At 29.4% G+C, this 46460-nt stretch carries 39 protein-coding genes and 2 riboswitches; of the genes, 20 read left to right on the top strand and 19 right to left on the bottom strand.

The genetic code is table 11. The features are described 5' to 3' along the window. The first annotated feature begins 82 nt into the window (after positions 1-82). Positions 83-3463, top strand: a complete 3381-nt coding sequence (metH, locus tag L988_RS01265; protein ID WP_047380829.1) for a methionine synthase — start codon at positions 83-85, stop codon at positions 3461-3463. A 54-nt stretch (positions 3464-3517) separates the two neighbouring features. On the opposite strand, the gene L988_RS01270 is transcribed toward metH, so the two are convergent. After that, entirely contained in the window at positions 3518-4312 is a 795-nt protein-coding gene (locus L988_RS01270; RefSeq protein WP_047380756.1) for a Cof-type HAD-IIB family hydrolase, read from the bottom strand. A gap of 153 nt (positions 4313-4465) precedes the next feature. Between L988_RS01270 and L988_RS01275 the strand changes: the two genes are divergently transcribed. The 8 genes from L988_RS01275 to L988_RS01310 all read left to right on the top strand — a co-directional run bounded on the left by L988_RS01275 (position 4466) and on the right by L988_RS01310 (position 13321). Then, positions 4466-6817, top strand: a complete 2352-nt coding sequence (locus L988_RS01275; RefSeq protein ID WP_052191626.1) for an EAL domain-containing protein — start codon at positions 4466-4468, stop codon at positions 6815-6817. Positions 6818-6958: 141 nt separating this feature from the next. Next, entirely contained in the window at positions 6959-7888 is a 930-nt protein-coding gene (locus L988_RS01280) for a MoxR family ATPase (RefSeq protein ID WP_047380758.1), read from the top strand. 12 nt (positions 7889-7900) lie between these two features. Then, the gene (locus L988_RS01285) at positions 7901-8734 is read left to right on the top strand and encodes a DUF58 domain-containing protein (protein ID WP_047380760.1); all 834 of its coding nucleotides are present in this window, start codon (positions 7901-7903) and stop codon (positions 8732-8734) included. Beyond that, entirely contained in the window at positions 8731-9471 is a 741-nt protein-coding gene (locus L988_RS01290; RefSeq protein ID WP_047380762.1) for a hypothetical protein, read from the top strand. Before L988_RS01285 ends, L988_RS01290 begins: the two co-directional genes overlap by 4 nt. Further along, the gene (locus L988_RS01295) at positions 9464-10423 is read left to right on the top strand and encodes a VWA domain-containing protein (protein ID WP_047380765.1); all 960 of its coding nucleotides are present in this window, start codon (positions 9464-9466) and stop codon (positions 10421-10423) included. Before L988_RS01290 ends, L988_RS01295 begins: the two co-directional genes overlap by 8 nt. 11 nt (positions 10424-10434) lie before the next feature. Further along, positions 10435-11397, top strand: a complete 963-nt coding sequence (locus L988_RS01300) for a VWA domain-containing protein (protein WP_047380768.1) — start codon at positions 10435-10437, stop codon at positions 11395-11397. After that, positions 11390-11965: a hypothetical protein gene (locus tag L988_RS01305; RefSeq protein WP_047380770.1), complete on the top strand. Its 576-nt coding sequence runs from the start codon at positions 11390-11392 to the stop codon at positions 11963-11965. The genes L988_RS01300 and L988_RS01305 overlap by 8 nt, the downstream gene beginning before the upstream one ends. A 9-nt stretch (positions 11966-11974) precedes the next feature. Further along, on the top strand, positions 11975-13321 hold the full coding sequence (locus L988_RS01310) for a BatD family protein (protein WP_047380772.1): 1347 nt from the start codon (positions 11975-11977) through the stop codon (positions 13319-13321). Positions 13322-13437: 116 nt separating this feature from the next. On the opposite strand, the gene L988_RS13185 is transcribed toward L988_RS01310, so the two are convergent. Then, a complete protein-coding gene (locus L988_RS13185) occupies positions 13438-13851 on the bottom strand; it encodes a hypothetical protein (RefSeq protein WP_052191627.1) in 414 nt (137 codons plus the stop codon). Between the two features lie 300 nt (positions 13852-14151). Continuing rightward, a riboswitch (purine riboswitch) is annotated at positions 14152-14249 on the top strand. Between L988_RS13185 and L988_RS01320 the strand changes: the two genes are divergently transcribed. Continuing rightward, positions 14242-15570: an NCS2 family permease gene (locus L988_RS01320; protein ID WP_052191628.1), complete on the top strand. Its 1329-nt coding sequence runs from the start codon at positions 14242-14244 to the stop codon at positions 15568-15570. (Overlaps the previous riboswitch by 8 nt.) Before the next feature lie 64 nt (positions 15571-15634). On the opposite strand, the gene L988_RS01325 is transcribed toward L988_RS01320, so the two are convergent. From L988_RS01325 to L988_RS01335, 3 genes are all read right to left on the bottom strand, one after another. Then, on the bottom strand, positions 15635-17197 hold the full coding sequence (locus L988_RS01325) for a glycine betaine ABC transporter substrate-binding protein (RefSeq protein WP_047380774.1): 1563 nt from the start codon (positions 17195-17197) through the stop codon (positions 15635-15637). Beyond that, on the bottom strand, positions 17194-18366 hold the full coding sequence (locus L988_RS01330; protein ID WP_047380776.1) for a betaine/proline/choline family ABC transporter ATP-binding protein: 1173 nt from the start codon (positions 18364-18366) through the stop codon (positions 17194-17196). The genes L988_RS01325 and L988_RS01330 overlap by 4 nt, the downstream gene beginning before the upstream one ends. 92 nt (positions 18367-18458) lie before the next feature. Further along, positions 18459-19661, bottom strand: a complete 1203-nt coding sequence (locus L988_RS01335) for a sodium:proton antiporter (RefSeq protein WP_047380779.1) — start codon at positions 19659-19661, stop codon at positions 18459-18461. Positions 19662-19702: 41 nt separating this feature from the next. After that, a riboswitch (Fluoride riboswitch) is annotated at positions 19703-19762 on the bottom strand. A gap of 220 nt (positions 19763-19982) precedes the next feature. Between L988_RS01335 and nagE the strand changes: the two genes are divergently transcribed. The 7 genes from nagE (at position 19983) to L988_RS01370 (ending at position 29432) form a co-directional block, all read left to right on the top strand. Continuing rightward, positions 19983-21440, top strand: coding sequence for an N-acetylglucosamine-specific PTS transporter subunit IIBC (gene nagE, locus L988_RS01340; RefSeq protein ID WP_047380781.1), 1458 nt, complete (start codon positions 19983-19985; stop codon positions 21438-21440). Between the two features lie 139 nt (positions 21441-21579). Further along, positions 21580-22755: an exonuclease subunit SbcD gene (locus L988_RS01345; RefSeq protein ID WP_047380783.1), complete on the top strand. Its 1176-nt coding sequence runs from the start codon at positions 21580-21582 to the stop codon at positions 22753-22755. Continuing rightward, the gene (locus L988_RS01350; protein WP_047380785.1) at positions 22742-25771 is read left to right on the top strand and encodes an SbcC/MukB-like Walker B domain-containing protein; all 3030 of its coding nucleotides are present in this window, start codon (positions 22742-22744) and stop codon (positions 25769-25771) included. The genes L988_RS01345 and L988_RS01350 overlap by 14 nt, the downstream gene beginning before the upstream one ends. A gap of 29 nt (positions 25772-25800) precedes the next feature. Continuing rightward, on the top strand, positions 25801-26574 hold the full coding sequence (gene murI / locus L988_RS01355; protein WP_047380787.1) for a glutamate racemase: 774 nt from the start codon (positions 25801-25803) through the stop codon (positions 26572-26574). A gap of 11 nt (positions 26575-26585) precedes the next feature. Next, positions 26586-28061, top strand: coding sequence for an ABC transporter substrate-binding protein (locus L988_RS01360; RefSeq protein ID WP_052191629.1), 1476 nt, complete (start codon positions 26586-26588; stop codon positions 28059-28061). A gap of 59 nt (positions 28062-28120) precedes the next feature. Next, complete coding sequence (locus L988_RS01365) at positions 28121-28519, top strand: hypothetical protein (RefSeq protein WP_047380792.1); 399 nt, start codon at positions 28121-28123, stop codon at positions 28517-28519. Positions 28520-28655: 136 nt separating this feature from the next. Then, positions 28656-29432: a formate/nitrite transporter family protein gene (locus tag L988_RS01370; RefSeq protein WP_047380793.1), complete on the top strand. Its 777-nt coding sequence runs from the start codon at positions 28656-28658 to the stop codon at positions 29430-29432. A 52-nt stretch (positions 29433-29484) separates the two neighbouring features. Here L988_RS01370 and L988_RS01375 read toward each other — a convergent pair whose 3' ends face one another. Beyond that, a complete protein-coding gene (locus tag L988_RS01375; RefSeq protein WP_047380795.1) occupies positions 29485-30216 on the bottom strand; it encodes a hypothetical protein in 732 nt (243 codons plus the stop codon). 174 nt (positions 30217-30390) lie between these two features. Here L988_RS01375 and L988_RS13190 point away from each other — a divergent pair, with 174 nt between their 5' ends. Then, on the top strand, positions 30391-31473 hold the full coding sequence (locus tag L988_RS13190; protein WP_052191630.1) for a metallophosphoesterase: 1083 nt from the start codon (positions 30391-30393) through the stop codon (positions 31471-31473). Between the two features lie 68 nt (positions 31474-31541). Here L988_RS13190 and asrC read toward each other — a convergent pair whose 3' ends face one another. The 7 genes from asrC to L988_RS01415 all read right to left on the bottom strand — a co-directional run bounded on the left by asrC (position 31542) and on the right by L988_RS01415 (position 37717). Beyond that, on the bottom strand, positions 31542-32534 hold the full coding sequence (gene asrC / locus L988_RS01385) for a sulfite reductase subunit C (RefSeq protein WP_047380797.1): 993 nt from the start codon (positions 32532-32534) through the stop codon (positions 31542-31544). Between the two features lie 8 nt (positions 32535-32542). Then, positions 32543-33337: an anaerobic sulfite reductase subunit AsrB gene (gene asrB / locus L988_RS01390; protein ID WP_047380798.1), complete on the bottom strand. Its 795-nt coding sequence runs from the start codon at positions 33335-33337 to the stop codon at positions 32543-32545. Beyond that, positions 33330-34337 carry an anaerobic sulfite reductase subunit AsrA gene (gene asrA / locus L988_RS01395; protein ID WP_047380801.1) on the bottom strand — a complete coding sequence of 336 codons (1008 nt, stop codon included), beginning with the start codon at positions 34335-34337 and terminating at the stop codon, positions 33330-33332. The genes asrB and asrA overlap by 8 nt, the downstream gene beginning before the upstream one ends. A gap of 142 nt (positions 34338-34479) precedes the next feature. Continuing rightward, positions 34480-34959, bottom strand: coding sequence for a DUF1456 family protein (locus L988_RS01400; protein WP_047380803.1), 480 nt, complete (start codon positions 34957-34959; stop codon positions 34480-34482). 68 nt (positions 34960-35027) lie between these two features. Beyond that, positions 35028-35693, bottom strand: a complete 666-nt coding sequence (locus L988_RS01405) for a Crp/Fnr family transcriptional regulator (RefSeq protein WP_052191631.1) — start codon at positions 35691-35693, stop codon at positions 35028-35030. Position 35694: 1 nt separating this feature from the next. Further along, entirely contained in the window at positions 35695-36360 is a 666-nt protein-coding gene (gene deoC, locus L988_RS01410; protein WP_047380805.1) for a deoxyribose-phosphate aldolase, read from the bottom strand. Between the two features lie 43 nt (positions 36361-36403). Then, positions 36404-37717, bottom strand: coding sequence for a thymidine phosphorylase (locus L988_RS01415; protein ID WP_047380808.1), 1314 nt, complete (start codon positions 37715-37717; stop codon positions 36404-36406). 116 nt (positions 37718-37833) lie between these two features. Between L988_RS01415 and L988_RS01420 the strand changes: the two genes are divergently transcribed. Together L988_RS01420 and L988_RS01425 are read left to right on the top strand one after the other, a co-directional pair. After that, the gene (locus L988_RS01420) at positions 37834-38442 is read left to right on the top strand and encodes a Crp/Fnr family transcriptional regulator (RefSeq protein ID WP_047380811.1); all 609 of its coding nucleotides are present in this window, start codon (positions 37834-37836) and stop codon (positions 38440-38442) included. Positions 38443-38453: 11 nt separating this feature from the next. Continuing rightward, entirely contained in the window at positions 38454-39626 is a 1173-nt protein-coding gene (locus L988_RS01425) for an iron-containing alcohol dehydrogenase (RefSeq protein WP_047380814.1), read from the top strand. Between the two features lie 67 nt (positions 39627-39693). Here the strand turns inward: L988_RS01425 and L988_RS01430 are convergent, their stop codons facing one another. The 6 genes from L988_RS01430 to L988_RS01455 all read right to left on the bottom strand — a co-directional run bounded on the left by L988_RS01430 (position 39694) and on the right by L988_RS01455 (position 46380). Further along, the gene (locus L988_RS01430) at positions 39694-40623 is read right to left on the bottom strand and encodes a siderophore ABC transporter substrate-binding protein (protein ID WP_047380816.1); all 930 of its coding nucleotides are present in this window, start codon (positions 40621-40623) and stop codon (positions 39694-39696) included. Positions 40624-40633: 10 nt separating this feature from the next. Then, positions 40634-41389 carry an ABC transporter ATP-binding protein gene (locus L988_RS01435; RefSeq protein ID WP_047380818.1) on the bottom strand — a complete coding sequence of 252 codons (756 nt, stop codon included), beginning with the start codon at positions 41387-41389 and terminating at the stop codon, positions 40634-40636. Between the two features lies 1 nt (position 41390). After that, complete coding sequence (locus tag L988_RS01440) at positions 41391-42359, bottom strand: iron chelate uptake ABC transporter family permease subunit (RefSeq protein WP_047380821.1); 969 nt, start codon at positions 42357-42359, stop codon at positions 41391-41393. After that, entirely contained in the window at positions 42349-43302 is a 954-nt protein-coding gene (locus L988_RS01445) for an ABC transporter permease (protein WP_047380824.1), read from the bottom strand. Before L988_RS01445 ends, L988_RS01440 begins: the two co-directional genes overlap by 11 nt. A gap of 171 nt (positions 43303-43473) precedes the next feature. Then, a complete protein-coding gene (locus L988_RS01450) occupies positions 43474-44583 on the bottom strand; it encodes a diguanylate cyclase (RefSeq protein WP_047380826.1) in 1110 nt (369 codons plus the stop codon). A 117-nt stretch (positions 44584-44700) separates the two neighbouring features. Then, complete coding sequence (locus L988_RS01455; RefSeq protein ID WP_047380828.1) at positions 44701-46380, bottom strand: FAD-binding protein; 1680 nt, start codon at positions 46378-46380, stop codon at positions 44701-44703. Positions 46381-46460: the final 80 nt, after the last annotated feature.

Here is a 46460-nt window from a genome sequence, read left to right on the forward strand (position 1 = left end):
AATAACTATTATACCTCAAAGGATTGGAGTAGTTTCAATAAATTTTAAGTTAACAGAAACCTTGGAATTAAAAGGGGGAAATATGTTAGCTGAAAAGAAAATATATATACTAGATGGGGCTACTGGAACAGCCATCCAAAGCTATAAATTATCAGAAGAGGACTATACGTTTAAAGGGAAAGGTTATAAAGGGTGTCATGATATATTAAATCTAACTAGAAAAGATATAATTTTAGATGTTCATAGAAAATATATCGAAGCTGGTGCTGATATAATTGAAACGAATACATTCAATTCAAATAGTGTTTCTTTGAAAGATTATGGAATAGAAAAGGAATCATATAGATTGTCATTTGAAGGAGCTAAATTGGCGAAAGAAGCAGTAATAAATGCCAAAAGGAAAGTTTTAGTTGCTGGTTCTATGGGACCAACAAACAAAAGTGCATCTATTCCAACTAAAAATAGTATCTTAGATAGAGAGATTAGTTTTAATGAATTGTTTGAGAGTTACTGTGTTCAAGCACAAGGACTTTATGATGGTGGAGTTGACTTATTTCTAATTGAAACTATTTATGATGGTTTAAATGCAAAAGCAGCAGTTATGGCGTGTGAAGAGATTGCTGAGAAAGTTGGGAAAAAAATACCAATAATGATATCAGCAACTGTTGATAGAAGTGGAAAAATTTTATCAGGTCAAGATATAAAATCTTTGATAACATCTCTAGATAGGGACAGTATTATATCTTTTGGACTAAATTGTTCTTTTGGTGCAAAAGATTTAATACCTTTAATCGAGTCATTGAGTGACTATACAGATAAGATGTTATCTGTATATCCTAATGCTGGATTTCCTGATGAAACGGGTGAGTATGCAGAAAAACCAGAAATGACATTAGAATATTTAAAAAAATTGATAGATAATAAAAAAATAAATATTATAGGTGGATGCTGTGGAACAACACCGAAACACATAGAGTTGATAAGTCAGTACTCGATTGGAAAAGTTCCTAGAGAAATTGGAATTAAAAAAAATGATGGTTTTTTTTTATCTGGAAATAGCCCATTAAAAAATAATTTAAATTTTTATGTTGTTGGAGAGAGAAATAATGTAGCTGGTTCTAGAAAATTTAAGAGATTAATTGAAGAGAAGAGATATGAAGAGGCTGTAGAAATATCGAGAGAGCAAGTTGGAAACGGAGCCACTATAATTGATATAAATCTAGATGACGCTCTTTTAGATTCAAAAGCTGAGATGGAAATATTTTTGAAAACTTTGAGTAATGACATAGCTGTTTCACAAATACCAATAATGATTGACTCTTCAAACTTTGATGTAATAGAGATTGCTTTGAAAAATATTTCGGGAAAGGCTATTGTAAATTCAATTAGCCTTAAAGAAGGAGAGGAGGAGTTTTTAAGAAAAGCTAAAGTCATAAAAAATTATGGAGCAGCAGTTGTTGTTATGGCTTTTGATGAAGAGGGGCAAGGAGTAGAGTATAGTAGAAAAATAGAGATTTGTAAAAGAGCATACGATTTATTGATAAAACATGGATGGAAGAAAGAGGATATTGTTTTTGATCCAAATATTTTAACTATTGGCACTGGAAGACAAGAAGACAAAGGTCATGCTGTAGACTTTCTTCGAGCTACGAAATGGATATCTGAAAATTTAAAAGGAGCTAAAATCAGTGGTGGGATAAGCAATCTGTCTTTTGCATTTCGAGGAAATAGCAATTTGAGAAAACTTATTCATGATAGATTTTTAAAAAAAGCTCTTATAAATGGATTGAATATGGCAATTATAAATCCAAATGAAAATGAGGTAGAATTCCCTGAAGAGTTAATTGTTTTAGTAGATAGATTAATAGAAGGGGAGGATGCATTAGAACAGATATTAGAGTTTTTTAAAACTAAGAAATTTAAGGCAAAAAATGATTTAAAAAACGATTTCGAACAGATAGAAAAGAGTTTTGAAGATAGATTGAAATCTAAAATATTAAATGGTAAAGTAAGAGGATTAGAATCTGATATAGATGAAGCTTTAAAAAGCTATAAAGCTCTAGATATTATTCAAAATATTTTGATGGTTGCGTTAGAGGAAGTTGGAGATAAATTTGAAAAAGGAGAGATTTATCTGCCACAAATAATAAAATCGGCAGTTGTTATGGAAAATGCTGTAAAATATCTGACTCCATACATCACACAAAAAGAGGTCTATAAAAAAAATAAAGGAAAGATTCTTATGTGTACAGTTAAAGGTGATGTTCATGATATTGGAAAGAATATCACTAAAACTGTTTTAGAATGTAATGGTTACGAAGTTTTAGATTTAGGAGTTATGGTTGAAAAAGAAAAAATTTATAATTTTGCTATTGAAAATAATGTGGATGCTGTAACATTGAGTGGATTAATAACTCCATCGTTAAGTGAAATGGAGGAGGTTTTAGATTTATTTAATAAAAATAAACAAACTTTACCTTTAATTATAGCAGGAGCAGCAACATCTAAACTGCATACAGCTATAAAGTTAGAACCACTATATGAAAATTGTGTATTTTATGTGACTGATGCGTCTTCGACAGTAGTTTTATTAGATTCTTTATTGGGAGAAAAATCTGAATTGTTAAAAGAACGAATAAAAAATGAATATCAAACGTTAAGAGAACTTTACTATAATAATAAGAAAAATACAGTAACTAAAAATATCTCTCTAGCTAGGTTAAATGCTATTCATAAAGGATATACTCCGGTAACTCCAAAATCGTTGGATAAAATAGTTATTAAAATTCGAATTGAAAATATTTTAAAAAATATTGATTGGAATATTTTTCTATCAACATTAAAAGTTAAAGGAAGTTCTGAAGAAAAAATAGTTTTGGATGAAGCAAATAGAATTTTAAAAGATTGGTCAAATAAAAATATTATGATTAAAGCTATATATAAAATTTGTAAAGTAAGAAAAGATAATGATTTTTTAGATATTGCAGAATTAAAAATTCCTTTAGTCAGAAATCAGGGTTTAGTAAATGAATCACTTGCAGATTATTTTGAAGAAAATGATTATTTAGGATTTTTTATTGCTAGTATTAAACCAGAGGATGAGAAAGATATATTTCAACAACTTTTAGCTAATGTATTAATAGAAGCATCTTCAGAATATCTACAAAATTATATCTCTGAAAATAATTGGAATATAAATATAAGACCTGCAATAGGGTATCCATCTTTGCCTGACCATTCATTGAAAAAGGATATATTCAATCTTTTGAATGCGGAAAGTATTGGAGTTGAATTAAGCGAAAATTTTGCTATGAAACCAACTTCAACTGTTTGTGGAATATATATAGGAAATCCCAAAAGTGAATATTTATCCCCCCGTACTATATTAGATGATCAACTTGAAGATATTTCAAAAATAAGAGGAATCACTCCTTCAATTTTAAAAAAATATATGGGAATGTAAAAAAATGACGCCAAGATTATTTGTATTACTTGGCGTCATTTTTAAAGTTATATTTTATAAATCTAAAGAGAAAACTTTAGCTAAGTACTTTGCAACTCCATTTTCATCATTAGTTAATTCTAATACTTCAAACTCTTTTTTTAACTCTTCAAATCCATTGGCCATAACCAATCCTTTTCCAGCAAATTTTAACATCTCATAGTCGTTAAAAGCATCTCCAAAGGCGATAGTGTGCTCTAGATCTATATTTTTAGAGTTAGCTAAAACTTTTAAAGCTTTTCCTTTTGAAGTTTCAAAATGAACAACATCAAGATAATTTTCTTGTGATATAAATGCATTTACTTCTTTTAAAGAGTTAAACTCAGAAGAAAGTTTTTCTAATTTATTGTTATCTTTACTCATTAAAACTATTTTTTCAAAATCAAATGTTGAAATGTTATTGATGTTTATTTCTATAGGGTCTTGAGCTGGATTGTATAAATAAGTATTAACAAGATCAAGCGTTCCCTCTCCTATATAAAGCTGTGTTCCATAGCTTCCTAGAAAAGCACACTCCTCTTTTAAAGCTGTTTCAAAGACTAGTCGCGCTATATTTTTATCAACAATTTTTTGAAAGATTAATTCTCCTTTGTTGTCATAAATTGTTGAACCATTATTACAAATAATCTCACCATTCAGGTTTAAAATATCATAAATATGCTTAGCCCCTTTCAAATTTCTACCAGTTGCAATTATAAAATGTACATCATTTTGCTTTAATAAATCGACAATTTTCTTTGTGTAATCTGAAACCTCTTTATTGCTGTTCACTAATGTTCCATCTAAATCTGAAATAACTAATTTATACATTTTGTCCCCCTTATTAAATTATGTTTTCAAAGACATTATAGTATTAAAAACTTATAAATTCAATATTAATATTTGAAAAAAATGAAATCTGTGTTAGAATGTTATAAAACACGTGTTAGAATGTGACACAAATCAGGAGTAAAGGGAAATTAAATGATGAAATCAAGGGTACTAATTTTACACGATAGCGAAAGAGCAAAAAGATCGCTAGAGGAACTAGGATTATATTTATTACAAGATTATGAATTCGAGTTTTTGAATATAGTAGAATATTCAAAAAATAATTGGAAAAACTATGACTTTATTATATTTGATAGCTACAATGACTATGTTTTTGAATGTTTCAAAGAGAAATTAGATAGAATAGTAGTATCTGTAAATATACTAAAAGAGGAGAGACCATCTGATTACATAAAAAGAGGAGCCACTAATTTCCTTTTAAAACCGTATTCTCTAAAAGAGATTAGATTAGTTTTAGATAAACTAAAAGAAACAATTTTAATAAAAGATGAAGCTGAAGAGAATAAACTAAAGTTTTATACTTTAATGGATAATATCCCATATATGGCATGGTTTAAAAATCAAAGTAGCCAATATATGATTGTTAACAACGAATTTAAAGAGCATTGTGGCAAAGACTTTGATACTATCAGAGGTAAGGATGATCAATTTGTTTGGAATGGTATGATTGGGGAGAACTGTAGAGAGTATGATTTAAAAGTAATGACTGAAAGAAAACAGTTAATATTTGATGAAGTTATTCCAGGAAAAAAAGGATATAGACAATTTAATATATACAAAGTTCCTGTTGTTGACACTAATGATAATATTTTAGGAACAATGGGGATAGCTAAAGATATAACCGATTTAAAGAATAAAGACGTTAAATTTGATATTCTATTAGAAAATATGCCATTTGCTGTTTTTACTAAGAATAGAAAGGGAGAGATTGTACAAAGTAATTCTACATTCTATAGATTAACAGAAATAAATAAACTTTTATATATGAATCTTAAAGAGGAAGATATATTAGGGCAAGAACATAGAGAAAGCATCTCTATAGAGGATAAAGATGTAATATTTAATAAAAGTAATATAAGTTTAGTTAGAACCTTAAATACTAAATCGGGAGAAAAAATAGTAGAAGTATTTAAATCTCCAATTATAGATATATCGGGAGAAGTTATTGGAATAGTTTGTACTATGAGAGATGTAACTGAAATGAAAAATCAAGAAGCTAGAATCAAAAGAATGGCATATACAGATTCTCTTACTGGATTAGCAAATAGAAGAGGACTGTATAATTTTATTGAAAGTGAACTAGTTGAAAATGATGCTGACGCTACTATCATGTTTATGGATTTAGATAACTTTAAGCATTTAAATGACAACTTTGGCCATCAACATGGTGATGAGATTTTAATTGAGTTTGCAGAGGATTTACAAAAAATTTGTAGAGATGGTTTTGTATCAAGAATTGGTGGAGATGAGTTTGTAATAGCTTGGGAAGGTAAAATGAGTAAAGAGACTGCTACAGAAACTGCAGATAGTATTCTTAATCTATTAACAGGAAAAAAGATTAAATTTACAAAGTTATCAGCTAGTATAGGTATTGTAACAGGAAATACAGGTGAAGAAAGTATCGACAATTTCTTAACTAAAGGGGATTTAGCACTGTATAAAGCTAAAGATCAAGGTAAGAATCAGTACGTATTTTATAATAAAGATTTAGATAAAAAGAGATGCTTGAATGAAGAGATAGAACAAGATTTAAGAAATGCTTTAGAAAAAGATGAGTTAGAACTATACTATCAACCTCAGTATTGTTGTAATAAAAATCTAGTTGGTTTAGAAGCTTTATTGAGATGGAATAATGATAAATATAGAAGAGTTCCAATAATTGAGATTATAAATATTATGGAAAAATCAACATTGATAGATGAAATAGGAAACTTTATCATAAGAAGTGCATTTTCTTTTGCTAAAAAAATAAATGAAAATAGAGAAAAAAAAGTTGTTGTATCAGTTAATATATCTGCAGTTCAAATTATGAAACATAATTTTGTTAGAAATATTAAAAAGATAATAAATGAGGTTGGAGTAAATCCTAAATATGTAGGAATTGAAATTACAGAAACTGTATTACTTCAAAATATAGACGAAAATATATTAAAAATAAAAAATCTAAAAGATATCGGAGTGAAAATATCTTTAGATGATTTTGGGACGGGTTATTCGGCATTTAATTACTTAGTAAAATTACCTTTATCTAATATAAAAATAGATAAAAGTTTTGTATGGGGAATGAAAGACAGTGAAGAGTATAGAACACTCGTTAAATTATGTATAGACACAGCTCATGCATTGAATTTAAGAGTAGTGGCTGAAGGTGTAGAAACAAAAGAGGATTTAGAACTTCTGAAATATATGAAATCGGATTATATTCAAGGATATCTATTCTCTAAACCTCTACCGAAGTCTGAAATACTAGAAACTATTTTATAAAAAATACAGATAAATAAAAATAAAAGAAGAGTAAAAGTTTAAACTTTTATTCTTTTTTTTTCGTCAAAAAATTTGGTGATTTTAAATTTTTTAACTATAATAAAGTAATCACTATATACTATTGAAACTTAGGAGGAAAAAATGGAAAGAATTAATACTTTAAAAAAGGAGATTTCTAAAAAGGTTATTGGACAACAAGATATGATTCATAAAATACTTATAGGAATTTTAACGGGCAATCATATTCTTTTAGAAGGTCTTCCAGGATTGGCAAAATCACTGACGGTAAATACAATTGCAGAAACTTTAGGATTAAGTTTTTCAAGAATACAGTTTACTCCCGATTTATTGCCTAGTGACATAGTAGGAACAGAGATATACAATGAGAAAACGGGTGAATTTCATGTTAAGAAAGGACCTATATTCGCTAATATTATATTAGCTGATGAGATAAATAGAGCACCTGCTAAAGTTCAGTCAGCACTACTTGAAGCGATGCAGGAAAAACAGGTAACAATAGCTAATGAAACATTTAAATTAGATAAACCATTTATAGTTTTAGCAACACAAAATCCAATAGAACAGGATGGAACATACCCACTACCTGAAGCTCAACAAGATAGATTTCTAATGAAAGTGAAAATAGAATATCCAACTTATGAAGAGGAGATGGAAATTCTTGATCTTTTAACGGGAGAGAAAGAGTTTAATGACATATCGATTCAAACAATAATAACAGCTAATGATATAGAGGATATAAAAGAACAGATAAAAAAAGTTAATATAGATTCAAAACTAAGAAAATATATTTTAGATATTATTTTTAAAACTAGAGAAGAGTCTGAATATATAGCATGTGGAGCTTCTCCTAGAGCTAGTATAGGACTTGTTATAGCAGCTAAAGCAGCAGCTTTCTTAGATGGAAGAGATTTCGTTATGCCACAAGACATAAAAAAAGTTATTTATGATGTTTTACGTCATAGATTGATACTTACATATGAAGCTGAAGCTGAAAATAAAGATGTAGAAGATATAATAGAGGATATATTAAAAACAGTAGTTTTACCTTAAGGAGTGATAATTATGAATTTTAATCATAGTAAAGAGAGTAAAAAAGAGCTGTTGAAAAAAATTAAAAATATAGAGATAAAAGCTACAATTTTATCGGATAATATTTTTGCGGGACAATATCAATCATGTTTAAAAGGAAACGGTATGGAGTTTGCTGATATTAGAAGATACGCTCCGGGTGATGATGTAAAAAAGATAGATTGGAAAGTAACTGCAAAACAGAGAAAAGCATATGTAAAAGAGTTTGTTGAGGAGAGGGAACTCTCTGTATTTCTATTAGTTGATGTTTCAGCTTCAAATAGATTTAAAGATAAATTGGATTTAATAACTGAACTAGTAGGAAGTTTAGCATTTAGTGCAAATAAAAACGGAGATAGAGTTGGAGCTCTGTTTTTCTCTAATGAGATAGAAAAAATTATCTCTTTGAAAAAGGGAAAAAAACATGCCCTTTCTATTATAGAAAATCTTTTAGTTTTAAATCCAAAAGGAAAGAATACCGATATAGCTAATGCTCTTAGATATTTTGGAAAAATATTCAAACGAAGATCTGTTATATTTTTAATCTCTGATTTTTTGGATGATAACTACGAAAAGGAACTGAAAAGTTTATCTAGAAGGCATGAGATAATTCCAGTCAGAATAGGTGATAAAAAGTTCGAATCACTACCTAAAGGAGCGATTTTTACTTTAGAAGATTCTGAAACTGGTGAACAAATAGTTGTTGAAAACTATAGTTCTAAAAGTGAATTTGCTATAAATAGTTTAAATGATGGAATCAATCTTTATGTAGGCCAAGATTATGTAAAAGAGATATCAAGATTTTTCTGTCGAGGGAGAGTGAGATGAAAGAGATAAAAAAATTGTTCCTCTTTATCTTCATATTTTTCTCCGTTTTAGGTTTTGGTGAAGAAGTTAAAGAGAAAGAGTATTATGTAGGAGATAGGATAACATTAAAAATATCTGGAGATATAAAAGAGGAAGAGATTAAACAAAGTTTAGAGGAGTTCAAAATATACTCTTTAGATAAAACAAAAGATAGCTCATATATAGTAACGTTTGGAAGTTATAATATTGGAGAAAAGGAGATTCTTCTAGGTGATAAAAAATTAAAGTTACCAATAGTATCTACTTTAACCGATGAAGATAGAGAACCTTATAAAGAGTTGGCTAATTTAGAGAAGATGTATGATGAAAAAGACTATCCTTATACCGCTATAATATTAGGAATGAGTGGAACGACTGCAATGCTACTATCTATTGTATTATTTATAATAGATAGATTAAAAGATCCATATATTATATTTAAAAAAGGAATAACTAAAGTTAACGAGAGTAATTGGAAAGAGAAAGTTAGTTTTGAATTAAGAAAATATATAGATGGTGTATATAATACAAACTTCTTAGGTGGAGATTATAAGTTAATCTCTACATTAACTACTAGCGATATTGATTTTATTAAGAAAATGGATTATTTAAAATTTGCTCCAAATGCTATTTGTAGCAACGAAGAGAGCTCAGAATACAAGAATAAAGCCATAGAAATGGTTGAAAGACTCAGAAAGGAGAAAAAGAATAGTGTTTAACTTCAAATTACCTTATATATTATTACTAATCCCTATAGTGACCTATCTTTTCTTTAGAAGAAGAGTTAGTGGAGCTATTAAAGTTCCAGGAATACAGATGATAAAAAAATATTCCAAAGGAAGTAAAAAACATCTTTTAGGAAAGATTTGTATATATTTATCTACAATTTTCATGATATTTGCTTTGGCCAGACCACAAATTACAAGTGAAGGAAAAATTGTAAAAAAAGATGGAATAGATATTGTTATATCATTAGATTTATCTAAATCTATGGAAGCTAGAGATTTTAATCCAAATAGATTGGAAAAATCAAAAGAGATTTTAAATGAGTTTGTAGATAAAAGATCTAACGACAGAATGTCATTGGTTGTTTTTGGTGGTGAAGCATACACAAAGGTTCCTTTAACTTTTGATCACAATGTTTTAAAAAATATGATATCTACAATTACAACAGATGATATTAGTAGTAATAATAGAACTGCTATAGGAATGGGATTAGGAGTCGCTTTAAATAGATTAAAAGATTCTGATTCAAAATCTAAAGTTGTTATTCTTATGACGGATGGTGAGAATAATTCGGGAGAGATGAGTCCTATTGGTGCTGCAAAAGTAGCTAAAGAATTAGGAATAAAAGTTTATACTATAGGTATAGGTGCAAAAGAGATTCCTGTTCCTGGATTTTTTGGAACTAGATATATTCAAAACAACGAACTTGATGAAAATCTTCTGCAAACTATTGCAAATGAAACAAATGGAAAATATTTTAGAGCTAGTGATTCTAAAGAGTTTCAAAACATTTTCAACGAGATTGATAATTTAGAAAAAACTAAAATAGATAGTAGAAGTGTATATGATATAAAAGAATACTTCGAAGAGCTATTAGAAATTGCTCTATTTTTATTATTATTAGGTATATTTTTCCAATATTTTAAATATATAAGAATACCTTAAGGAGGGATAGTATGGAATTTGGAAATATAGATAATTTAAAATTTATAGTTATCCCTGTATTAGTCGTGGTATTTTTAATATTAGGGTTTAGAAAAAGACAAAATATTTTAAGAAATATTGGTTGGAAGAACGATAATATTTATTCATTTTTAAAAGCTATTTTTTTGTCTATAGGTGCTTTTTTAGTATTTTTAGCATTACTTTCTCCACAAAAATTAAAAGATGAGCAGAAAATAGAGGTTAAAGGAAGTGATTTATATATTCTTATGGATATATCTAGATCAATGCTAGCTCAAGATACCTATCCGAATAGACTCGAACTGAGTAAGAAAGAGTTGAAAGAGATTTTATCAAATTTAAAAGGAGATAGGGTAGGAATAGTTCCTTTCTCAGATAGTGCTTACATCCAAATGCCTTTAACAGATGATTATTTTATGGCAATAAATTATATTGATGCTATTGATAGTAAGTTAATATCAGGTGGAGGAACACAACTTCTAGAGGCATTAAAACTAGCAAATAGTTCGTTTGAGAAAACAGAGGCTATAGATAAAAATGTTATAATTTTTTCTGATGGTGGAGATCGAGAACCTGATGTTTTAAGCTTTGTTAAAAAAAATAATTTAAAAACATTTATTTTTGGGGTTGGAACTGCAGATGGAAGTGTAATTCCAATAGACAACGGGTTTATAAAAGATGACTCTGGAAATATCGTTGTTTCGAAATTGAATGACACTTTTTTAAAAGAATTAGCCTCAGAAAGTGGAGGTAATTATTATTCTTTAAACAATCTGAGTACAGGTAGTTATAAAAATTTGATTGAAGATATTGGAAAACTAGATAAAACTTCTCAACGAGAAGAAAATTTGAAAACTTATGAAAAATATTATCAATATCCATTAAGCTTAGGATTATTTTTAATTTTATTGGGATATTTTTTACCTAAAAAGGAGAGGGAGGAGTCGTATGTTTAAAAAAATCTTTCTTTTTATTTTAGGAGTTATATTGAGTTTATTTTCTTTTTTGGAATTCAAAAAATCTATGAATAAAACTGAAAATATAGGATATACAAAATTTTTATCTGGAAATAAGTTGGTTGAAGAAAATAAAATAAAAGAAGCTATTGAAGAATACAAGCTAGCATTAGATAATAATAACGATATAAACATAAAAAAAAATTATGAACTAGCATTGAAACAACAAGAAAATCAACAACAATCTGATCAACAAGATCAAAACAAAAAAGATAATCAAGAACAGAATGAAAATAATCAAGAGCAAAATAAAAATCAGCAGCAATCTGATCAAGAAAATGGCAATAATAATGAAAATAAAAATAATCAGAGTGATCAAAATAATAACGAGAATAACTCTGAAAATAATAAACAGACACAAAGTGAACAGCAACAACAAGATCAGCAAAAAGCTGATGAATTGAAAAGTATTATGCAACGACTTGAAGGAAATGAAAAGAGAGCTTTCAAAAATAATGAGAGAGTTCTAAACATGAGTGAAGATAAAAATAGTGAGAATAGATGGTAAGGAGTCGGAATGAAAAAAACTAGTTTATATATAATGATGTTACTACTTTGTAAAATAAGTTTTTCAGAGTTAGTTTTAAATGCCTCAAATCCATCCCCATCTAGAAATGAAGACTTTAGTATAGAAGTTTCATTCTTAAATGAGGATAAAGGAAAATATACGATTGAAGGAATAGAGAATTTTGATATTATATCTAAAGCTTCAACAAATAGTTATAACTCTATCAATGGAAAAACAACTTCAGCTAAAAGTGATATTTATAGAGTTAGAGCAAAATCAGAAGGAGAATTTTCTTTAAAAGTAAAAACTGAAAAAGGAGTAGAAAAAGTAATTTTAATAGATGTTCAAAAAAGTCAATCTATTAATTCCGCTTTAAGTGATAGATTTATATTAAAAAGTACTACTCCTAAAACGACATTCTATTTTGGAGAGAAAATTCCATATGAGGAGTATTTTATAAGTGGGGTTAGAGTAAGTTCTCTTAGTCAGGCAAAAAAGCCTAATTTCAAAGATTTTTCAGTTAAAGATATGACTCCATATAGCAATAATAACTATATTCAGACTCCTGTTGATTTAGGAATTCAAGTGACACTTTTCAAAGGAGTTTTACAAGCTAATGGTAGTGGTCTGAAAAGCATATCTTCAAGTAGTGTTAAAGTAGGAGAGCCCACAAGAGATTTTTTCAATGAAAATACATCATATATAGGAGATGAGGATATTGAGATAGATATCAAACCTTTACCTGATCATTCTCCTACTAATTTTAAAGATATCGTAGGAACATTGAACTCTTTAGAAAGTTGGAAAACTAAAGAAGTGAATGTTGGTGAAGCCATAACTTTAACTTTGACTTTACAAGGAAGTGGAAATTTGGCTCTTTTAGATAGTTTGCCTATTAAAGAAGATATGAATTTTAATGTATTTCAAACTATCAAAGGATATAATGAAAAGATAATTGATGGAAAATATTTTAATGAAAAGATTTTTGAAATTGCATTTATTCCTAAAAAAAATGGAGTTCAAAAAACTCCAATAATAGATATTCCTTATTTCAATACGATCACAGAAAAATATGAAATATTAAATATTCCAAGTGAAGAGATCGTCGTGAATGGAAAATCGGTAAGTTCAGAAATAAAAATACCACAAAATACAAACATTAGTCCTATAGATAAAAATATAGAAAAAAATATGAAAAATATTGATTTAGAAATGATTCAAGTTGAGAAAATTTCTCCAAAAAATATTTTTAAATTAATTTCTGTAATATTTGGATTTATTGCTCTAATTGAAGGTGCACTTATTTCTTACCTATTATACACTCGTAAACAGGCTTCTAATTCTAAAAAAAGATAAAATTACAGTTTTAAAAAACTAATTTTTGTGGAATAATAATTTAGAGATTCAAAAATAAAAGAAGTGAGGTATTTAGTTAAACCTCACTTTTTGATTAATATAGATTTTTAATTTTTTTATTTCTTTTTTTTCATGAATTTTTGGAAATGGTTTGTATTTAGATCTTTATTTCCAGGAAGAGTTTTTTCTTTTCTAGAATTTTCTGTATCGGTCTTTTTTTCGGTATTTTTGATTTTATAAAGTTTTGGATATTTTGCAAAAATATTTTTTTGAATTTTTTCGTAATCAGATCCATCTCCAATAACAAACTCTTCATATACTTCATCTTCATCGTCAACATATATTGTTATTTCTAACAAATCATTTTTCTTTGTTTTTATAGAGTCGAAATCTTTAATTTTTTCTATTAAAAACTCATCTGCTTCATCATCTATTTTGTTTAATACAACTAATTCACCATCTAGCTCTTTAGCTAATTTTATATATCCTTCTAAAACTTCAACTAACATTTCTCTTGTCACGTTATACATAGTTTTACCTCCTAATATTTAAATATTTATGCTATATTATCTCATATTTTATAAAAAGTTACAATTCTTATTAAATTAGTTTAAATAATTATTATTTAAAACTTATGTTGATGCAGATAAGAGGCATTATATGTAGTTCTGTTTTCTATATATTGTTGTACTAATTATTATTTTTATATATTTGTAATTATGTGTTTTTTAAAGAAATAATTTTAGCTTTGAATATTTTATAGTATATATTTTTTATAAGAAATATGCTTTTAAAATAAAAGTTGACAATATTTGTGAAATATAGTACAATATTCTGTATTTTTGATCACTGATATAATCCTGCAATAAGGGCAGGAGTTTCTACAAGCCGCCGTAAATGGCTTATTATTAGGAGGAGTAATGGAGAACATTAAACAAAAGAATAATGGTGTGCTAGGGGCTATTGATTCTTATTTTCAACTTAGCCAACACAACACTACAATTTCAACAGAATTAACTGCTGGAATTACAACATTTATGACAATGGCATACATTTTAATAGTTCAGCCTCTATTCATGAGCGCTGCTGGAATGGATGTAAAAGCTGTTACTATTGTAACTGCGATACTATCAGCTGCATTTTCAATCGTTATGGGACTATATACAAATAGACCTTTTGCCATGGCACCAGCTATGGGAGGAAATGCTTTCTTTGCTTATACTTTAGTTGCCGGAGGAATGGTAACTTGGGAAACAGCTATGGGAATGGTATTTCTATCAGGAATAGGATTTTTATTATTAACAGTTCTTGGATTAAGAGGACTTATAGTAGAAGCGATTCCTAAAAATTTAAAATTTGCTATTGGAGTAGCTGTAGGATTCTTCATAGCTATGGTAGGATTTAAAAATGGTCAAATAATGACTATTGGAAACGGGACAATCTCTATGGGAAGCATCTCTAATCCAAATACCATACTATCTTTAATCGGACTTTTCATAACAATTGCACTTGTTTTAAATAAAGTAAAGGGCGGAGTTTTAATTGGTATAGTTATTACAACTTTACTTGGAATTCCAATGGGGATCACTCAGATACCTGAGAGTTTCTTCTCTATGCCTCCATCAATATCTACAATAGCTTTCAAGCTTGATATTATGGGATCATTAAAATTTGCATTTATACCCCTTATATTCACATTTTTCGTAGGAGATTTCTTCTGTACTCTTGGAACACTTCTTGGAGTATCTGCTCAAGCAGGACTTTTAGATGAGGATGGAAATCTACCAGAAGTAGATAAACCATTTTTAGTAGATTCTATAGCAACTATTGTAGGAGCATTATTTGGTTCAACAACAATAACAACATTCTTAGAATCTGCAGCTGGAGTTGAAGAGGGAGGAAGAACAGGGTTAACTGCAATCTCAACTGGAATATGTTTTATATTTACTATATTTTTAACACCTATAGTTTATATAATTCCATCTGCTGCAACAGCACCAGCTTTAATTTTTATTGGAATTTTAATGATGACAAGCATTAAATTTATTGACATGGATGACATGACTGAATTCGTTCCTGCTGTTATCACGATTATGTTTACAATTTTTACTGATAATATGGCCTCAGGAATGAGTATGGGAATAATATCTCATGTTATTATCAAATTTTTAACTGGAAGATATAAAGAGCTAAATGCTCCTGTGTTAATTTTAACACTGCCATTACTTGGTTATTTTATCTTCTTATAGAATACAGAATTAAATATATTTAAATTAAAAAAGCTGAAGAATTCTTCAGCTTTTTTCTATCTTATTAATTTATGATTCCTTTCTCAATCAAAAACTTTCTAATGATATTTTCAATCGGTTCTTGACCTTCAATAGCTAAAAGATTTAAAAGTTGCATCTCATCCTCGTTAAGCATTCCAACCAAAGAATCTAAGGATTTTATAACATCTGGTTTTATATTTTCAAAGCCTTTTTTCATAGTTACAACAACTTCATAAGGTGGGAAAAACTTTAAGTCATCCTCTAATAAAAATAGATTATGTTTAGCTATAAGTCCATCCGTTGAATAAACTAAGGCAACCTCTATTTTGTCAGATACTAAAGAGTTTATAACAAGCCCTTGATCCATTGAAAGAATACCATTAAATTTTATATTATAAGCTTTTTGAATTCCTAAAAGCCCATCCTCCCTCTCCATAAACTCATGAGGGCCACTCAATACCATATTTCCTGCATATCTTTTTAAATCTGTTATAGTTTTTATTCCATATTTTTCAGCAACTTCTGGTTTCATAGCAAAAGCATAAGTATTTTCAAATCCCATCGGTTCTCTTATGTCTAAATTATGATCTCTTGCGTACTCTTCTTTAATGATATCAAAGACTGTTTTTGCATCAGCTTTTTCTTTTTTGCCAAGATACGCTGCATAGGCTACACCAGTATATTCTGGATATACATCTATGTCTCCATTTTTTATAGCTTCAAATATCACAGTTCCTGTTCCAAGTTCTACGGTTTTTACTTTATAAGAAGTGTTGGCTTCTATTATTTGGGACATCATAATACCTAAAATTCTTTGTTCATTATAATTTTTATGTCCTACGATGATTGTTGGAACTCCTTTTTCTTTACTGTTTTCATAAATTCTAAATCCTACAAGAAGAACCAAGATAGTTGTAATAACTTTTAAAATCTTTATATTCTTCTTTTTTTCTTTTCTATTTGTTAGCATACCACTTGGTGTTAAAACTTTTTCTAATACACCTAAAAAATAGTTAGCAACAAATGCCAAAACCGCTGTTGGAATAGCACCCGTTAAAACCAAATTATTATTACTAGTTGAAATTCCTCTAAATATAAGTTCACCAAGACCACCAGCACCTATTAGTGCTGCAATTGTAGCAGTTCCTATTGTAGCAACTGTTGAGATTCTAATTCCTCCCATTATGACAGCAACAGCAATCGGAAGTTTTACTCTTGTCAAAACTTGGAAATTTGTCATTCCCATTCCAACCGCAGCTCCAATAGTCGACTTATCAACTCCCTTAATTCCAATATATGTATTTGTTATTATCGGTAGAAGAGAATATAAAAAAAGTACAAAAACTGCTGGCTTAAGACCGATTCCCATAATTGGAATTATTAAACCAAAAAGAGCTAAACTAGGAATCGTTTGGAATATCCCTGCTATTGTTAACACAATTTTAGAGAGTCGCTCACTTCTAATTATAAAAATTCCGATGGGAACACCTATAAGGATAGCTATACTTACAGCTAGTCCTGTTATTTCTATATGCTGAAGCAAAGCTACATTTACTTCAGGTAATTTTTCTAAAAAATATTTTATGAAAGAGTTCAGAGAGTTCATAAAACATCTCCCCCTTCAATTACATCTCCTTCATTTTCAGGAGATGGAGCTATCTTGCTGATTGCATTTACCAAACCTAAGTTTGTAATAACTCCTGTTAATTTATTATTACTATCTACAACAGGCATAACTCTAGCTTTTATACTAGACATTTTATTTAAAACATCCAAAAGATTACTATCTTTGTCTATCGTAGAAAAATCTATATCCATTACTTCACGCACTCTTAATACGTTGTTCTCCATAGCATGAATTAAATTTTTTCTAAATATTATACCTATCGGTTCACTATGCTTTCCAGCTTCACTTTCAGTCACAATTAAAAAATCTGTATCATGAGTTTTAAGAAGATTGAAAGCTCTTGATATGTTACTTCTTTTCTCTATTGTCCAATACTGCTTAGACATAATATCTGAAACCAAAAGTTTTTTAGGAGTTTTCCAAATTCTATCTTTACCTATAAATTGCTCTATATATTCTGAAGCTGGATTTTTTAGAATTTCATCTGGAGTTCCAAATTGTAAAATTTCACCATCTTTTAAAAATGCTATTCTCTCTCCTAATTTTATAGCTTCATCCATATCATGGGTAACAAAAATTATTGTTTTCCCCAACTCTTTTTGCAATTTTAAAACCTCATCCTGAATACTCTCTCTAGTTATCGGATCTAAAGCTGAAAATGGTTCGTCCATGAGTATTATATCTGGATTTGTAGCTAGAGCTCTGGCTATTCCAACTCTCTGCTTTTGCCCCCCAGATACTTCATGTGGATACTTATCATAGTATATTTCAGGATCAAGATTTAAAAGTTGTAATAATTCAAACGCTCTACTTTTTCTTTTCTCCTTTTCCCACTTTAAAAGTTTAGGAACAAGTTCTATATTTTCTCCAATAGTCATATGTGGCATAAGACCTTCTTTTTGAATAACATAACCTATTCTTCTTCTTAAAGTGATTGGATCAACTTTACTGATATCCTCTCCATCTATGAGAACTATTCCATTGCTTGGATCAATCAATCTGTTGATTAGTTTCATTGTGGTCGTTTTTCCACATCCAGATTCCCCAATCAAAACTACAAATTCACCAGTTTTTACTTTGAAATCTATATTTTTTAAAATAAGTGTTTTCTTATCATAGGATTTTGTAACTTTTTTAAACTCAATCATATCTATCACCCCAAAATATAAATTTTTGTAAAATAAAAGCAACTATTCCTATATACTTCTAACTCCTAAATTTCCTTTTTAAATTTTTTATTTTATGAATCTTTTAATAACTCTTTATATGTTGAGTTTATTCCTATCGCACCTAACGGAGCTGTTATTAATACACTCAATATAGCTATGGCTTGCATAATTTCTCCACCCACAACTCCCATTTGCAAAGGTATTCCAGCTTTTGCAGATTGAACTGTTGCTTTTGGTAGATATGCTATCACACAAAAAAGCCTTTCTTTATAAGTTAAATTAGTTCCTATTAAGGCGATTAAAACTCCTAATGATCTTACTGAAAGTGAGAAAAATAAAATAGTTAAACCTATAAAAAAGTATCCACCTACAAGTCCTGGATTTATTGCCATTCCTACAAATGTAAACAGATATATTTTTCCATATTTCCAAATAGAATTCATTCCTTTATGAATCTCTTTATATTTTTCACTATAATAGAAACGAATAAAAAACCCTAGAGACATAATACTAAGTAATGAATTGTATAGAGAAAAATGATATTTGTTTTCTATAAATCTTAGTAAGATACACAGACTAAATATTACAATCAATTTAAAACTAGAGTTCTTAATATTTAAAAATGATTTTTTTCCAATAAAAGCAACGACCCATCCTATAAGTAAACTAACTACAATTGAAAGTGGAATAGTCAAAAGTTGAGTTTTCATATCAAAACTTCCTCCATCAATCTTTTGAAAATATATAGCTAAAAATGTTGTAAATAGAGTTATAGCTATTGTATCATCTGCTGAAGCTCCAACTAAAAGTAGTTGTGGAACAGATTTCTTTTGTCCAACATTTTTATCAATAAGATTTACCATCGATGGAATAAGTACAGCCGGACTAACTGCAGCTATTATAAATCCTAGAATAGCACCCTGGATAAATGTAAAATTTAAAAAAATTGTTGAAAGATAAGCTACTGCAAATCCTTCTAATGTAGCTGGAATAATACTAAGTAAAACTGCCGGTCGTCCTATTTTTTTTATTTGATCTGCTCCAATACCAAGACCACCAATAAATAAAACTATGACTAAAGCGATGTCTTTTAACAAAGGTGCAAAGCTTAGAGCTAACTCAGGTGTTTTATCAAATCCATATGGTCCAATCAAAACCCCTGCAACCATCATCCCTATTAAAGATGGTATTTTAAATTTTTCTACAATTTTACCTAAAAAATTTGAATAGATTGCTAAAAAAATGAAAAAAATTAAAGTAATAATATAATGCATTTTCTCTTCCTCCTTAAAATAAAAAAGACTCCTACCCTTAAAAAAGAGTAGGAGTCATTAGCTTTACGCGTTTAATGGCGAACTCCATCGCCTATTTATTAACCTAGAATTATTATATCATATATTAAAATAAAGTAAATAAAAAAATTAATTTTTTATTTATTTGAACACAGATTCTACAAGGATTTATGCAATATTTTTTGTATATATTATAGTTATTGTGTTCTATAAAAATATAAATCGTTCTTGACATAATAATTCTTTTATTATAAAATATGTTAGAAATAAAATTTCAAAAAAAATATATTTAGGAGGGAATGTATGTTTAGTTATTTACAAAAAATCGGTAAAGCACTAATGGTTCCTGTTGCAGTATTACCTGCTGCTGCAATTTTATTAGGTTTAGGTTACTTTATTGACCCAACTGGTTGGGGAGGAAACAGTGCTTTAGCTGCGTTTCTAATTAAATCAGGAGCTGCTATCATAGATCAAATGCCAATTCTATTTGCTGTTGGAGTTGCCTTTGGAATGTCTAAAGATAAAAATGGTTCAGCTGCTTTAACTGGTTTAGTTGGATTCCTTGTAATCACTACTCTTTTATCACCAGGTGCTGTAGGACAAATTATGCAAATTGAAGAGGTTCCTGCAGGATTTAGTAAAATCAACAACCAATTCATAGGAATTTTAGTTGGAGTTATATCATCAGCTTTATACAACAGATTTAGTGATGTAGAATTACCAAAAGCTCTTTCTTTCTTCAGTGGAAAAAGATTGGTTCCAATTATAACATCTTTCGTTATGATTCTTGTTTCATTCATTTTAATGTATGTTTGGCCAACAATCTATGATGGATTAGTAAACTTTGGAGAAGCAATCAGTGGAATGGGAGCTGTTGGAGCTGGAATTTACGGATTCTTAAATAGATTACTTATCCCTGTTGGATTACACCACGCATTAAACTCTGTATTCTGGTTTGATGTTGCAGGTATAAATGATATTCCTAAATTCTTAGGTGGAGCACAATCTATCGCTAACGGAACTGGAATTCCTGGAATTACAGGAATGTACCAAGCTGGATTCTTCCCAATAATGATGTTTGGACTTTTAGGAGCTGCTCTTGCATTCGTAAAAACAGCTAAGCCTGAAAATAAAGATAAAATAAAATCAATCATGATTGCTGCTGGATTTGCAACTTTCTTAACTGGGGTTACTGAACCTTTAGAGTTTGCTTTCATGTTCGTAGCACCTGGATTATATTTAGTTCATGCTATTTTAACTGGTATATCTTTATTCATAGCAGCATCTATGCATTGGATGGCTGGATTTGGATTCTCAGCTGGTTTAATAGATATGCTATTATCATCTAGAAACCCATTAGCTACTAACTGGTATATGTTAATAATTCAAGGATTAGTATTCTTCGTACTTTATTATGTAATATTTACTGCAGTTATAACTAGAATGAATTTAAAAACTCCAGGAAGAGAAGATGAAGATTCATCTGATGATGAAACAACTTCTTCTAAACCAACAACAAATGATGAGTTAGCTGAAAAACTAATCCCTCTTTTAGGTGGAGTAGATAACATAGTTATTGTTGATAACTGCATTACAAGATTGAGACTTGAATTAAAAGATAATAGCTTAGTTCAAGATTCTGAAATTAAAAAGTTAGGTATTGCTGGTGTATTAAAAGCTGGAAAAACTTCAGTACAAGTTATAGTTGGAACTCAAGTTGAATTCGTAGCAAATGCTTTAAAAAGATTAACTGGAAAATAATACCTAAAAAATAAATAAAAAGTTAAAAAAGTTAAAAAGGATTGAAACATAAAATTTCAATCCTTTTTTATTTTGTTTAAATTTGAATTTTGATCCATTCAGTGGTAAACTGTAATAAGAATAGTTTTAGGAGGGGGATATGAAGATACTTCATACTTCTGATTGGCACTTAGGTAAAAAACTAGAGGGTCAATCTAGAATAACAGAGCAAAAATTATTTATAAATGACTTAGAAGAGATAATAAAAAATGAAAAAATAGATCTTGTGTTTCTCGCGGGTGATATTTACGATACATACAATCCATCTGCTGAAGCTGAAAAATTATTTTTTGATAGCATAAAACAACTTTCTTTGAATGGAAATGTTGGAATTATAATAATTCCAGGAAATCACGATAATCCAGCAAGATTAAATGCGGTTAGCCATCTAGCAAAAGATTATGGTGTTATAATATATGAAACAGCATTCCAAAAGATAGAGACAGGAAGGTATGGCTCTTTAAATATATATAAGAATTCTCCAGGAGGAATTTTTATTGAGAAAAATGAAAAAAAAATCTATCTATATAATTTGCCATTTCCTAGTGAGGCTATTTTAAATGAAACATTTGAAGAGAAAAAATTTAACCTGAGAATAAAAGAGATTTTAGAAGAGGGAGTCTCTTATAATGATGAAAATATTCCAACAGCTATTATGACACATATATATGTAGCTGGTTCTATGGGAGAAGGAGAGGTTGCACTTGAATTAGGTGGTTCAAGAGCTATCTCTACAGGTGATTTACCAAAAGTTGAATATATAGCTTTAGGACATGTTCATAAGCCAATGGTATTTAAAAATAAAAATGCATACTACTGTGGATCTCCATTGGAGTATAGAGTTACTGAAAATAGATTTGATAAAAAAGTTTTTGTTGTGGACATCTCTTTAGATTCAAGTGTTATAAAAGAGATACCGATATCAAACTATAAACCTATAAAAGAGTATCTTGTAAATGGAGCTGAAGAAGCGATTCAAAAATCCAATGAGCTTTTAGATAAAAACGAATGGATATATTTAAAAGTAAAATTAGATGAACCTCTAACAAATTCAGCAATCAGAAAAATTAAATCCAATAAAAATATTTTAGAGATTATCCCAATTATAGAGGTAAATGAGGAAGAAAACGAAGTTACGTTATATAACGAAACTAACCTGGAAGAGGCTTTTATAGAGTTTTTTAAAGAGGAAAGTGAAGGTTTAGCTCCAAATGACAACATTTTGAAACTTTTCTTAGAGCTTTTAGAGGAGGGAGAAAAAGATGAAACCAATTAAATTAGAAATAAGTGGACTACAAAGTTTCTCTAAAAAACAAACTATAGATTTTAATGAGCTTACTTCTCTTGGCCTTTTCGGTATATTTGGAGAAACCGGAAGTGGGAAATCAACAATCTTAGATGCTATGATTTTTGCAATATTTGATAAAATACCTAGAACTATGGGAAATAGTGGGAATGGAATAAGACCATGTCTAAATCAAGACAGTGACAGCATAGAAGTTTATTTTAAATTTTCTTTAGGTGAGAATTTATTTGAAATAGATAGATGCTATAAGAAGAAATATACTCGGAAGGGTGAAGAAAAATTTGAGCAAGCGAAACCAATTTTAAAGATAAATGGTGACGTAGTTGCTGATACTGTAACAAATGTTCAAAGTAAAATAAATGAATACTTTGGAATAGGAGTTAATGATTTTACAAGATCAGTTGTTCTTCCTCAAGGAAAGTTTAGTGAGTTTTTAAAACTTAAAGGTTCAGATAAAATGAGTATGCTTGAAAATATTTTCGATTTAGAAAAATATGGTACGAACTTGTCAAATAAAATAAGTTTTCGTCTGAATGATTTAAAAGAAAGTATAAGTTCGCTTCAAAATCAGATTAAAGGAAAAGGAGATATCTCTATTGAACTTATAAACACCCTTAAATCTGATTTAAAAATCAAAAACTCTGAACTTACTCAAATTATAGTTGAGAAAAAAACTTTAACATCTGAATTCTCAGAATTAAATAATATAAAGACTCTTTTTGAAAAATTAGAACTATATAGTTCTGAACTTTTAAAATTAGATTTAGTAAAAGAGGAGATCGAACGAAATAAAAATGATGTCTTGAAACACGAAGTTGCAAGCTCTTTAAAAGTTTTAATTGAAGAGTTAGAAAAAATTAAATGTGAGATTATTCAAAATAACTTCGATTTAAAAAATCTTCAAATATCTTTAGATAAAGAAAATGCAATTCTAGATTTAGAAAAAAATAAGGAAGAATCTTTCGATAAAAAAATAGAAGAGATAAATCAAAAAATTTCAGAGAAAAAAGTTGATTATGAAGCACTTGATTCTCTTAGAAAAGCCGAGGGATATCTTAATAAGATTGAAATAAAAGAAAAACTATTAAAAGAGATCTCTTCAACTAATAAAAAAATAGAGGAAGAGATTGTATCGTTTAAAGAAAAAGTTACAAAAAATAAAATTGAATTAGAAATTAAAGAGAACGAGTTAAACTCATTAATAAAAATTGATTCAAACACAATATCTACTTTAGAAAAAGATATTGCAGATATAAAAACAAAACTTGGAATTGAAACAGAGAAAAATTTAAATAAATCTAATTTAGAAAAAGATTTAAGAAACTATTTAGAAAAAAAAGATGATTTATTACATCAGTTTTCTGCAATAGATAAAATAGTTACGGAGCTTCAAAAACAAACTCTTCAAAATCATGCTTTCGAATTAGCTCAACATCTGAATCATGGAGATAATTGCCCCGTATGTGGATCAAAAGAGCATCCAGATTTAGCAAAAGCTACTCATCATATTGATATATCTATTCTCGAAAAAAATATTAATGAGAAAACTATTTTAGAAAAGAGATTAATAGAGATAGAGACAAAGATTGAATATGTAAATGCAGATATATTAAGAATTGGAGATATTGAAAATATAGAAAGTTTAAAAGAGACTTTAATACTGAAAGAAAAAGAGTTGAAATCTTTGAAAGATATTGAAAGCGAAGCAGTTAGAAAAGAACGAGATTTACATAGCTCTATAACAACTCTAATTTCTAGCATATCTAACTTAGATGAAAACATCTCTCACAGAAAGTCGACACTAAAAGATTCTTTACAAAAAGTTACGGTTTATGAAAATGAAATATCAAAGGAGAGAGAGAATCTATCCTCTCTAAAGTTTAACAACATATTTTCAAATTCAAATGAGATTATTTTAGAGTCAATTTTAAAAGAAAAAAATATTTTAGAAAATATGGATAAAGAGTATAGAACTCTTCTCTCTTTTAAAGAATCATCTGAGATTGAATTAAGAAAAATTAAAAATAACCTTCTTTCTATTTTAGAGAATGTTCAATCTAAGAATATAGGTGTTGCTACCTTGAAAGAGAAAATAAGCAACTCTGAAAGCAACTTTGAGATTAAAGATAATCGTTTAAAAGAAACCATAATTTCTAAAGGATTCAATTCAAAAGACGAAGTTCTTTCATATCTTTTAAATGAAGATATCTACTTATCTATAAAAAATAAGATTTCAGAATTTGAAAATAGTTATACTAGATATAACCATTTAAAAAGTGAGATTCTATCTGATATTGGCAATAGAGAGTTTAATTCTGAAAGATGGGAGTTTTTGAGTAGATATCTAGAAGAGTTATCTGAAAAAGAAAACTCTTTAATTAAAGAGACTACAGAATTGAAAAGTAATTTGAATAGAATAGAACTCCTAGCTGAAGAAGCTCATGAGTTATTAAAAGAGATTGAAATGCTAACTCTTAAACAAGATGATCTTCTACTTCTTCAAAAAAGATTTAAAGGACGAAAGTTCGTTAACTTCCTTGCTAGAAAACGTCTAGATTATATAACATATGAAGCGTCAAAAAGATTACAAAAAATAACTAGAGGAAGATATCTTTTAAAAGTTGATAATAACTGTGATTTTATAATAATTGACACCTTTAATAGTAATCACTCGAGAGAGTGCTCAACACTTTCTGGTGGAGAGACTTTTATTGTATCTCTTGTATTAGCCTTAGCATTATCAGGGCAATTACAACTAAAGGGTAAAATTCAATTGGAGTTCTTCTTTCTAGATGAAGGTTTCGGAACACTTGATAGTGTTTTATTAGATAGAGTTATTGAGATATTAGAAGAGATTAGATGGAAAGAAAAAATGAAGATTGGTATTATAAGTCATGTTGAGGATTTAAAAATAAGAATACCAAGAAGACTTGAAGTTTCTACTGCAATACCGGGAGAAATAGGTAGTACAATAAAATTAATATAAAAATCATAAAAAAAGAATGTGAGGTTTTAATGAGAACAATTGGAGTATTTGATTCTGGAGTAGGGGGAGTTTCAGTTTTAAAAGAGGTGTTAAGAGAGTTTCCTTACGATAATATCATCTATTTTGGTGATAGTTTACATGCTCCTTATGGAGATAGAGAGATTGATGAAATTCGTTCTCTTTGTTTAAAGGTCTCAGACTTCTTAGTAAACGAAAAAAAAGTGGATGCTCTTGTTATAGCTTGTAACACTGCTACTGGTGCAGCAATGGATATTATGCAAGAGAGATATAGCATTCCTGTTGTTGGAGTTGTTGAAAATGGATCTAACGAGGGAATTAAAATTACAAAAAATAAAATGGTTGGAGTTATTGCAACTCCAGCTACAATAAAAATGGATATATATAAAAAATCTATTGAAAAAAAAGATACATCTATAAAAGTATATAGTATTAAATGCCCTCTTTTTGTTGGTATGATTGAAAAGGGATGGGAAGATAATTATGAAAGTAATAATTTAATTCAAAGTTACTTAAATCAATTTCCAGAGGAGATAGATACTTTAATTTTAGGATGTACTCACTATCCTTTAATTCAAAAATATATAATGAGATATTTTAAAGGACAGGTTGTTGATCCCGCTAAAGAGACAGCAAAATCTTTAAAAAAATTAATCGGAGAAGGTAAATATTTTAAAACTCCATACCTTAAATTCTATGTGAGTGGTGATTGTAAAAAATTTAAAAAAGTTGCTCAAGAGTTTCTAGGTCGAGAGATTCAGGAGATAGAAAAAATTATTTTATAGGAGAACATATTATGAAGAGGATTAAACTACTTTTATTTTTTATGCTACTTTTTACCATTAATATATTTTCAGCAACAATCAATGTAGTTCAAGAAGGTGATCCAAGAACTTTTGATCCGCATTTCGGAAATGATGGATTCTCCTTGAGAATAAATAGATTACTTTACTCTAGACTTTTAGAAAAAAACCATAATATGGAAACTATCCCTGGAGTTGCTAAAAGTTATAAATTTATTAATAATCAAAAAATAGAATTTACTCTAAAGGAAAATATCCTTTTTCAAAATGGGGATAAATTGACATCGGAGGATGTCAAATTTTCATTTGATAGAATGAAAAAATCTCCAAGGATAGCAGGTTTATTACCACCTATTAAAGATATTGTTATTATAGATGAGCATAATTTCGAAATGATCTTGGAAAAGCCATTTTCAGCTATTATAGACCAATTAACACATCCTGCGCTAAGCATTGTCAGTAAAAAATATGTAACTAACAATCCAAAAGCTCTCGTTGAAAATCCTATGGGAAGTGGAAAATATATTTTAGAAAGCTGGGCTCCGGGTGAAGGGTTAGTTTTAAATAGATTTGAAAATTACTTCGATACTAAACCAACATATGAAAAGATAAATATAAAAACAATACCGTTAGCCACTAATAGAACTATTGCTCTTGAAACAGGTGAAGCTGATATAGCATTTACTTTACCTCCACAAGATAAGGTTACAGTTGATAAAAATGAAAATCTTCAGTTTATGTCGATTCCATCATATTCATATACTTATATGGGATTAAATTTAAAAAAAGAAATTTTTAAAGACCCAGATATTAGAAAAGGTATCAATTTAGCTATAGATAAAGAAGCTATTTTAGAAACAGTTTTAAATGGAGAGGGGAAAATTGCGAATTCACCCGTAGCAGAGGGAGTTCAAGGTCATAATCCCAATACCCGAAATTTAAGTTACAATAAAAATGAAGCTATCACTCTTCTAAAAAAAATAAAAGGAACATCTTTAACTTTAGCAACTATGAGCTCTGGAATAGATATTCAAACTGCTGAAATAATTGCGGCATATCTAAAAGAAGTTGGAATAGATGTTTCAATAGCTATTCTTGAACCTAGTATATATTGGCTGAAAACAAATGAAGGTGAGTTTGATATGTTTATAGGATCTTGGGGAAGTGTTACAGGTGATTCAGATTACGCGCTTTATCCAACACATCATACCAACGCTTTTGGTGCCCCTGGAAATAGAACTTTTTTCAGCGATAAAAAAGTAGATTCTCTTTTAGAAGAAGCTCGTGAAACCTTAGATTTAAAAAGTAGAGAAAAAATATATGAGGAAATCCAAGAGATAATTGTTGCTAACAATAGTGAAGTTATGTTATTTTACAGAGATTTAAATGGTGCACTTAATAAAAAAATAAAAGGTTTCAATCTATATCCCATCCCAATACATGATTACTCTTTAGGAAGTATATATTAGAATGATGATTCAAATTAAAGGAAAACATTTGACTTTAAAGTATATATGAGGTAATAAATATGGTAATTAAGATGATAGAAGGGGTTGATACCATGATTATAGCTTATGAAAAATTAACTAACTCTTACAGAAATATCGTAAAGGAAAATATGTTTCATATAGGAGAGGGACTTATTTTAGATCGAGAAAATAACGTTCTTCACAGATTTGAAAATATAAATGATATTACCTTGGATATTTTAAAAAAGCTTAACAAACTAAGAGAAGAAATCGTAATCGTTTATCCTTGCAATCTAAGAGAGAGAAAAACTACTTTAGATGTCTGTGTTGAGTCTTACATTGTTAGACATTACAACTTAGAAACTATCTTCGATGCTATTCATGCTTGTGAATGCACAAAGAGAAATATAAAATTGCTTTGGAATGTCGATTTAAGATATTGCAATGTTTTCTTTTAAAAAGTACAGTTGGATTACATTTTAATCCTTAAAAAATCTTTTTTTACTCAAAATAAAATGGTGTGATTTTTGTCACACCACATTTTTTTTATTCTAGTATAAAATGCTAGTATATTATTTATTTTAGGAGGATTCTATGTTTTTAGAAACGATTGAAAAAGTTGCAAACGCAGGTGTTGCTAAGAGTAATTTTTTAAAAAATAGCTTAGGAAAATACTTCGTATTATCAACTTTTGCTGGATTTTTTGTTGGATTAGGAATTTTATTAATTTTCTCTATTGGTGGATTAGCTGCACCAGTTATTGGACCATTAGGTGCTAGAACTCTTATGGGAGCTTGTTTCGGAGTTGCACTTAGTTTAGTTATTATGTGTGGAAGCGAATTATTTACTGGAAACAACTTTGTTATGACAATATCTACACTGTCAAAGAAAACTACTTGGGCAGATACTATAAAACTTTGGGTTGTATGTTATTTTGGAAATCTATTTGGATCAATACTTTGTGGATGGTTCTTCTCAATGACTAACTTAACTGTTCATTTTGTTCCTGGTGCAGAAAGTGTTGGAAAATTTATGGTGACTATAGCTACTTTAAAAGCTACTGCTCCATTCATGGATCTTTTCTACAGAGGTGTTCTTTGTAATATCCTTGTTTGCTTAGCTGTTTGGTGTTCAATAAAAATGACATCTGAGTCAGGAAAACTAATCATGATTTGGTGGTGTCTATTCGCATTCATTACTATAGGATTAGAGCACAGTATCGCAAATATGACTCTTTTCTCTGCTTTAATGTTTAAAGAACCTCAATTCTTCATGGGAATGATTACAAATCTAATCCCTGTAACTCTTGGAAATATTGTTGGAGGAGTTGGATTAGCAGCAGCATACTTCTATGTATCTAAAAAAGACTAATTAATAAACAAAAATGGAGACAAAATTAAAGTCTCCATTTTTTTATTATAGTTTATTTACTTTGAATAGTTACTTCAATACGATTTTCATATGCTTTTTTTATTGCCTCTAAAATATCTCCGTGACTATCTCTTAAACTCATTGTAGCTCCCGCAGTTATATCAGCAACTTCTTTTTTCTGAGCATCAGTTAATTTAGCAAATTTTTCTTTATCTTTTTCATTTGCACTACGCTCTTTTAAAGGTCTTCCATTAACATCAGAATACATCTTTGCAAAATTATCTTCAAGTTCGTCAACTGTTTTTCCTTTAAACTTTTCTTGGAAATAATCCATCTGCTTATCCCATTCATTTCTAGGATTCATTCCATAGGTAGCTCCACGCTCTCTTTTAGTTTTCCAGCTATTAACTTCATTTGAAATATTTTCAACACTGTTTTCAGTTTTACCAACAACTGTTTTTGTTTTATGATCAGTTAAATTATATCCCTCTGTTCCAGGCCACCCAGAAAAATGTGGCATACTTTCACCATCATAATTTGGAGAACTAACCTCTAAAGCATCAACAATCACATTTATAATTTTTCCATCAGCATCAAATATTACAGAAGCATCAATATAGTTAAAACTATAAACTTGATGTCCTTCACTATCTTTTCCTGGACCTACTCTGAAATTTTTTGAATGTCCTAATCCTTGATAAACTTTACTTTCTGCTGCTAAAGATGTTATAGAACCACAAATTAAAATTGCTGCGAACGACAAAGGTATCCATTTTTTCATCATTATAACCACTCCCTCAAAATATGATAGTTGCATATTACTACTGTATATACTCTATTTTTTTTAAAAAAACAAGAATCATTTTTAAGTTTTTCTAAATTTTATTGACTTCGAGTCAACTCTAAGTGATATAATATTTTTATATTCTAAACATTTAAATTACAAAGTGGAGGCAATATGATTTTTATTTTACAAAGACTACTTCCGGTAGTTTTATTTATAATAACAGCAGCATTTTTCTTTTATAAAGTTTATGGCAGTTTATGGTTCTTTTTAATTATTCCTCTTATAAGTTTCTTACCGTTTATTCTTTTTTATTTTTTAAGAGAGAATAGAAATGAAATGTTTGAAGTTGTATTGGGTCATTATTTATTTTATTTAAATTATATTCTTATTGGAGCTGTTTCTATAGTTTTAGTGTCATTTATAGCAAAACTTTTTTCTATAGATTTACTAGGATTGATTGCTCAGAGAAAAATATTTTTCAATATTTTTATAATTATTAGCTTTATAGGTCTTTATTATTTAGGAAATAAAAACTTTGAAAATATCTTAGTACAAAATTATGAGGTTCCTTTACAAAATAGATCTTTAAATAAAGATTTAAAATTCGCTTTTATTAGCGATATTCATCTGAATGCAAAATTTGATGGAAGTAAACTTAGAGAATCATTAAAAAATATGGAGTCTGAAGGGGTTGAATTAGTTCTTATCGGTGGTGATTTTCTAGATAATACATATAAAACAGTCAACGACGATATCAAAAGTATAATTGATGAAACATCTTTCAAACACGGCATATATCTAGCCTTAGGAAACCATGAGTATTATGGTGGAATCGATGAAAATATAGAATACATTAAAAATCTCGGAATTAAAATATTAAGAGATGAATCCACAGAAATTGAAGGTATCACTATTATTGGTAGAGATGATAGACACAACAGAAACAGAAAAAATCTAGACGAACTTTTAAAAAATATAAATCCTGAGAATACCATTATCGTTGTGGATCACAACCCTGAATCTTTAAGAGAATTGAATGGTGAAAAAATTGATCTTTATCTTTCAGGGCATACACACAGAGGACAAATTTTCCCATTTAATCTTTTAGTGGATCATATGTATGAAAACTCTAGAGGTTACAAAAAAATTAATAACACTCATTCATATGTTAGCTCAGGTTTGGGAACTTGGATGATTCCTTATAGAATAGGTAGCCAAAGTGAGATGTTTATTATGAATTTAAAAGCCAATTAAAAAATGCTAACTAAAAAACCAGCATAGTTAAAGAGACTGTGCTGGTTTTCTATTTATTTTAATTTTATCTACTTTCCAATATCGTTTTCAGCACCAGAATAGATAATTCCATTCCAATGAACCATATTTCTTTCGATAGTAACATTTTCTAAATTTACACCCTCAAGAGCAAATTTTTTGAACTCATGGAATCCTGTTCTATCCACGATATATCCGATATGCTCTTTTGGCAATGCTCTGTTGATATATGTATCAACATATTTATATGTATTCTTGATTATTTTTATGATGCTCTCTTCGTCAGCCCACAGTAACCAATCTTCAGCAAGTCTTGGATTTTTCTTTCCAGTTCTTCCCATGATAGCTAATCTATAGTATTTCTTCTCATCTCTAACCCAAGCTGATGTAGGGCAGTTTAAAACACACTCTCCACACCCAATACACTTACTATGCTCTCTCACAACAGTATAATTCTCTGCACTTAAAGCACCTGTAGATAATCCTTTACACTTCTTAACACAAGCACCACAAGATACACATCTCTCTTTCTCATAAAGAGGCATAGCCATACCTACGATACCAAAGTCATGCATTCTAGCTTTGATACAGTCGTTAGGACAACCAGTTAAAGCTATTTTAAAATGGAAATCATGAGGGAAAACCTCTTTCTCTATCTTTCTAGCAAACTCTGTTGTGTTATATTGAGCTTTAGGACAAACACCATTTCCTATACAAGCTGTTATATTTCTAGTTCCAGCAGCTGGATATCCATTTCCCTCTCCATTTGGTTGGTTGATTTCAAATCCATCTATTAAAACTTGTATCTCTTTATTTACTTCATCGATCATAGTTATATCGATACCTTTTATCTCAAACCCTTGACGAGTTGTTATATGAACTTTTCCATTTCCATATTTCGAAGCGATTTCAGAAACTTTAAGTAGTAACTCAGCTGTTATTTCTCCACCTGGAACTCTAACTCTTAAAGCTGTCTTTTTTCTCTCTTTCGTAATTCTAAATGCATTTTTCGTAAAACTTTTTCTACTTAATTCTAAAGCCATGTCTCCTCCTAATCTAAAAGCTTCTTAGCTTTTACATAATTAAATATAGGTCCTTCTAAACAAACATATGTTTCATCAATTTTACAATGTCCACATTTACCAACAGCACAAGACATATTTCTTTCGAATGAAACCCAAATTTTCTCTTCAGGAATTCCTAGCTTTAAAAACTCTAAAGCAGAGTATTTCATCATCATTGGTGGTCCAACTATAACAACTTCTAAGTTATCGAACCCTTCGTTCAATCTAAGGTGAGGTATATATTCAGTAACTAAACCAACACACTCTCCATCAATTCCACAACCTTTATCTACAGTTAAAATCATAGGAGCTTTCTTTCTCCATGTATCTATCTCTTTCTTAAATAGGATAGAATCTTGATCTTTAAATCCAAAAATTAGCTCGATATCAGTTTCTTTATCATCTATCAGTTGTTTTATTAATGGTCTAACCGGTGCTGTTCCACTTCCTCCTGCAACAACTATAACTCTTTTACCTTTATAAGTATCTATAGGGAATGAGTTTCCATATGCTCCTCTTAAAAATATAGAATCTCCTGGTTTTAAGTTGAATACTGCGTCTGTAACCTTTCCAACTTTTCTTATTAAAAACTCAATCCATCCCTCTTCATGATTACAATCAGCAACCGATATAGGAGCCTCTCCAACCATAGGAATAGATAACTGTATAAATTGTCCAGCTAATGGCTTTATAGTTGTTTTAACTTTAAATAGCCACTCTATTGAACTCTCTTGAACTATTGATAATATCTCTCCTCTTTCAGGCATATATATATTATTCATCTTTATCACCTAACTTTTTACTTAGTTTATTTATACAGTTGATGTATGAGATATATTCTGGGCAAGCATCATCACATCTTCCACACCCTATACACATATGAGTTCCAAATCTCTTTTTATAATCAGAAATTTTATGCATAACTTTAAATCTCATTCTATCTCCAGATTTTTGTCTGAACTCATGTCCTCCAGCCATAGTTGTAAATCCATCTACATGGCAAGAAGCCCAAACTCTTCTTCTCTCTCCAGTTTTAGAGTTATCTCTATTGAAGATATCTTGACTTGTGAAGCAAGTACAAGTTGGACATACAAAGTTACATCTTCCACACTTTATACATCTGTCGTAATCTCTCCACATCTCATCATTTATTATATCCTCTAAAACGATATTTTCAGGAACTGTAACTTTCTCAACGTTTTCTGTTACAAACTCCATTTCGAACTCCTCGTTTTTCCCTGCATCAAAGAAGTTTAATAGCTCTTCATCTTTAACATCTGTGTAAACCTCTCCATCTTTGAATGTTAATCCTAAGTTGTAGTTATCTGTTTTATTTGTTCCCATTGAAGCACAGAAACAGCTCTCCCAACCTTTTCCTGGGCAGCCCATTACAGCAAATTTTACCATTTTTTTAGCGTCAGCATAGTATTCGTCGCTAAATTTATTATTTAAGTAGATATTATCTACTTTTTCAATTGCATGTAAATCGCAGCTTCTTAATATTACTAGAGCTTTTTTTGTTCTTCCCTCTGGCTTTTTAAATTCATTTTCATTAAAGTAAAATATTGTTTGTCTTATAGGTAGTAGAATCTCTTTAGCTGAATAATAACTCTTATCTTTTAAATTAATCTCTTCTAATGTAGTTATCTTTTCATATTTAACTAAATCAGTGTCTGAGAACGTTCCCTTAAAAGGAAGTGTAACTGGAGCATAGATATCATACTCTTTAGATAGGTTTAATAACACACTATTAAACTCATCATTTGTTAATAATTTTTTCATTCTTTCACCTCTTAATTTTGAGTATTTTTATACATCATTCTATTACTTTATATAGAAAAAAATGTGTGACTCTAGTCACACATCTCTATATTGACAAAAAATAAATTTTTTTAAGATCAATTACTAATCTTTTGTAATCTTATTATTTCTCTCCTCTGAAAAGTTCAGTGATTCCCTTTATAAATACTCTTACATATTTATCTCCAGCTTCTCTGTAATTCTTGTGATCTGGTCTTCTGAAAATAGCACTTAATTCTGATTCAGACATCTTTAGTCCACCTGTTTGGAATGCATCAATCATATCTTCACTTCTAAAAGCTAAAGCTATTTTTAACTTTCTTAAAATATGGTTGTTGATATTTTTATTGTTAGGAACAACCTCTTCAACTTTTGCAGCTCCTGGTTTTTGTGGTCCTCTTTTGTAAGTTATAAGTCCACTTAAGAATACATCTAAAGTTTGGTTGTTACAAGTTTTGAAATTATCATCTTCTGGCTTACTTAAAAGAGCAGTTAACTCCTCTAAAGAAAGTTTCATTCCTCCTAATTTGAAAACTTCTAGCATAGCTTTATCGTTTATTCTTAAAGCGTATCTAACTCTTCTTAGAACGTCATTATTTGTCATTTATTCCTCCTGATATTTTAAATTTACTCATAATTATAGCACAAATTTAAAAGTATTCCTATATAAATCTACTGTCTATAAAAATCTTTAATTTTAGATTTTAAAATAAAGATTGCATTATTTTCAACTTTAACTAAACCTAACTCTTTTAATTTTTTAATTCCTCTTGAAACGGTCTCTCTATTCGTTCCAAGCATATCTGCTAAATAGGTATTATTTACTTTTACCGTAAATCCGTGAAATTCCTTTACTTCATACCCAAAATCTTTTGAAAGTTTCCACAATTTCGCTGCAATTTTTTTATCCATAGATATTGTCGTTGTATTTTTTAACTGCCTATATAGACGTTTTGTTTTTTTTGAAAGAGATTTGATTATCAATATAGCTAAATCTGGATACTTTATAATTAATCTTTTAAGTTCTTTAACTGGAATTATAAGCGTTTTAACATCTGTAAAAGCGTCACAGCTAATACTTGTTTTTTCACTCTCTTCATAAATTATTGTATCATTTAAAAATGATCCCTCTCCTAAAAGATATATTATTTTTCTTTTTCCATCTGAATTATCTTTATAAACTGTAACATTTCCACTAATCACAAAATATACCTCTTCACAAAATGAGTGTTCTAAAAAAAGAGTTTCCCCTCCTTTAAATTCTTGGCAGTGAGAAACTCTTAGTAAATCATTTAAACACTCTTTTGATAAAGAATTGCTTAAATATTCTGTATTCATATTAGTATTTATTTGGATCCGCAGTTCCTGTAGTCACTAACTCAACTCCAGAACTTGTTCCTAATCTTGTTACACCTAAAGATATATATTTTTCTGCAGTAGCTAAATCTCTAACTCCTCCTGCAGCTTTTAATTGAGCCGCATCTCCAACAATCTCTTTCATCAGTGCGATATCTTCAAAAGTAGCTCCACCTGTTCCAAATCCTGTAGATGTTTTTACAAAGTCAGCTGCAGCATCTAAACAAAGTTTTGTAGCAACTTTTTTTTCATCATCTGTTAAGTAACAGTTTTCAATTATAACTTTTAAAACATTTGTACCTATAGCTTTTTTTATAGCTGCTATCTCATTTTTTACATACTCAGTTTCTCCAGCTTTTAACATTCCAATATTAATTACCATATCAATTTCAGAAGCTCCATCCTCTATAGCAGTTTTTGCTTCGAAAACTTTTGAAGCTGTTGACATAGCACCTAATGGGAACCCTATCACTGCACAAACCTTTACTTCTGAACCTTTTAATTGCTCAGCTGCTAATTTTACATAAGATCCATTTACACAAACTGAGAAGAAATTGTGCTCTTTTGCTTCCTTACATAATTTTAAAATATCCTTTGGTTCTGTTGTAGCTTTTAATACTGTATGATCAATATATCTGCTTAAATTCATTCTTTCTCTTTCCTCCTAAATTTTTATAAATTTAATTACTTTATTATAACCCAATATTAGATAAAATTTCTAGAATAACTTTATTTTTTTCCACTTTTTCATCTACTATCGTATATGCACCCTCTAAAAACTTTATCGATGACTCTAAATTTTTGTCATTGTGTTGAACTATAGCTAATGTCTCTCCAGCTTCGATATAATCTCCAACTTTTTTTGTAAGTAAAACACCAACCGAATGATCTATTACATCCTCTTTTGTGGCTCTTCCTGCTCCTAAAACCATAGCAGCCTTTCCTATCTCTTCTGCTTCTATCTTAGCTATCCAACCTGATTTTTTAGATTTAAATTCAAACTCAGATTTAAATGTTGGAAGAAGTGTGTAGTCGTCAACTAATTTTGGATTTCCTCCTGCTGCCTCTATAAAGTCCTTTAAATGTTGAATTGCTGATCCATTACTAATAACCTCTGCAACCCATTCTTTTCCCTCTTCTAAAGTTTTTACATCACCTTTTATTTGAAGAGCTGTTGCCACAATAGTTTCAACAAGCTCTGTAAAATCTGCTGGCCCTCTTCCTCTTAAAGTCTCTATAGCTTCAATAATCTCATTACTATTTCCAACTGCATATCCTAAAGGTTGATCCATATCTGTTAGTAAAGTCACTACTTTTCTATCAAATGAATCTCCTATATCTATCATCGTTCTTGCTAACTCTTTAGCTGTATCAATATTTTTCATAAAGGCTCCAGACCCAACTTTAACATCTAGTATTATTCCATCAGCATAAACCGCTAACTTTTTACTCATTATTGAACTTGCTATTAAAGGTATACTTGAAACTGTTGCTGTAACATCTCTCAATGAATATAATTTTTTATCTAAAGGTACAATTGTATCCGAATACCCCATTATTCCTGTTCCAACTGTATTTACCATTTTCACTAACTCTTCTCTTGTTTCTGGGAAAACAAATCCTGGAATCGCTTCAAACTTATCTATCGTTCCACCAGTATGTCCTAACCCTCTACCTGATAACTTTGCAGTTCCTATTCCAAAAGCTGCAAAAAGACCAGCTAAAGCTATTGTAGTCTTATCTCCAACCCCACCTGTAGAGTGTTTATCTATTAAAAATTTTTCTATTCCATCAAATTTAATAACTTCACCGCTATTCATCATAAGTTCTGTAAATACTTTCAATTCAGGTTTAGTCATTCCATTAAAATAAACAGCCATCAAAAATGATGACATTTGATAATCTGGAATTTTATTTTGCAAGTATTCTCCCAATAAAAAACTCATTTCTTCTGCTGTAAGCTCAATGTTATCTCTCTTTTTTTGAATAATATCTACCGCTCTCATCTACTCCACCTCGTTTTATTTTAATATTTTATATATTTTTCTAGTATTTTTTCTATTTTTATGATATATAAATTCTTAGACAATAGATAGGACATATGGCCCAATAAGGAGAATTTATGAATAAAATAATGAATTATATAAGTTTATTTAAATTAGACGACATTTTAACAAAAGAAGTTCAAGAAAAACTTCATCTTAAACATTATAAAAAAGGAGAGTATATTTTAGAAGCTCACAAAGGAACCAATAGTATTTATTTTATCGTTGAAGGAACTGTTGAAGTTTCATGTATATTAGATAATGGGAATCAAGTGTGTTTAAATATATTAAAACCTTTAGAAATTTTTGGTGATATTGAATTTATTAACAAGCAAGAAGTTCTTTTTGATGTTGTAGCCAAAAGTGACGTGAGCGTTATTCTTCTTCCTTTTATAATTGCTAGAGAACTCTTAAATGAAAATATACATTTTTGGAAATTTTTAGCTATAGAAGGAAATAAAAAATTATTAAATACAAATAAAGCTATTTTTTACAAAAGTACTTTAAAAGCTAAAGATATTTTCTTAAAATATATTGAAGATAATGACGGAGAGATTATATTTAAATCTCTAGATGAACTTTCTGGTAGACTAAATATAAGTTATCGAAATTTAACAAGAATAATCGCTTTTTATGTTAAAAATAAAACTATTTTCAAAGATAGAAATTCTATCAAAATGTTATAGAGGAGGGGTTTATGAAAAATTTTATTTATGATGTTCCTACTAAAATATTATTTGGAGAAGGTCAAGTTTCAAATGTAGGTAAAGAGGTTAAGAAATATGCCTCAAGAGTACTACTTCTTTATGGAAAAAATAGTATTAAAAAAAATGGATTGTATGATGAAGTTTTAAAAAGATTAACTGATGAAAATATTGAAGTTATTGAACTTTCAGGAGTAGATCCAAATCCTAGAATTGAAACAGTTAGAGAAGGTGCTGATCTTTGTAGAAGATATAAATTAGACCTTATTTTAGCTGTTGGAGGTGGAAGTACTATTGACTGTGCTAAAGGAATAGCTGCTCAAACTAAATATCACGGAGATATTTGGCAGGATCTTTGTGTGGATAAAAAATTTCATCTTTTAACTGAAGCACTTCCGATTGCATCAATCTTAACTCTTGCCGCTACTGGAAGTGAAATGAATGGAAATAGTGTTTTATCAAATCCAAACGAAAATCTAAAATTAGGTTTTGGAAGTTATATTTTAAGACCTGTTTTTTCTATTTTAGATCCTGTTTACACATTTACAGTTAATAAATATCAAACTGCTGCAGGAGTTGTAGATATAATGAGTCACCTTTTTGAACAATATTTTTCACCTGACAAAAAAGGATATCTACAAGCTAGAATAATGGAGGGTTTACTTAAAACTGTTATTCATTATGGGCCTATCGCATATGAAAATCCTACTGACTATGAAGCTAGAGCCAACATCATGTGGGCAAGTTCTCTCTCTTTAAATGGACTCACTTCATCTGGAAAAGAATCAACAGATTGGGCAACTCATCAAATTGAACATGAATTAAGTGCTAAATATGACATCACTCACGGTATTGGTCTTGGTATCTTAACACCTTACTGGATGGAATATGTTTTAGATAAAGAGAATGTTCATAGATTTGTAGATTATGCTAACAATGTTTGGGGGATTTTTGGAGATGATGACTTTGAAGTTGCAAGAAAAGTTATTCAAAAAACCAGAGAGTTTTTCAACTCACTTGATGTACCTTCAACTTTAGCTGAAGTGGATATTGATAGCTCAAAACTTGAGGAGATGGCTGCAGGAGCAACTAGGTTAGGACCGATTGGAACTATGAAAAAATTAGAATTTAAAGATGTTTTAGAAATTTTAAGTTCAGCTCTTTAAAAAATTATAAAAATAAAAGCACAGAGAACTTCATTTTCTTCATCTGTGCTTTTTGTTTTTTATTTAATTATTTTAATCCAGCTTTTACTTCATCAATCATTTTTTGAGTAGTTTTTATACCACCTGTTGCAGTGTACCAAATCTCTGCATCCAAGAAAATGATATTTCCGTTCTTATAAGCATCTGTTGCTTTTATAATATCATTATCAAAAGCCTTATTAGCCGATACATCTCCGCCATTTACAGCACTTCTATCTACAACAAATATATAATTTGGATTTTTCTCTAATATATATTCAAAGTTTATCTTACTTCCATGAGTAGAAGCTCCTATATCTCCAACCGTTTTGAATCCCATATGGTCATGAACGATTGCAAATCTAGATTTTAAACCATAAGCTGATAGCTTTCCATTATTTGAAAGAACAACTAAAGCATTTAAATCTTTAGATTCTACTTTATCTTTGATCTCTTTTAAATTAGTCTCTATAGTTGCTAACTCTTTATTAAGCTCAGTGTTTTTAGAGAAAATATCCCCCATCATCTTTACATTTACTTTTAAAGCCTCTAAGTAATCATCTCCTGTTGTTGTCAGTCCCACTGTTGGAGCAATTTTAGATAATTGCTCATAGAAAGGTTCTTGTCTTCCTGACACAATTATTAAATCTGGCTTTAACTCATATATTTTTTCTAAGTTAGGATCTTTAAGTCCACCAATATTTATGTACTTCTCATCTTTGAACTTATCTAAAAATTTAGGTAAACTATCTTTTGGCAATCCTATAATTTCAATTCCTACAGTATCTAACATATCTACAATTCCATAGTCAAATACAATTACTTTTGTTGGATTCTTTGGAACTTCAGTGCTTCCCATAACATGGTTAATTGTTATTTTTTCTACATTTGAAGTTTCATTTGACTCTCCTGTTAAATAGAAGAACGCTCCTATACAAACTGCTATAACTACTACTAATAAAGCTAATATCTTTTTCATTTTATCCCTCCTAGAAGTAAACACATATATTTTTATTGTTAATCTTTTGAATATGGAACGGCATCTCATAAAGCTTTTCTAAAGTTTCTTTTACAACAACATTTTGAGTTTTATCCATATGTTTCATTTTTCCATTTTTCATTGCTAAAATATAATCTGAATACACTGATGTAAAGTTTATATCGTGCATTACTATAACTATTGTTTTATTAAAATCTTTTACAAGTCTGTGTAAAATTTTCATCATAGCCACCGAACTCTTCATATCCAAATTATTTAATGGTTCATCTAAAAGTATATATTTTGTATTTTGAGCAATTGTCATAGCTATATAAGCTCTTTGTCTTTGCCCTCCACTTAATTCATCTAAATACTTGTCTCTGAACTCTCCTAAATTCATATATTCGATTGCTTCTTCAATAACTTTTTTATCTTCAGCATTCAATCTTCCACCACTGTGAGGAAATCTTCCAAATGAAATTAACTCGTAAACTGTAAGTCTTACATTTGTGGTATTTTCTTGTTTTAGAGTAGCCATTGTTTTTGCTAATTCTGCTTTATCCCATTCTGTAATAGATTTCCCATCTATTATTATCTCTCCAGAATCTAAAGGAGTTAAACGACTTATCATATTCAACAATGTACTCTTTCCTGCACCATTTGGTCCTATGATACATGTTATCTTCCCTTCTGGAATATCTGTGCTTACACTATTTACAACCGGTTTTAATCTGTATGTTTTACTGACATTTTTTATCTCTATCATCTTATCCTACTCTCCTCTCTTTCAATAGAATCCATAACAAGTACATTCCACCAACGAAATTGATTATTGTACCTACTGGGAAACTATTATTAAATACTCTTTCAACTATTATCTGTCCAACTATTAAAGAGAGTATACTCATAAAAATAGATCCCATCACTAAATATTTATGTTTGTAAGTTTTAAGCAACTCTTTTGAAATATTTACAGTTAAAAGTCCTAAAAAAACTACTGGTCCTACTAAAGCTGTAGAAATTGAAACTAGAATTCCCACTATTGTTAAATTTTTTCTTAAAAGTTTCTTGTAATCTAAACCTAAATTTATAGATTGACTATATCCTAAACTCATAACATCTAAAGTTCTCATATCATTTCTCAACCAGAAAAATACAAGTCCTACTATTATATAAGCTATTAGTAGTAAAGTGGTATTAACTCTGTTGTAACTCGCAAATAAACTACTCTGTAAAATTAGAAATTCATCTGGATCCATTACCATCTGAATTCCGCTCGATAAACTATCTAAAAATGTTCCTACAATCATTCCAATCAAAATCATATAAAGAAGTTTTCCTTTACTTTTTCCCGTAAAAAATTTCTGAAGGAAAATACTTATCATAATCATAAGTCCAATTGTTATAAAAAACTTTGGAATTGGTGCTGTTAACACAGGAATCATTCTTCTAAAAATAAAGATTGTCATTGTTTGTAAAAATACATACATTGAATCTAATCCCATCACACTCGGAGTTAGAATTCTACTATCGGTAACTGTTTGGAATATCAATGTAGATATTGCAACACATGTCCCACTTAAAATTATTGCTAATATTTTTATACTTCTTGTAGATATAAGATATCTAAAATTACTTTTATTTACACCTATCAGTAGGAAAAGAGCTATCCCTATTAATACTCCCACTAAAAGACCAAATAAAATATTTTCTATTCTTTTCTCTTTACTCTTCAAAATTTAACCTCCTAAGTATCATAGCTAAGAATATTCCACTACCGAATACTCCTGTTATCATTCCTATCGGAATCTCATGAGGATATATAACCAGTCTTCCCAATATATCACAGAACAGAAGGAACAAACTTCCTAGAGCTCCTGTTATATATAGATTTTTCGAAAGATTATCTCCGAAGAACATAGAAACTATATTTGGAATAATTAATCCTAAGAATGGTATTCCTCCTATCGTTATCATTACTAATGAAGATATGAAACAAACTAAAACTAATCCAATATTTACAATAAATTTATAATTTATTCCCAGATTTATTGCAAACTCCTCTCCCATTCCTGAGATCGTAAATTGCTTTGAATAAAAGAAAGCAATTAATACTAAAGGAATTGTTATATATAATAGTTCATAATTTCCTTTTAATACGCCTGAAAAATCACCAAAAAGCCAACTGTTAATACTTTGAATCAAATCACCTTTGTAGGCAAAGAACATTGTTATAGAGCTTAGTATTCCACTTATCATCATTCCAATCAATGGTACTAAAGCATTGTCCTTTATTTTTATCTTCCTAACTATTCCTAAGAAAAGGAAAGTTCCTCCTATCGAGAATATAGTTGCGATTAACATCTTAAATATAATCGATTCTCTTGGAAAAAATACTAAACCTACCAAAATCCCTAATTTTGAAGAGTCAGCAGTTCCTGCAGTTGTAGGAGATACAAATTTATTCATAGTAAGTTGCTGCATAATTAAACCACAAATGCTCATCCCAAATCCCGCTGTCACAATACTTATTGTTCTTGGAACTCTACTTAAAAATATTATATTGTTACTATTAGTTCCTACAATAAAAATATCTGACAGATTAACTGTTGCTACACCTAAAAAAATAGAGGCTATTGATAGAAAAATGATAAATGTTGTTATTGTAAAGTTTTTCATTTAATCTCCTCTTTTGATATTTTGTTTTACAAATTAAATTATAGCAAAAGATTATGCTTTGTCAATAATAAACTTTCAATTTCAAACTATTTTCTTTATTTTTTTTATCAACAATTTTTATATATAAAAAAAAGCCCTATTTAAAGGGCTTTTAATATAACTTTCATCACATCAATTAATTTTTTCTTTTTTTATTTTATATAACTCAACATCGGCTCTTTTATAGAAAGCGTCTAATTTTTCTGCGCTCTTTCTTTGAACTAACCCAGCACTAATCTCAAAAGAAAACTCTTCGGTAATGTTTTGTTTTCTTATCTCACTTTCAACTCTCTGATAAACTCTCTTTAAATCCTCTAAATTTGATTCAATCACTATGCAAAGTTCATCTCCACCCATTCTTATTATATAATCACCATTTTTTCTGATACTATTTTTTAAAATAGTTGCTAATCTCTTTAATACTAAATCCCCTATGTCATGCCCTTTAGAATCGTTAATCTCCTTAAATTTATCGATATCTATAAGCATCATTGAAAATATTGAGCTAGTTTTTTCTTCAAAAATACTTCTTAATCTCTCTTCATAAAAGTTTCTATTGTAAGTTCCTGTCAGTATATCTTTATAAGCTTTCTCTTTTAAATCTAAACTTCTTTTTTTAGATTCTGTAATCTCTTTTACCATTGCCAAAATACCATACTCATCATTTTCTAAATCTACTCTTGATTTAAAAGTTTGATACCATCTTCCATCTAGATATTCCTCTTCATAAAAGTTTCCTTTTTCAAAAGCAATTTCATTGTTTTCTAAACACTTCTTAGCCATTGCCTCTGGAAAAAATTCAATCTCTTTTTTCCCATATAACTCATTATTTGGAATATTTAAATATTCTGCATATGCCTTATTAAAATACTCTAATCTTCCCTCTGAGTCTAAATAAAAAATAAATTCTTGAACAGTATCTAACATTGCAACTAACTTATTTTGACTTTTCGATTTCTCTTCTAAATCTTTTTCTAATTTTTTTAAATCACTGACATCATGAAATTCTAAAAAAAGATATGCCTCACCATCTTTTTTTATTTCACACTGCTTTACTTTTAAATCAAATTTCGCTAACCTCTTTTTTAATGCCTCATTCATTTTTAAATATTTCAAATCTATTTCATTAAAATATTCTTTTAAAATCTCTTTCATGTATCTGTTCAGGTATTTTACTTCAAACTCTTGATTTAAAATTAACACTCCAATTGTTAAGTTATCTAATAATAAATTTTCAAACATTTAATACCTCTTTAATACTTTCTATAATCTCTCGTGTAATATTGTAACACATTTTCAATAAAAAAAACAGAGAAATGAAAATTAATTTCCTTTCTCTATTTTTTTGTTTTTTTTAATTTATTTATTAATAAACTTAACTGCATTCTCTCCAGCTATACGACCGAAGATTACCGCAGCACTATATGCAGCACTACTGTTTGTAACCTCTCCTGCAGCGAATAACCCTGGAACAATATCACCTTTTGTATTTAAAACTTCCGTTTTTTCATTGGCAACAACTCCACCTCTTGTCATATGAACTGCTGATTCAACTTGAACTCCATAGAAAGGTCCTTCAACTCTAAACTCTCTTTTAAATGGTTTTGCTCTAAATTGATCCTCTTGCTCTCCACGAATAGCACTATTGAATCTATCTCTTGTCTCTACTAATTTATCTGCTGGAATACCTAATTTTCCTGCTAACTCTTCTAAGGTATCAGCTTTTACATGGTACCCTTTCGCTGTATGTTTTTGTAAACGGTAACTTCCATCAAATAAAGTTTGGTCATATATATAGAAAGCTTTTCCACCTGGTTGAGCTAATATCGTTTGAGCAGCTTCAAATCTAGCATCTTTTGATATGTTCTCATTTAAGAATCTCTCTCCATTTGAATTTACAAGCATAAATCCATCTGATCCACCTGTTAAATCTCTAGTCGTTCTAACTATGAATGGGAATAAATTCAACTCCTCTAAATTGGCTAAAGCTATATCATTCTCTTCAAATACAGGTATAAAATCTCCTGTTGCTCCAAGCTGATTTGAAGTTTGTAACTTCTCTGTTCCTGGAGAATATTTTGCCAATAACTCTTTATTTGCTGAGAATCCTCCTGTTGCCATTACAACAGCTTTAGCATTTATATCATAGAAGTTATTTCCATTTTGAACTTTGATTCCTTTAACCTCTCCATTTTCTATGATTAAATCAGTTCCTTTAGTTCCTGTTCTTATATCTATTCCTAATTTTTTTGCTGTGGCTTCCATTCCATCTTGAACTTCTTCTCCAGCATAAGCATTACTTTTAGCCATATGACCTCTTTTTCCATAGTAATGCTCCAATTTTATTCCCATAGATCTAAGCCATGTATCTAATTTATAAGCACCCTCTGCCTGAACTCTTGTTCTTTCAGGTGTATCCATCCAATTGCTATTATCTGCGATTAGTTTTTCAACTGAATCTTCTACTCCAGCATTTTTTTGAGCTTCAGAGTTTATTAAGTCGTAGAAGTTCATGTCATACTTTCCATTTCCACTTAATATATCTAACTTTTCTATTAATATTATATTTTTTAATCCGGCTTCTTTAGCTGATATAGCTGCCGCAAGACCCGCTGGTCCTCCACCTACTATAACTAAATCTGTTTTAACTGGTTCTAAAAATGCCACTGGCTGTTCTGGTCCCTTTGTATTGATAGTTATTCTTCCAAAATCTTTTCCACTCTCTTTAAGTGCTGCAGCTACTGCTCTTTTCACTCCTAAAGATGTGTATGTTGCTCCAGATACACTATCAACGATTGGAGATTGTGCTTTTAAAATTCTATCTTTTAGAATTGGGAATGTTCTTGAAATAATATGAGAAGTTTCATTATCAGAAACTAACTCAAGATTCTCAATTTTATCTCCCTTTGTCACAACGTTTACTTTAATCTCCCCAGAGAATCCATTTCCTTTGCCAATAACAGATTTCTCCTTTGTTCCGCAAGCTACTAACATTAAGCTTGCCAAAAGAATTGCTAATTTACACCTATTTACTTTCATTATTACCCCTTTATCATTTCTTGTTTCTGTTAACTTAAAATTTATTGAAACTACTCCAATCCTTTGAGGTATAATAGTTA

Origin of the sequence: Cetobacterium sp. ZWU0022 (assembly GCF_000800875.1) — a bacterium.
GTDB lineage: Bacteria > Fusobacteriota > Fusobacteriia > Fusobacteriales > Fusobacteriaceae > Cetobacterium_A.

Excerpts from the sequence above, each read along its gene's own strand:
- L988_RS01365 (WP_047380792.1), top strand. The coding sequence starts at position 28,121 with ATGGTAATTAAGATGATAGAAGGGGTTGATACCATGATTATAGCTTAT.
- asrA (WP_047380801.1), bottom strand. The coding sequence starts at position 34,337 with ATGAAAAAATTATTAACAAATGATGAGTTTAATAGTGTGTTATTAAAC.
- L988_RS01370 (WP_047380793.1), top strand. The coding sequence starts at position 28,656 with ATGTTTTTAGAAACGATTGAAAAAGTTGCAAACGCAGGTGTTGCTAAG.
- L988_RS01445 (WP_047380824.1), bottom strand. The coding sequence starts at position 43,302 with ATGAAAAACTTTACAATAACAACATTTATCATTTTTCTATCAATAGCC.
- L988_RS01280 (WP_047380758.1), top strand. The coding sequence starts at position 6,959 with ATGGAAAGAATTAATACTTTAAAAAAGGAGATTTCTAAAAAGGTTATT.
- L988_RS01455 (WP_047380828.1), bottom strand. The coding sequence starts at position 46,380 with ATGAAAGTAAATAGGTGTAAATTAGCAATTCTTTTGGCAAGCTTAATG.
- L988_RS01285 (WP_047380760.1), top strand. The coding sequence starts at position 7,901 with ATGAATTTTAATCATAGTAAAGAGAGTAAAAAAGAGCTGTTGAAAAAA.
- L988_RS01375 (WP_047380795.1), bottom strand. The coding sequence starts at position 30,216 with ATGATGAAAAAATGGATACCTTTGTCGTTCGCAGCAATTTTAATTTGT.
- L988_RS01310 (WP_047380772.1), top strand. The coding sequence starts at position 11,975 with ATGAAAAAAACTAGTTTATATATAATGATGTTACTACTTTGTAAAATA.
- L988_RS01300 (WP_047380768.1), top strand. The coding sequence starts at position 10,435 with ATGGAATTTGGAAATATAGATAATTTAAAATTTATAGTTATCCCTGTA.
- asrB (WP_047380798.1), bottom strand. The coding sequence starts at position 33,337 with ATGAATAATATATATATGCCTGAAAGAGGAGAGATATTATCAATAGTT.
- L988_RS01360 (WP_052191629.1), top strand. The coding sequence starts at position 26,586 with ATGAAGAGGATTAAACTACTTTTATTTTTTATGCTACTTTTTACCATT.
- L988_RS01335 (WP_047380779.1), bottom strand. The coding sequence starts at position 19,661 with ATGCATTATATTATTACTTTAATTTTTTTCATTTTTTTAGCAATCTAT.
- L988_RS01305 (WP_047380770.1), top strand. The coding sequence starts at position 11,390 with ATGTTTAAAAAAATCTTTCTTTTTATTTTAGGAGTTATATTGAGTTTA.
- L988_RS01325 (WP_047380774.1), bottom strand. The coding sequence starts at position 17,197 with ATGAACTCTCTGAACTCTTTCATAAAATATTTTTTAGAAAAATTACCT.
- L988_RS01320 (WP_052191628.1), top strand. The coding sequence starts at position 14,242 with ATGGAGAACATTAAACAAAAGAATAATGGTGTGCTAGGGGCTATTGAT.
- L988_RS01405 (WP_052191631.1), bottom strand. The coding sequence starts at position 35,693 with ATGAATACAGAATATTTAAGCAATTCTTTATCAAAAGAGTGTTTAAAT.
- L988_RS01430 (WP_047380816.1), bottom strand. The coding sequence starts at position 40,623 with ATGAAAAAGATATTAGCTTTATTAGTAGTAGTTATAGCAGTTTGTATA.
- L988_RS01275 (WP_052191626.1), top strand. The coding sequence starts at position 4,466 with ATGATGAAATCAAGGGTACTAATTTTACACGATAGCGAAAGAGCAAAA.
- L988_RS01400 (WP_047380803.1), bottom strand. The coding sequence starts at position 34,959 with ATGACAAATAATGACGTTCTAAGAAGAGTTAGATACGCTTTAAGAATA.
- L988_RS01450 (WP_047380826.1), bottom strand. The coding sequence starts at position 44,583 with ATGTTTGAAAATTTATTATTAGATAACTTAACAATTGGAGTGTTAATT.
- L988_RS01435 (WP_047380818.1), bottom strand. The coding sequence starts at position 41,389 with ATGATAGAGATAAAAAATGTCAGTAAAACATACAGATTAAAACCGGTT.
- L988_RS01415 (WP_047380808.1), bottom strand. The coding sequence starts at position 37,717 with ATGAGAGCGGTAGATATTATTCAAAAAAAGAGAGATAACATTGAGCTT.
- asrC (WP_047380797.1), bottom strand. The coding sequence starts at position 32,534 with ATGGCTTTAGAATTAAGTAGAAAAAGTTTTACGAAAAATGCATTTAGA.
- murI (WP_047380787.1), top strand. The coding sequence starts at position 25,801 with ATGAGAACAATTGGAGTATTTGATTCTGGAGTAGGGGGAGTTTCAGTT.
- L988_RS13190 (WP_052191630.1), top strand. The coding sequence starts at position 30,391 with ATGATTTTTATTTTACAAAGACTACTTCCGGTAGTTTTATTTATAATA.
- metH (WP_047380829.1), top strand. The coding sequence starts at position 83 with ATGTTAGCTGAAAAGAAAATATATATACTAGATGGGGCTACTGGAACA.
- deoC (WP_047380805.1), bottom strand. The coding sequence starts at position 36,360 with ATGAATTTAAGCAGATATATTGATCATACAGTATTAAAAGCTACAACA.
- L988_RS01270 (WP_047380756.1), bottom strand. The coding sequence starts at position 4,312 with ATGTATAAATTAGTTATTTCAGATTTAGATGGAACATTAGTGAACAGC.
- L988_RS01290 (WP_047380762.1), top strand. The coding sequence starts at position 8,731 with ATGAAAGAGATAAAAAAATTGTTCCTCTTTATCTTCATATTTTTCTCC.
- L988_RS01330 (WP_047380776.1), bottom strand. The coding sequence starts at position 18,366 with ATGATTGAGTTTAAAAAAGTTACAAAATCCTATGATAAGAAAACACTT.
- nagE (WP_047380781.1), top strand. The coding sequence starts at position 19,983 with ATGTTTAGTTATTTACAAAAAATCGGTAAAGCACTAATGGTTCCTGTT.
- L988_RS01345 (WP_047380783.1), top strand. The coding sequence starts at position 21,580 with ATGAAGATACTTCATACTTCTGATTGGCACTTAGGTAAAAAACTAGAG.
- L988_RS01425 (WP_047380814.1), top strand. The coding sequence starts at position 38,454 with ATGAAAAATTTTATTTATGATGTTCCTACTAAAATATTATTTGGAGAA.
- L988_RS13185 (WP_052191627.1), bottom strand. The coding sequence starts at position 13,851 with ATGTATAACGTGACAAGAGAAATGTTAGTTGAAGTTTTAGAAGGATAT.
- L988_RS01420 (WP_047380811.1), top strand. The coding sequence starts at position 37,834 with ATGAATAAAATAATGAATTATATAAGTTTATTTAAATTAGACGACATT.
- L988_RS01350 (WP_047380785.1), top strand. The coding sequence starts at position 22,742 with ATGAAACCAATTAAATTAGAAATAAGTGGACTACAAAGTTTCTCTAAA.